Source organism: Variovorax guangxiensis, assembly GCF_003952165.1.
Classification (GTDB): Bacteria; Pseudomonadota; Gammaproteobacteria; order Burkholderiales; family Burkholderiaceae_C; genus Variovorax; species Variovorax guangxiensis.
Genome location: NZ_RXFT01000025.1, coordinates 1 through 54783, shown reverse-complemented (window position 1 = coordinate 54783; position 54783 = coordinate 1). Strand labels below are relative to the sequence as shown.

The 54783-nt window shown below is 67.2% G+C and carries 59 protein-coding genes (1 of these 59 only partly in view); 33 read left to right on the top strand and 26 right to left on the bottom strand.

Annotated features, from left to right (window positions below; translation table 11 throughout):
• The 6 genes from EJP67_RS32810 to bfr all read right to left on the bottom strand — a co-directional run.
• A protein-coding gene (locus tag EJP67_RS32810) for a sulfite reductase subunit alpha (RefSeq protein ID WP_126025892.1) crosses the window boundary here: on the bottom strand, window positions 1–826 show its 5' portion. Its footprint begins 539 nt before the window's first position; 826 of the gene's 1365 nt are visible here — the first part of the coding sequence; the start codon lies at window positions 824–826; its stop codon lies beyond the left edge, outside the window.
• The gene (locus EJP67_RS32805) at window positions 823–1827 is read right to left on the bottom strand and encodes an FAD:protein FMN transferase (RefSeq protein ID WP_126025891.1); all 1005 of its coding nucleotides are present in this window, start codon (window positions 1825–1827) and stop codon (window positions 823–825) included. Before EJP67_RS32805 ends, EJP67_RS32810 begins: the two co-directional genes overlap by 4 nt.
• Before the next feature lie 29 nt (window positions 1828–1856).
• Entirely contained in the window at window positions 1857–2666 is an 810-nt protein-coding gene (locus EJP67_RS32800) for a DUF4198 domain-containing protein (protein WP_126025890.1), read from the bottom strand.
• 46 nt (window positions 2667–2712) lie between these two features.
• The gene (locus tag EJP67_RS32795; RefSeq protein ID WP_301508341.1) at window positions 2713–3213 is read right to left on the bottom strand and encodes a DUF2271 domain-containing protein; all 501 of its coding nucleotides are present in this window, start codon (window positions 3211–3213) and stop codon (window positions 2713–2715) included.
• Between the two features lie 75 nt (window positions 3214–3288).
• On the bottom strand, window positions 3289–3933 hold the full coding sequence (locus EJP67_RS32790) for a PepSY-associated TM helix domain-containing protein (RefSeq protein ID WP_126025888.1): 645 nt from the start codon (window positions 3931–3933) through the stop codon (window positions 3289–3291).
• Window positions 3934–4053: 120 nt separating this feature from the next.
• A complete protein-coding gene (gene bfr / locus EJP67_RS32785; RefSeq protein ID WP_126025887.1) occupies window positions 4054–4530 on the bottom strand; it encodes a bacterioferritin in 477 nt (158 codons plus the stop codon).
• A 261-nt stretch (window positions 4531–4791) separates the two neighbouring features.
• Between bfr and ahpC the strand changes: the two genes are divergently transcribed.
• A complete protein-coding gene (gene ahpC / locus EJP67_RS32780; RefSeq protein WP_126025886.1) occupies window positions 4792–5355 on the top strand; it encodes an alkyl hydroperoxide reductase subunit C in 564 nt (187 codons plus the stop codon).
• Window positions 5356–5446: 91 nt separating this feature from the next.
• Complete coding sequence (ahpF, locus tag EJP67_RS32775; RefSeq protein WP_126025885.1) at window positions 5447–7003, top strand: alkyl hydroperoxide reductase subunit F; 1557 nt, start codon at window positions 5447–5449, stop codon at window positions 7001–7003.
• Window positions 7004–7076: 73 nt separating this feature from the next.
• Here the strand turns inward: ahpF and ppsR are convergent, their stop codons facing one another.
• A complete protein-coding gene (gene ppsR, locus EJP67_RS32770; protein ID WP_126025902.1) occupies window positions 7077–7898 on the bottom strand; it encodes a posphoenolpyruvate synthetase regulatory kinase/phosphorylase PpsR in 822 nt (273 codons plus the stop codon).
• 183 nt (window positions 7899–8081) lie between these two features.
• Here ppsR and ppsA point away from each other — a divergent pair, with 183 nt between their 5' ends.
• The 7 genes from ppsA to dnaB all read left to right on the top strand — a co-directional run bounded on the left by ppsA (window position 8082) and on the right by dnaB (window position 14233).
• On the top strand, window positions 8082–10475 hold the full coding sequence (ppsA, locus tag EJP67_RS32765) for a phosphoenolpyruvate synthase (RefSeq protein WP_126025884.1): 2394 nt from the start codon (window positions 8082–8084) through the stop codon (window positions 10473–10475).
• Window positions 10476–10613: 138 nt separating this feature from the next.
• A complete protein-coding gene (locus EJP67_RS32760) occupies window positions 10614–11075 on the top strand; it encodes a hypothetical protein (protein WP_126025883.1) in 462 nt (153 codons plus the stop codon).
• Window positions 11076–11190: 115 nt separating this feature from the next.
• A complete protein-coding gene (gene rpsF / locus EJP67_RS32755; RefSeq protein WP_019655917.1) occupies window positions 11191–11565 on the top strand; it encodes a 30S ribosomal protein S6 in 375 nt (124 codons plus the stop codon).
• A gap of 4 nt (window positions 11566–11569) precedes the next feature.
• Entirely contained in the window at window positions 11570–11884 is a 315-nt protein-coding gene (gene priB / locus EJP67_RS32750; protein WP_126025882.1) for a primosomal replication protein N, read from the top strand.
• Window positions 11885–11905: 21 nt separating this feature from the next.
• Window positions 11906–12187, top strand: a complete 282-nt coding sequence (gene rpsR / locus EJP67_RS32745) for a 30S ribosomal protein S18 (RefSeq protein WP_007830781.1) — start codon at window positions 11906–11908, stop codon at window positions 12185–12187.
• Window positions 12188–12199: 12 nt separating this feature from the next.
• Window positions 12200–12652 carry a 50S ribosomal protein L9 gene (gene rplI, locus EJP67_RS32740; protein ID WP_126025881.1) on the top strand — a complete coding sequence of 151 codons (453 nt, stop codon included), beginning with the start codon at window positions 12200–12202 and terminating at the stop codon, window positions 12650–12652.
• 174 nt (window positions 12653–12826) lie between these two features.
• Entirely contained in the window at window positions 12827–14233 is a 1407-nt protein-coding gene (gene dnaB / locus EJP67_RS32735; protein ID WP_093203332.1) for a replicative DNA helicase, read from the top strand.
• A gap of 16 nt (window positions 14234–14249) precedes the next feature.
• On the opposite strand, the gene EJP67_RS32730 is transcribed toward dnaB, so the two are convergent.
• The 7 genes from EJP67_RS32730 to EJP67_RS32700 form a co-directional block, all read right to left on the bottom strand.
• Window positions 14250–15017: a helix-turn-helix transcriptional regulator gene (locus tag EJP67_RS32730; RefSeq protein ID WP_126025880.1), complete on the bottom strand. Its 768-nt coding sequence runs from the start codon at window positions 15015–15017 to the stop codon at window positions 14250–14252.
• 67 nt (window positions 15018–15084) lie between these two features.
• A complete protein-coding gene (locus EJP67_RS32725) occupies window positions 15085–15534 on the bottom strand; it encodes a GyrI-like domain-containing protein (protein WP_126025879.1) in 450 nt (149 codons plus the stop codon).
• A gap of 13 nt (window positions 15535–15547) precedes the next feature.
• A complete protein-coding gene (locus tag EJP67_RS32720) occupies window positions 15548–15997 on the bottom strand; it encodes an EVE domain-containing protein (protein WP_126025878.1) in 450 nt (149 codons plus the stop codon).
• Window positions 15998–16003: 6 nt separating this feature from the next.
• Window positions 16004–16375, bottom strand: coding sequence for a VOC family protein (locus tag EJP67_RS32715; protein WP_126025877.1), 372 nt, complete (start codon window positions 16373–16375; stop codon window positions 16004–16006).
• 155 nt (window positions 16376–16530) lie between these two features.
• The gene (locus EJP67_RS32710; RefSeq protein WP_126025876.1) at window positions 16531–18312 is read right to left on the bottom strand and encodes a PhoH family protein; all 1782 of its coding nucleotides are present in this window, start codon (window positions 18310–18312) and stop codon (window positions 16531–16533) included.
• A gap of 211 nt (window positions 18313–18523) precedes the next feature.
• Window positions 18524–19000 (bottom strand): peroxiredoxin, encoded by a 477-nt coding sequence (locus EJP67_RS32705; protein WP_019655927.1) that lies wholly within the window; start codon window positions 18998–19000, stop codon window positions 18524–18526.
• A 147-nt stretch (window positions 19001–19147) separates the two neighbouring features.
• Window positions 19148–19531 carry an Mth938-like domain-containing protein gene (locus EJP67_RS32700; RefSeq protein ID WP_126025875.1) on the bottom strand — a complete coding sequence of 128 codons (384 nt, stop codon included), beginning with the start codon at window positions 19529–19531 and terminating at the stop codon, window positions 19148–19150.
• A gap of 110 nt (window positions 19532–19641) precedes the next feature.
• On the opposite strand from EJP67_RS32700, the gene EJP67_RS32695 reads away from it, so the two are divergent.
• From EJP67_RS32695 to moaD, 7 genes are read left to right on the top strand one after another with little or no spacing between them, the layout of a single operon-like run.
• The gene (locus EJP67_RS32695) at window positions 19642–20874 is read left to right on the top strand and encodes a pyridoxal phosphate-dependent aminotransferase (protein WP_126025874.1); all 1233 of its coding nucleotides are present in this window, start codon (window positions 19642–19644) and stop codon (window positions 20872–20874) included.
• Entirely contained in the window at window positions 20871–21920 is a 1050-nt protein-coding gene (locus tag EJP67_RS32690) for a DUF1176 domain-containing protein (protein ID WP_126025873.1), read from the top strand. The genes EJP67_RS32695 and EJP67_RS32690 overlap by 4 nt, the downstream gene beginning before the upstream one ends.
• Before the next feature lie 23 nt (window positions 21921–21943).
• Complete coding sequence (locus EJP67_RS32685; RefSeq protein WP_126025872.1) at window positions 21944–23266, top strand: homoserine dehydrogenase; 1323 nt, start codon at window positions 21944–21946, stop codon at window positions 23264–23266.
• Complete coding sequence (thrC, locus tag EJP67_RS32680; RefSeq protein WP_126025871.1) at window positions 23263–24678, top strand: threonine synthase; 1416 nt, start codon at window positions 23263–23265, stop codon at window positions 24676–24678. Before EJP67_RS32685 ends, thrC begins: the two co-directional genes overlap by 4 nt.
• Window positions 24679–24696: 18 nt before the next feature.
• Window positions 24697–25242, top strand: a complete 546-nt coding sequence (gene mobB, locus EJP67_RS32675) for a molybdopterin-guanine dinucleotide biosynthesis protein B (RefSeq protein ID WP_126025870.1) — start codon at window positions 24697–24699, stop codon at window positions 25240–25242.
• Window positions 25235–26521, top strand: a complete 1287-nt coding sequence (locus EJP67_RS32670; protein ID WP_126025869.1) for a molybdopterin molybdotransferase MoeA — start codon at window positions 25235–25237, stop codon at window positions 26519–26521. Before mobB ends, EJP67_RS32670 begins: the two co-directional genes overlap by 8 nt.
• Before the next feature lie 5 nt (window positions 26522–26526).
• Window positions 26527–26778 carry a molybdopterin converting factor subunit 1 gene (gene moaD / locus EJP67_RS32665; RefSeq protein WP_126025868.1) on the top strand — a complete coding sequence of 84 codons (252 nt, stop codon included), beginning with the start codon at window positions 26527–26529 and terminating at the stop codon, window positions 26776–26778.
• Here the strand turns inward: moaD and dapA are convergent.
• A complete protein-coding gene (gene dapA, locus EJP67_RS32660; RefSeq protein ID WP_126025867.1) occupies window positions 26765–27661 on the bottom strand; it encodes a 4-hydroxy-tetrahydrodipicolinate synthase in 897 nt (298 codons plus the stop codon). The two genes, moaD and dapA, sit on opposite strands and share 14 nt — an antisense overlap.
• A 269-nt stretch (window positions 27662–27930) precedes the next feature.
• Here dapA and EJP67_RS32655 point away from each other — a divergent pair, with 269 nt between their 5' ends.
• On the top strand, window positions 27931–28407 hold the full coding sequence (locus EJP67_RS32655; protein WP_126025866.1) for a molybdenum cofactor biosynthesis protein MoaE: 477 nt from the start codon (window positions 27931–27933) through the stop codon (window positions 28405–28407).
• A gap of 43 nt (window positions 28408–28450) precedes the next feature.
• On the opposite strand, the gene EJP67_RS32650 is transcribed toward EJP67_RS32655, so the two are convergent.
• On the bottom strand, window positions 28451–29443 hold the full coding sequence (locus EJP67_RS32650; protein WP_126025865.1) for a Bug family tripartite tricarboxylate transporter substrate binding protein: 993 nt from the start codon (window positions 29441–29443) through the stop codon (window positions 28451–28453).
• A 151-nt stretch (window positions 29444–29594) separates the two neighbouring features.
• Here EJP67_RS32650 and clpB point away from each other — a divergent pair, with 151 nt between their 5' ends.
• The 4 genes from clpB (at window position 29595) to arfB (ending at window position 34279) form a co-directional block, all read left to right on the top strand.
• On the top strand, window positions 29595–32216 hold the full coding sequence (clpB, locus tag EJP67_RS32645; protein WP_126025864.1) for an ATP-dependent chaperone ClpB: 2622 nt from the start codon (window positions 29595–29597) through the stop codon (window positions 32214–32216).
• 9 nt (window positions 32217–32225) lie between these two features.
• Window positions 32226–32558 carry a hypothetical protein gene (locus EJP67_RS32640; RefSeq protein ID WP_240650854.1) on the top strand — a complete coding sequence of 111 codons (333 nt, stop codon included), beginning with the start codon at window positions 32226–32228 and terminating at the stop codon, window positions 32556–32558.
• A 124-nt stretch (window positions 32559–32682) separates the two neighbouring features.
• Window positions 32683–33867 carry an acetyl-CoA C-acyltransferase family protein gene (locus EJP67_RS32635; RefSeq protein ID WP_126025862.1) on the top strand — a complete coding sequence of 395 codons (1185 nt, stop codon included), beginning with the start codon at window positions 32683–32685 and terminating at the stop codon, window positions 33865–33867.
• Between the two features lie 4 nt (window positions 33868–33871).
• Complete coding sequence (gene arfB / locus EJP67_RS32630) at window positions 33872–34279, top strand: alternative ribosome rescue aminoacyl-tRNA hydrolase ArfB (protein WP_126025861.1); 408 nt, start codon at window positions 33872–33874, stop codon at window positions 34277–34279.
• Here arfB and EJP67_RS32625 read toward each other — a convergent pair.
• Entirely contained in the window at window positions 34248–34781 is a 534-nt protein-coding gene (locus EJP67_RS32625; protein WP_126025860.1) for a DUF2306 domain-containing protein, read from the bottom strand. The genes arfB and EJP67_RS32625 overlap by 32 nt on opposite strands.
• A gap of 127 nt (window positions 34782–34908) precedes the next feature.
• Between EJP67_RS32625 and EJP67_RS32620 the strand changes: the two genes are divergently transcribed.
• Complete coding sequence (locus tag EJP67_RS32620; RefSeq protein ID WP_206169592.1) at window positions 34909–35490, top strand: DUF3299 domain-containing protein; 582 nt, start codon at window positions 34909–34911, stop codon at window positions 35488–35490.
• Between the two features lie 10 nt (window positions 35491–35500).
• Here EJP67_RS32620 and EJP67_RS32615 read toward each other — a convergent pair whose 3' ends face one another.
• The 4 genes from EJP67_RS32615 to EJP67_RS32600 all read right to left on the bottom strand — a co-directional run bounded on the left by EJP67_RS32615 (window position 35501) and on the right by EJP67_RS32600 (window position 40113).
• Window positions 35501–36388, bottom strand: coding sequence for a LysR substrate-binding domain-containing protein (locus EJP67_RS32615; protein ID WP_126025858.1), 888 nt, complete (start codon window positions 36386–36388; stop codon window positions 35501–35503).
• Between the two features lie 31 nt (window positions 36389–36419).
• A complete protein-coding gene (locus EJP67_RS32610; RefSeq protein WP_126025857.1) occupies window positions 36420–38120 on the bottom strand; it encodes a SulP family inorganic anion transporter in 1701 nt (566 codons plus the stop codon).
• Window positions 38121–38202: 82 nt separating this feature from the next.
• A complete protein-coding gene (locus EJP67_RS32605; RefSeq protein WP_126025856.1) occupies window positions 38203–38664 on the bottom strand; it encodes a DUF2501 domain-containing protein in 462 nt (153 codons plus the stop codon).
• 87 nt (window positions 38665–38751) lie between these two features.
• A complete protein-coding gene (locus EJP67_RS32600) occupies window positions 38752–40113 on the bottom strand; it encodes a M20/M25/M40 family metallo-hydrolase (protein ID WP_126025855.1) in 1362 nt (453 codons plus the stop codon).
• A gap of 141 nt (window positions 40114–40254) precedes the next feature.
• On the opposite strand from EJP67_RS32600, the gene EJP67_RS32595 reads away from it, so the two are divergent.
• On the top strand, window positions 40255–41172 hold the full coding sequence (locus tag EJP67_RS32595; RefSeq protein WP_126025854.1) for a LysR substrate-binding domain-containing protein: 918 nt from the start codon (window positions 40255–40257) through the stop codon (window positions 41170–41172).
• On the opposite strand, the gene EJP67_RS32590 is transcribed toward EJP67_RS32595, so the two are convergent.
• From EJP67_RS32590 to EJP67_RS32575, 4 genes are all read right to left on the bottom strand, one after another.
• Complete coding sequence (locus EJP67_RS32590; RefSeq protein ID WP_126025853.1) at window positions 41169–42377, bottom strand: beta-ketoacyl-[acyl-carrier-protein] synthase family protein; 1209 nt, start codon at window positions 42375–42377, stop codon at window positions 41169–41171. The genes EJP67_RS32595 and EJP67_RS32590 overlap by 4 nt on opposite strands.
• Window positions 42374–42625 (bottom strand): acyl carrier protein, encoded by a 252-nt coding sequence (locus tag EJP67_RS32585; RefSeq protein ID WP_126025852.1) that lies wholly within the window; start codon window positions 42623–42625, stop codon window positions 42374–42376. The genes EJP67_RS32590 and EJP67_RS32585 overlap by 4 nt, the downstream gene beginning before the upstream one ends.
• A gap of 95 nt (window positions 42626–42720) precedes the next feature.
• Entirely contained in the window at window positions 42721–43455 is a 735-nt protein-coding gene (locus EJP67_RS32580; protein WP_126025851.1) for a phosphatase PAP2 family protein, read from the bottom strand.
• Between the two features lie 83 nt (window positions 43456–43538).
• Window positions 43539–44417 (bottom strand): AraC family transcriptional regulator, encoded by an 879-nt coding sequence (locus EJP67_RS32575; protein ID WP_184641316.1) that lies wholly within the window; start codon window positions 44415–44417, stop codon window positions 43539–43541.
• 89 nt (window positions 44418–44506) lie between these two features.
• On the opposite strand from EJP67_RS32575, the gene EJP67_RS32570 reads away from it, so the two are divergent.
• Window positions 44507–45775 carry an MFS transporter gene (locus EJP67_RS32570; protein ID WP_126025850.1) on the top strand — a complete coding sequence of 423 codons (1269 nt, stop codon included), beginning with the start codon at window positions 44507–44509 and terminating at the stop codon, window positions 45773–45775.
• Between the two features lie 33 nt (window positions 45776–45808).
• Window positions 45809–46561 (top strand): sulfite exporter TauE/SafE family protein, encoded by a 753-nt coding sequence (locus tag EJP67_RS32565; protein ID WP_126025849.1) that lies wholly within the window; start codon window positions 45809–45811, stop codon window positions 46559–46561.
• A 56-nt stretch (window positions 46562–46617) separates the two neighbouring features.
• Here the strand turns inward: EJP67_RS32565 and EJP67_RS32560 are convergent, their stop codons facing one another.
• Window positions 46618–47535, bottom strand: coding sequence for an AEC family transporter (locus tag EJP67_RS32560; protein ID WP_165909770.1), 918 nt, complete (start codon window positions 47533–47535; stop codon window positions 46618–46620).
• A 103-nt stretch (window positions 47536–47638) separates the two neighbouring features.
• Between EJP67_RS32560 and EJP67_RS32555 the strand changes: the two genes are divergently transcribed.
• From EJP67_RS32555 to EJP67_RS32520, 8 genes are all read left to right on the top strand, one after another.
• Window positions 47639–48613, top strand: coding sequence for a tripartite tricarboxylate transporter substrate binding protein BugE (locus EJP67_RS32555; RefSeq protein WP_126025847.1), 975 nt, complete (start codon window positions 47639–47641; stop codon window positions 48611–48613).
• A 70-nt stretch (window positions 48614–48683) separates the two neighbouring features.
• The gene (gene xerD / locus EJP67_RS32550) at window positions 48684–49598 is read left to right on the top strand and encodes a site-specific tyrosine recombinase XerD (protein ID WP_126025846.1); all 915 of its coding nucleotides are present in this window, start codon (window positions 48684–48686) and stop codon (window positions 49596–49598) included.
• Entirely contained in the window at window positions 49573–50358 is a 786-nt protein-coding gene (locus EJP67_RS32545) for a DUF72 domain-containing protein (RefSeq protein ID WP_126025845.1), read from the top strand. The genes xerD and EJP67_RS32545 overlap by 26 nt, the downstream gene beginning before the upstream one ends.
• Window positions 50355–51335: a Bug family tripartite tricarboxylate transporter substrate binding protein gene (locus tag EJP67_RS32540; RefSeq protein WP_240650853.1), complete on the top strand. Its 981-nt coding sequence runs from the start codon at window positions 50355–50357 to the stop codon at window positions 51333–51335. Before EJP67_RS32545 ends, EJP67_RS32540 begins: the two co-directional genes overlap by 4 nt.
• A gap of 52 nt (window positions 51336–51387) precedes the next feature.
• Window positions 51388–52380, top strand: coding sequence for a Bug family tripartite tricarboxylate transporter substrate binding protein (locus tag EJP67_RS32535; RefSeq protein WP_126025844.1), 993 nt, complete (start codon window positions 51388–51390; stop codon window positions 52378–52380).
• Between the two features lie 76 nt (window positions 52381–52456).
• Window positions 52457–53032, top strand: a complete 576-nt coding sequence (locus tag EJP67_RS32530; protein ID WP_126025843.1) for a TetR/AcrR family transcriptional regulator — start codon at window positions 52457–52459, stop codon at window positions 53030–53032.
• A 93-nt stretch (window positions 53033–53125) separates the two neighbouring features.
• Window positions 53126–54259 (top strand): thiolase family protein, encoded by a 1134-nt coding sequence (locus EJP67_RS32525; protein ID WP_126025842.1) that lies wholly within the window; start codon window positions 53126–53128, stop codon window positions 54257–54259.
• Window positions 54260–54312: 53 nt separating this feature from the next.
• The gene (locus EJP67_RS32520; RefSeq protein WP_126025841.1) at window positions 54313–54759 is read left to right on the top strand and encodes a MaoC family dehydratase; all 447 of its coding nucleotides are present in this window, start codon (window positions 54313–54315) and stop codon (window positions 54757–54759) included.
• The last annotated feature ends 24 nt before the right edge of the window (window positions 54760–54783 follow it).

Here is a 54783-nt window from a genome sequence, read left to right as displayed (position 1 = left end):
GCCGCACGAGCAACTGCAATTCGCCATCGGCATGCACCGAGGCGATGGAGTAGTCGCGCGGGCGTTTCGGATCGCCCGCGACGACCACCTGCGCAAGATCGCCCGAGGCCCAGTACGGCAGCGGTCCGCCGGCCTGAGGCACCAGCCCGAGATGGAAGACCGGCCAGCCCGCGCTGCCCGGGTTGAGATGCTCGCGCGAGACGAGCCGCCATGGAGCGAAACCCGCGCCTTCGGCATCGCCTGCGGATGCGGGCGGGTCTCCCCAATGCGCATGCCATGCGGCCAGCGCGGCCGGGTCGCTGTTGTCGACCTCGATGCGATCGAATTCGCGCCTGGCGCCCGCGGCCTGCAGCCACTCGTCGAGCGCACGACCGAAGCCGCAGAAGTTGGCGTACTGGCGGTCGCCGAGCGCCAGCACGGCGTAGCTCAGCGAAGACAGTGCCGGCGATGAATTCATCACCCGTTCGACGAACACGCTGGCGCCGTCCGGCGAATCGCCTTCGCCATAGGTGCTCGCGATGAAGAGCGCGCGGGGGGCAGCTGCCAGCGTCGATGCATCGAGCGCGTTCAGCTCCATCGCGCGCGCCGGCGTATTCGCCGCACTCAGCTGCCGAGCGGTCTGCCACGCGATGGCTTCGGCCTGGCCGGTCTGGCTGGCGAACAGCACGAGAACAGGAGCTTCGCCGCTGCCTGCCGATAACGCCGCCGAGTCGCGCGCAGCTTCGGCCTTGCGGCTGCGCTCGCGCAGGTAGATCGACGCACAGAGCGCTGCATACGCCGCGACGGTGGAAACCGCGGCCAGTGCGCGCCAGGCGAAGTCGTTCATGCAGCGGCCGCTGCGGGCCAGGCGCGCGTGGTCTTCGCCTCTGGCGCCGGATCGCCGTGGCTCACGAACAGCGCGGCGATCTCGTGCCGCTGCGCGAAGTCGAATCCTTCTTCCGGCCCGAGCACCGTCAGCACGGTGGCGAGCGCATCGGCCTGCATGCACTCCGCGTGAAGCACGGTGACGCTGGCCAGCGGGTGCGCGGCCGGCTCTCCGGTTCGCGGATCGATGGTGTGCGACCAGTGGCGCCCCTCGTGCGAGCGCCGGTGCCATCGGTCGCCCGAGGTGGCGATGGCTGTGTCCGCGAGCGCCACGCGGCGCGCGCCGGAAGGATCGCCGTCGACGAGCACTTGCCAGGGCTGCCCTCCAGGGCGTTTCCCGATGCCCCGCAGTTCTCCGCCGACCTCGAGAAGCGCGTCGGCGATATCCAGTGTGCCCAGGGCTTCGATGCCGTGGTCCACCGCGAACCCTTTCGCGATGCCCGAGAGATCGAGCGTTGCGCCCCCGGGCTGCAGGAGCGAGCCTTCCCCCTCGTCGAACGCCAGCCGGGACCAGCCGACGCGCCCGCGCGCTTCGGCCAGCGCGGCCTCGCCGGGCAGACCCGCCTGTTCCGCTTCCGGCCCGAAGCCCCAGCACGCGACCAGCGGACCCACGCTCGGGTCGATCGCGCCGCCGCTTGCCGCTGCCCACCGGAAGGCACATCGCATGACCGCGGCGAACTCCGGCGGCAGCACATGGCGCGACCCGGCCTGCGCGCGGTTGAACCGGCTGATGTCCGAGTCCGGCTCCCAGTGGCTCATCTGCGCGATCACGCGGCCGAGCGCTGATTCCACGGCCTCCCTTACCCGCGCCAGCGGCAGCATTCGCGGATTGTCGAAGCGCAGCGACCAGGTGGTGCCCATGGTCTCGCCGCCCAGTTGCTGGAGCGTCGCGGGATCGGCGGGGCGTGGAACGGCCGCGTTGGCGTAGCCGCCAGCGCGCCAGGTGCTGAACGAAAGGCCCAAGGGAGAAGGTCCGCTTCGTTGTTGCGGCCTCAGGGCATCACTTCGAGGGTGGCCGCGTAGCTCAGGCGGCGCTCCCTGGCCTGCGGCACCGTGGTCTTGTTGTCCTTGGTGCTGGCGTCGAGCCAGTACATGCCGGCGGTCGGCCAGGTCACGCTGAACTGGCCCTTGTCGTCGGTCTTGAGCTTGATTTCCTCGAGCTTGTCGCGGTACTGCGTGTTGCCCGCGGTCACCGTCACCTCAAGCCCCTTGGCGGGCTGCCCATCGAGGTTCAGCGTGAAGGTGGCTTTCTCGCCCTTGACCAGATCGGTCGGACTGCCGGCGGCGATCAGCTCCAGGCCCTGGCCGACCGGCTTGAGCGCGGAAGGCTTGCCGACGGTCACGAAGGTCTCGATGCGGCCCGACGACTGGGTGACGCTCACGTCCTGCGCATCGGCCGGAATTTCCTTGCCGATGGTCTCGGCCGTGCCGCGCGCTCGCTTGGTCTGGCCCGTGGCCTTGTCCTTCCAGCTCGCGAAAGCTCCGGCGTTGATCACGGCGATGCGGTAGGTGCCAGCCTGCGCGACGCTCACGTCGAACACGTTGCGCAACTTGAGCTTGGCTTCGGTCTCCGGCTTGACGGTGCTGCCGTCGGGCGCTGTGATCTGCAGACCGTCGAGGCGCAGCGGCGCGTGGTTGGCGACGAACAGGTCGTTGGACACGGCGGCGTCGACCGTCACGGTATCGGCCTTGGAGAACACCGTGGACGAGGGCAGCAGCCAGGCGTTGTGCGCCTGGGCGAGCGATGCGGCGGCCGACAGGGCGATGGCGACGGAAGCGAAGCGCAGATTGAAGCGGGTCATGGCGGTTCCTTTGTGATGTGGCGGGCTGGTCGTTGAAGGAAGGAGATCAGGGCTTGAGTTCGAGCCTGATCTCGCCGAGTTCTTCCTTGCCCGTGGCGGTCGGCTGTGCCGCTGCCGTCGGGGGCCACTGGAAGGGGATGCTCACGACCTCGCGGCCACCGACTTCGCGCGCGGCCTCCACCACGAGCTTGTATGCGCCAGGAGCGAGCTTGGGCATGGGAGCCGTGCCTTCGGTGAAGCTCAGCTGGTGCTTGCCGGCGGGCTTGGTCGCGCCCGTCACGCCGTCGACCGGCACGGAGAGCTCGCGGCCGCCGCGGCGCCACCACTGGCGCATGTCCTTCAGCCACTTGGTGCCTTCGCCCTCCGGGTTGTTGGTTTTGGTGCGCACGTCGTACCACACGGCCAGCGTGCCGGCCACGGTGTTGTCGGCGCGCTCGATCCAGGTTGCCACGTAGGGACGGTGGTACTCGGAGACGTTCAGCCGTGGGATCTCGATGTTGACGGCCAGCCCCGACGCGAAGGCCGGAGCCGCGAACAGCGCCGACATGGCCAGCGGCGCGAGTGAGTAGCGAACGTGCACGGGAAACCTCTTTCCTGGATCTGGATGAATTGATGAACGAAATCAGTGAATGAACAGCAGCGCAAGCAGCACGGGCACCACCAGCCCCATGCCGACCATCGGCCAGGTGAACGGCCGGTTGCCCGCATGCATCTTGAGAATGAAGAGGCCGGTGATCGAGAACACCAGGGCCGCGCCCGCGAAGATGTCGATGAACCAGCTCCAGGCGGCGCCAGTGTTGCGGCCCTTGTGGAGATCGTTGAAGTAGGAGAGCCAGCCGCGATCGGTGCGCTCGTACTCGATCTCGCCGTCGGACAGGCTCAGGCGCAGCCATGCGTCGCCGCCGGGGCGGGGCAGCGACAGGTAGATTTCGTCGTCGGACCACTCTGCCTCGCGGCTGGCGGTGGAGATGTCCCAGTGCTTCTGCACCCAGGCCTGGAGTTCAGGGGGCAGGGGAGCCTTGCCCTTGAGGGCCTTGGCGGCGGGCAGCTGCTTTTCGAGCTGGGCGCGCAGCGCCTCGTCGATCGAGCCGTTCAGCCGGGTGACGACCGGCTTGGCCTCGATCTGGCTGGCGTGGTTGAGGGTGAATCCCGTCACGCTGAACAGGATCATGCCGATGAGGCAGATGGCCGAGCTCACCCAATGCCATTCGTGCAGGGTCTTGAGCCAATAGGCACGGCGGCGGTTGTCGGGGCGGATCGCAGTCATCGAAGGCGCGGATTCTATCCGTGCGAATGAGAATGACTGTTATTCGTGGCGGGTTAAGTTACGTAAAGCAATAAAAAACGGGACCGAAGTCCCGTTTTGCTGGCGGCAGCGAAGCCGGCCTTATTCGAGCTCGCCCATCTGCGACTGCAGGTAGTTCTGCAGGCCGACCTTGTCGATCAGGTCGATCTGGGTTTCGAGAAAGTCGATGTGCTCCTCGGTGTCGTCCAGAATCTCCTGGAGCAGGTCTCGCGAGACATAGTCGCGCACCGATTCGCAATGCGCGATGCCGTCCTTGATGGTGGCCTGCGCGCCGGTCTCGGCACCGAGGTCGCAGCGCAGCAGTTCGGGCACGTCTTCGCCGATGTTCAGCTTGCCCAGGTCCTGCAGGTTCGGCAGGCCGTCGAGCATGAAGATGCGGTCCATGAGCTTGTCGGCGTGCTTCATCTCGCCGATAGATTCCTCGTATTCCTTCTTCGCGAGCTTGTCCAGGCCCCAGTGCTTGAGCATGCGGTAGTGCAGGAAGTACTGGTTGATCGCGGTCAGCTCGTTCTTGAGCTGAGCCTGCAGGTGTTCGATGACTTTTGCGTCGCCCTTCATGGCTTTTTCCTTGTTCTGAAAGCGGTGATTGTCAGAGGCGGAAAGGAGCGCTTGCAAGCAATCCCATGCTGCGCCGGTCTGCATGCGTGTGATGGTGATACACGTTCGTATTGATGGTGTGTCAGGCGTATTTCGCAGTCATCGAAAACATAGCGAGTCCCAATACTTTTAATAGGTGATAACTATGAATATTGGAGGATTGGTAGTTATACTCATGGCTCGCCCTTATCTTTGTTCATCCGCAGCATCCAAGGAATCAACATGTCCCTGATCAATACCCAAGTTCAGCCCTTCAAGACCCAGGCCTACCTCAATGGCAAATTCATCGAAGTTTCCGACGAGTCGCTCAAGGGCAAGTGGTCCGTGCTGATCTTCATGCCGGCGGCTTTCACCTTCAACTGCCCGACCGAAGTCGAGGACGCGGCCGACAACTACGCCGAGTTCCAGAAACTGGGCGCCGAGGTCTATATCGTGACCACCGACACGCACTTCTCGCACAAGGTCTGGCACGACACCTCGCCGGCCGTCGGCAAGGCCAAGTTCCCGCTGGTCGGCGACCCGACCCATGTGCTGACCAACGCCTTCGGCGTGCACATCCCCGAAGAAGGCCTGGCGCTGCGCGGCACCTTCGTGATCAACCCCGAAGGCATCATCAAGACCGCCGAAGTGCACTCCAACGAAATCGCCCGCGACGTGAAGGAAACGCTGCGCAAGCTGAAGGCAGCGGTCTACACCGCCGCCCATCCGAACGAAGTCTGCCCGGCCAAGTGGAATGAAGGCGACAAGACGATCGCCCCGTCGCTGGACCTCGTCGGCAAGATCTGAGCGTCACCCGCGCGAAAGCCCGGGCGCTCATAGGCCCCCGGGCTTTTTCAGCCCCATTTGATAGTTTTACGTTATCGAAAGAGAGTCCCTCATGCTCGACGCAAACACCAAAGCCCAATTGAAGAGTTACCTCGAGCGCGCCACGCAGCCGATCGAGATCGTCGCCTCGCTCGACGACAGCAAGGCCTCGGGCGAGATGCTGTCGCTGCTGAAGGACGTTGCCGAATCATCCCCGCTGGTCAGGCTGACCGAAAGCCGCGACGACAACCACCGCAAGCCCTCGTTCTCGGTCAACCGCCCGAGCGAAAACCACGGCCCGCGCTTTGCCGGCCTGCCGATGGGCCATGAATTCACCTCGCTGATCCTCGCCCTGCTGCAGATCGGCGGCTACCCCCCGAAGGTCGAGCAGGCCGTGCTCGACCAGATCAAGGCGCTCGACGGCGACTTCGAGTTCGAGATCTACGTCTCGCTCACCTGCCACAACTGCCCCGACGTGGTCCAGGCCCTGAACCTCATGGCCGTGCAGAACCCGCGCATCCGCACCACGATGATCGAAGGCGGCACCTTCCAGGACGAAGTCAAGGAACGCCAGATCATGGCCGTGCCGACCGTATTCCTCAACGGCACCGAGTTCGGCCAGGGCCGCATGAGCCTGGAGGAAATCCTCGCCAAGATCGACAACAGCGGCGTCGAACGCGAAGCGAAGAAGATCGCCGGCAAAGACCCGTTCGACGTGTTGATCGTCGGCGGTGGCCCCGCCGGCGCGGCAGCGGCCGTGTACGCGGCGCGCAAGGGCATCCGCACCGGCGTGGCATCCGAGCGCTTCGGCGGCCAGGTGCTCGACACCATGGGCATCGAGAACTTCATCTCGATCAAGGAAACCGAGGGACCGAAGTTCGCTCACGCGCTCGAGGAGCATGTGCGCGACTATGACGTCGACATCATGAACCTGCAGCGCGCCAAGGCGCTCGTGCCGGGCGACGGCCTGATCGAAGTGCAGCTCGAGAGCGGCGCCTCGCTCAAGAGCAAGTCGGTCATCATTTCGACCGGCGCGCGCTGGCGCAACATCAACGTGCCCGGCGAGCACGAGTTCAAGAACAAGGGCGTGGCCTACTGCCCGCACTGCGACGGTCCTCTCTTCAAGGGCAAGCGCGTGGCGGTGATCGGCGGCGGCAACTCGGGTGTCGAGGCAGCCATCGACCTCGCCGGCATCGTCGGCCACGTCACGCTGATCGAGTTCGACACGCAGCTGCGCGCCGACGCCGTGCTGCAGCGCAAGCTCAAGAGCCTGAAGAACGTCGACGTGTTCACCAACGCGCAGACCACCGAGATCACCGGCGACCAGAAGGTCAACGGCCTGATCTACAAGGACCGTGCGACGGGCGAGTCGAAGAAGGTCGAGCTCGAAGGCGTGTTCATCCAGATTGGCCTCGTGCCCAACACCGACTGGCTCAAGGGCACGGTCGAGCTGTCGAAGCACGGCGAGATCATCGTCGACGCGCGCGGCCAGACCTCTGTGCCGGGCGTGTTCGCGGCGGGCGACGCGACCACGGTGCCGTTCAAGCAGATCATCATCGCGGCCGGCGATGGCGCGAAGGCTGCGCTGGGTGCGTTCGACCACCTGATCCGCACCTCGGCCCCTGCTTAAGCCGCCATTCCGGCGATGCAAAGCGCAAAAAGCGCCCCGGCGGGCGCTTTTTGCTATCTAAAAGATAGCGATATCAGTAGACGAGCCGCTCCGGCCGCAGCTCCTGCAGGATCGTGGTGGCGATTTCCTCGATCGACTTGGTGGTGGTCGAGAGCCAGCGGATGCCCGCGCGCCGCATCATCGCCTCGGCCTCGGCGACCTCGTGGCGGCAGTTCTCGATGCTGGCGTAGCGCGAATTCGGGCGGCGCTCGTTGCGGATCTCGCTGAGCCGCTCGGGCTGGATGGTCAGGCCGAAGATCTTCTTGCGATGCGGAATCAGGGCCGGCGGGAGCTGGCGGCGGTCGAAATCCTCCGGAATCAGCGGGTAGTTGGCCGCCTTCAGGCCGTGCTGCATCGCCAGGTAGAGCGAGGTCGGCGTCTTGCCGCTGCGGCTCACGCCCACCAGGATCACGTCGGCGCCTTCCAGGTCGCGGTTGCTCTGGCCGTCGTCGTGCTGCAGGCTGAAGTCGATGGCGGCGATGCGGTCGTTGTATTCCTTGCTCTTGCTGACGTCGCTGAAGCGGCCGATGCGGTGGTTCGACTTCACGGCCAGCTCGATTTCTAGAGGACGCACGAAGGTGCCGAACATGTCCAGCAGCATGCCCTTGCAGCCGGTTTCGATCACTTCCAGCACATCCATGTTGGCCAGCGTGGTGAAAACGATGGGCCTTACGCCTTCTATTTCTGCGGTGTGGTTTATCTGCCGCACCGCCTGGTGGGCCTTGTCGACCGTGTCGGTGAAAGGCAGCCGCACGTGGCGCGGCTTCATCTCGAACTGGGCCAGAACGGCGTTGCCGAAGGTCTCGGCGGTGATGCCGGTGCCGTCGGAAATGAAGAAAACGGTGCGTGAAGGAATAGTCATGCGGCCTTGTCCTGCGGCGCGGACCACCTTGCCCCGCCTACAATGAGGGCCATTATCGGGAATCCGCCTTCCCAGCCCAATTCTCTCCATGCACACCGCGCCCGCACCCAAAGCAACGAGAACGATCGTGCCGCGCCGTCTGCATGCGGCACAGGTTTCAACTTCTGGAGCTTTCCCATGTCTGCACTTTTCGACGCGACCGCCCTGGTCGTACCGTTTGAAAACCTGAGAATGACCGACGTCGAGGCGGTTGGCGGCAAGAACGCCAGCCTCGGCGAAATGATCTCGCAGTTGCCCCAGGGCGTGCGGGTGCCCACCGGTTTCGCGACCACGGCGCACGCTTTCCGCCAGTTCCTGGCCCATGACGGCCTGGCCGACAAGATCAGCAAGCGCCTGGCCGCCCTGAACGTCGACGACGTGCGCGCGCTGGCCGCCGCCGGCGCCGAGATCCGCGGCATGGTCGAGGCCCAGCCGTTCCCGGCCGACCTGCAGAAGGCCATCACCGAAGCCTTCGCCACGCTGAGCGCGGGCAACCCGGCCGCCTCGTTCGCCGTGCGCTCGTCCGCCACCGCCGAAGACCTGCCCGACGCCTCCTTCGCGGGCCAGCAGGAAACCTTCCTGAACGTGGTCGGCATCGACGACGTGCTGCACAAGATGAAGGAGGTGTTCGCCTCCCTCTACAACGACCGCGCCATCAGCTACCGCGTGCACAAGGGCTTCGAGCACGACGTGGTCGCGCTGTCGGCCGGCGTGCAGCGCATGGTGCGCTCCGACCTCGGCGCCGCCGGCGTGATGTTCACCATCGATACCGAATCGGGCTTCGAGGACGTGGCCTTCATCACCTCCAGCTACGGCCTGGGCGAGACGGTGGTGCAGGGCGCCGTGAATCCCGACGAGTTCTACGTGCACAAGCCGACCCTGAAGGCCGGCAAGAAGGCCGTGATCCGCCGCAACCTCGGCTCCAAGCTGATCCAGATGGAGTTCGCCACGCCCGAGGAGAAGAAGGCCACCGGCAAGCTGGTCAAGACTACCGACGTGAAGGCCGAGCAGCGCAACCGCTACTCGCTGACCGACACCGAGGTCGAGCAGCTCGCCAAGTACGCGCTGGTGATCGAGGAACACTACGGCCGGCCGATGGACATCGAGTGGGGCAAGGACGGCACCGACGGCCAGCTCTACATCCTGCAGGCGCGTCCCGAGACGGTGAAGAGCCAGCAGCAGGGCAAGGCCGAGCAGCGCTACAAGCTGCTGGGCAAGGGCGCGGTGCTGGCCGAAGGCCGTGCCATCGGCCAGAAGATCGGTACCGGCCCGGTTCGGCTGGTGCACAGCATCAGCGAGATGGACCAGGTCCAGGCTGGCGACGTGCTCGTCACCGACATGACCGACCCCAACTGGGAACCGGTGATGAAGCGCGCTTCGGCCATCGTCACCAACCGCGGCGGGCGCACCTGCCACGCGGCCATCATCGCGCGCGAGCTGGGTATTCCGGCCGTCGTCGGCTGCGGCGACGCCACCGACCTGCTGAAGGACGGCACGCTGGTCACGGTGAGCTGCGCCGAGGGCGACACCGGCTTCATCTACGACGGCCTGCTCGAAACCGAGGTGACCGAGGTGCAGCGCGGCGTGATGCCCGAGATCGACATCCAGCTCATGATGAACGTGGGCAACCCCCAGCTCGCCTTCGACTTCGCGCAGCTGCCGAACCACGGCGTGGGCCTCGCGCGCCTGGAGTTCATCATCAACAACAACATCGGCGTGCACCCGAAGGCGATCCTCGACTACCCGAACGTCGACAACGACCTGAAGAAGGCTGTCGAGTCGGTGGCCCGTGGCCACGCCTCGCCGCGCGCCTTCTACGTCGACAAGGTTGCAGAGGGCATCGCGACCATCGCCGCGGCCTTCTGGCCGAAGAAGGTGATCGTGCGCCTGTCGGACTTCAAGTCGAACGAGTACCGCAAGCTGATCGGCGGCAGCCGCTACGAGCCCGAGGAAGAGAACCCGATGCTGGGCTTCCGCGGCGCCGCGCGCTACCTGAGCGCCGACTTCGGCGAGGCCTTCGCCATGGAATGCGAGGCGCTCAAGCGCGTGCGCAACGACATGGGCCTGACCAACGTGCAGATCATGGTGCCCTTCGTGCGCACCCTTGGCCAGGCCGAGCGCGTGACCGGCCTGCTGGCCGAGCATGGCTTGAAGCGCGGCGACAACGAGCTCAAGCTGATCATGATGTGCGAGGTGCCGAGCAACGCCGTGCTGGCCGACGAGTTCCTGGCGTACTTCGACGGCTTCTCGATCGGCTCGAACGACCTGACCCAACTCACCCTGGGCCTGGACCGCGACTCGGGCCTGGAACTACTGGCCGCCGACTTCGACGAGCGCGACCCGGCCGTCAAGGCCATGCTGAGCCGCGCCATCAAGGCCTGCAAGTCGCAGGGCAAGTACGTCGGCATCTGCGGCCAGGGCCCCAGCGACCACCCCGACTTCGCGTTGTGGCTGGCGGAGCAGGGCATCGAATCGATCTCGCTGAATCCCGACAGCGTGATCGACACCTGGCAGCAGCTCGCCAAGCGCTGAGCCGGCGAAGCCGGAGCTCTGGATTGCGGAAATCCCCATGGGGGGATTCCCGCGACCCGGGCCGGTGATTGAAACAAATTGCGTATTTGATGCCAGACTGGCGGGACTCACGGGCGTATCCCGGAAGGGAAGAACACCATGATCCTCGTCAAGACAGAAGCAGGCCACCAGGCCCTGAAAGACCGCTCCATCCCGCTGTCGCCACGGCAGCGCTCGGCGTTCATCCTGTTCGACGGCAAAAGATCGGTCGATGACGTGCTGGCCGCGGGCATGGGCATCGTGCGCGAAGACATCGACCAGATGGTCGGCCTGGGCGTGCTGGAGCCTGTGGCGGGCAGCGCGACGGCTCCCGCAGAGGCGGCGGCCGCTGCAGCGGCGCCCGCCCAGGGCTCCTCCGGGCGCAGCAGGCAGCAGCGCTACAAGGACGCCTACCCGATCGCGACCCAGCTGACCGGCAGCCTCGGCCTGAAGGGCTTCCGGCTCAACCTGCAGGTCGAGGGCACGACCAGCTACGAAGACCTGCTGGCGCTGGCCCCGAAGATCCGCGCCGCCGTCGGGCCCGAGAAGGCCGCGGCGCTCGACAAGGCGCTCAACGACTGAGAGTCTTGCCGGATCGCTTCCGACAGGGCTATAATCGCCGGCTTTGCCTTGCCACACTGCGCCCGACGCTGCAGGTGGCTTTTCCTCTTCCTCGGAAGAATCCACAAGGAGTGCCATGCGTCACTACGAAATCATTTTGCTGATCCACCCGGATCAGAGCGAACAAGTTCCGGCCATGCTGGAGCGCTACAAGGGTCTGATCACGGCCGGCGGCGGCAAGGTCCACCGCGTCGAAGACTGGGGCCGCCGTCAGCTGGCCTACCAGATCAACAAGCTCAACAAGGCCCACTACCTGTGCGTCAACATCGAAGCTGAGCAGACCGTGATGGGCGAACTCGAACACGCGTTCAAGTTCAACGACGCCGTGCTGCGTCACCTGACCGTCCAGAAGAAGAAGGCCGAAACCGGTCCTTCGTCGATGATGAAGACGGTCGAGCGCGAAGAGGCCCGCAAGGCCCAGCAGGCCGAGTACGCCGCCAACAACAACTGATGGCGTGACTGCCGCCGCTGCGGCAACCGGGGTCAACCAGCTGCTGCTGACCGCCTCCGTTGCCGAACTCGGAAACCTGCGATTCACGCCAGCCGGCTTGCCCGCCCTAGACCTGAAGCTCGAGCACGAGTCGACGCTCCAGGAGGCAGGAAAGCCCAGGCAGGTGAAGACGGCCCTCAAGGCCGTTGCCTTCGGCGCCATCGCCGAACGGCTCGCAAGACAGTCGATGGGAAGTCTCTGGCGTTTTCAGGGCTTCCTCGCGACACCGGGCAACGGCAAGCATCCGGTCCTGCACATCCAGGATTTTCAGCAAGATTAATTTTCGACAAGAGGTCCCGAAATGGCCACGTTCAAGAAATTCAACAAAGACAAGCGCCCGAAGCGCAACACCCAGTCGCTGCTGTTCAAGCGCAAGCGCTTCTGCCGCTTCACCGTCGCTGGCGTCGAGGAAATCGACTACAAGGACATCGACACGCTGCGTGACTTCATCAGCGAAAACGGCAAGATCATCCCCGCGCGCCTGACCGGCACGCGCGCGATCTACCAGCGCCAGCTGAATACCGCCATCAAGCGCGCACGCTTCCTGGCCATGGTGCCGTACAGCGACCAGCACCGCGTCTAAGGAGTCGACACCATGCAAATCATTCTTCTGGACAAGGTTGTCAACGTCGGTGCCCTGGGCGACATCGTCAAGGTCAAGGACGGCTACGCACGCAACTTCCTGATTCCGTCGGGCCGCGCCCGCCGCGCCACCGCTGCCAACAAGGCCGAATTCGAAGCCAAGCGCGCCGAACTCGAAAAGGCTGCGGCCGCCAAGCTGGCCGAATCGCAAGCTCAAGGCGAAAAGCTCGGTGGCACGACCATCAAGCTGACGCAAAAGGCTGGCGTGGACGGCCGTCTGTTCGGCTCGGTCACCAACGGCGACATCGCCGAAGAGCTGGGCAAGCAGGGCTACAAGGTTGCAAAGTCGCAAGTGCGCCTGCCCAACGGTCCGATCAAGATCGTCGGCGACAGCACCGTGAGCGTGGCTCTGCACACCGACGTGGTGGTCGACATCACCGTGACGGTCTACGGCGAAACCGCCTGATCGTCCACAGCGCCTCGTGCGCTGCGCAAAAGCCGCCTTCGGGCGGCTTTTGTTTTTGTTCTTCAAGGCTTGTTCAGTGACTGTCCACAGGGTTTTGCACAGCACGTACACAGCGTTATGCATGGCGTCGCGGCCGCAGCGCGCGTAGCATGCTTTGTTAACTTTCAAGGCCCCATGTCCGCCGTTTTCTCCTATGCCGACAATGATCCGTCGGCCGACCGCCAAGTCGCCCAACTGCGCATTCCGCCTCACTCCATCGAGGCCGAATCGAGCGTGCTCGGCGGCCTGCTGCTCGACAACGGCGCCTGGGACCGCATGGGCGACCTGCTGGTCGACGGCGACTTCTACCGCCACGAACACAAGCTGATCTACGCGGCCATCGGCGGGCTGATCAACGCCAGCAAGCCGGCGGACGTGATCACGGTCTACGAGCAGTTGCAGAACCTCGGCAAGGCCGACGAGATCGGCGGGCTGGTGTACCTGAACTCGCTCGCGCAGTACGTGCCCAGCGCGAGCAACATCCGCCGCTACGCCGAGATCGTTCGCGAGCGCTCCATCCTGCGCAAGCTGGTTTCCGCCAGCGACGAGATCGCGACCAACGCCTTCAATCCGCAGGGCAAGGCGGTCGACAAGATCCTCGACGAGGCCGAACAGAAGATCTTCAACATCGGCGAAGAAGGCACGCGGATGAAGCAGGGCTTCCAGAGCATGGATGCCCTGGTGGTCGACCTGCTCGACCGCGTGACCGAGATGGCCGAGAACCCGAACGACATCACGGGCGTTCGCACCGGCTTCAACGACTTCGACAAGATGACTTCCGGCCTGCAGCCGGGCGACATGATCGTGCTGGCCGCGCGTCCCTCGATGGGCAAGACCTCGCTCGCGATCAACATCGCCGAGCACGTGGCGCTCGACGAAGGCCTGCCGGTGGCCGTGTTCTCCATGGAAATGGGCGCCGCCCAGCTGGCGGTGCGTATCGTGGGCTCCATCGGCCGCATCGACCAGGGCCACCTTCGCACCGGCAAGCTCACCGACGAGGAGTGGCCGCGTCTGACCGAGGCCATCGAGAAGCTGCGCACCGTGTCGCTGCACATCGACGAGACCCCGGGCCTTTCCACAAGTGAGCTGCGGGCCAATGCGCGCCGCCTTGCGCGCCAGTACGGGCGGCTCGGCCTGATCGTGGTCGACTACCTGCAGCTGATGTCCACCAGCAGTTCAGGCGACGAGAACCGGGCCACGGCCGTGGGCGAAATCTCGCGCGGCCTGAAGATGCTCGCCAAGGAGCTGAAGTGCCCGGTGATCGCACTGTCGCAGCTCAGCCGCGGCGTGGAAAGCCGTACCGACAAGCGTCCCATGATGAGCGACCTGCGCGAATCCGGCGCCATCGAGCAGGACGCGGACATCATCATGTTCATCTACCGCGACGACTACTACAACAAGGAGTCGAAGGAGCCGGGCGTTGCCGAGGTGATCATCAGCAAGCACCGTAACGGCCCCACCGGCACCGTCAAGCTGGCCTTCCTGAAGCCGCTGACCAAGTTCGAGAACCTGGTCGGCTACAGCAACAACGACGAGTACTGACCCGGCGGCGCCGAAGTCAGCTGGTCGCGCTACCGCTGCCGCTTTTGCTGCTGGACCACGACGGCTGGCCGTCCGGCTTCTGCGGCACCACCTTGCCATGCGCCGTCTCGGCATTGACTTGCCGCAGAAGGTCGGCCAGCGTCTTGCCCGGCTCGTCTCGAAAGCGGTCGGGCAGCACGTCGATCGCGTCCATGCGATCCAGCCGGAAGCCCCGGAAATCGTCGCGCAGCTCGCACCAGGTCGACAGCGTCCAGACCTTGCCCCAATAGAAGCAGCCCAGCGGACGCACCGTGCGCTCGCTGGCGTCGCCCGAGACGTCGCGGTAGTGCAGCCGCAGCTTGTTGTGCGACTGGGTCGCCTCGCGCAGCGTCTGCAGCCGCGCGCGGAGGGTGTCGTCCAGGCCCAGTCCGGGCGCGTAGAGCGCCAGCGCCTCGGCCGAGACGCGCGCCGCGGGCGGCAGCACCGACAGGATCTTGCCCAGTCCGGTCTCGATGTCGCGCGCCAGCGCCGGATCGACCCAGCTCTGCGCGAGCCGCGCCGCGGCCACCAGCGCCGCGGCCTCGTCCTGCGTGAACATCAGCGGCGGCAACTCGAAGCCCGCGCCCAGCCGGTAGCCCACGCCAGCCTCGCCCTCGATGGGCACACCCTGGTGCTGCAAGTCTGCGATGTCGCGGTACACCGTGCGCTCCGACACCTCGAGGCGCTGCGCCAGGAACGCGGCCGTGGTCAGCCGGCGCCCGCGGATGAGCTGCACGAGCTGGAAGAGGCGGTCGGCGCGGCGCATCAGCAGGCCCTGGCGAGCGGGCGAGGGTGGCGTGCGGGCGGGTCGCGCCGGCTCTTGGGGGTGATGCTCATGAAACTCCGATGTGGATCGCCACCTTGTCCGGCCCTTCGTAGGCCTCGAAGTCGCTGCGATAGCGGCGTGCGATTTCCGGGTGCGCCTCGAAATACTGCCAGATGCGCTCCCACGTGGCGATCACCATCTGCGGCATCTGCCCTTCGCCGTTGAAGACCAGGTAGTCACCGGCTTCCACGGCGAGGCTGTTCTCGCCGCCCGAGACCGCGACGCCCGCCGTGACGTCGAACGCGCCATCCTTGTCCGATTCGTAGGCCGAATAGAGGCTGAAGATGCGCATGTCGGCGGTGCGCTGTGGCGTCGATGCATAGGTTTCCTCGCCGAAGAATCGGCCCCACAACTGGCCGAGGCGGGCGGTTGCAGGGTCGCGTTCCTCGCGGTTGGTGGTGCGGATGGTGAGGCCCGAGACGCGGAATGCATCCTGGCGTTGGCGGACTGGTTCCATGTGCTTTCTCTCCTCAAAGCGATAGTGTTTTCAGGTCGGCCTTCATGGCCTGTGCGATCAGCTTCATGTCGGCGTCGCTGATGTCGAACATGCCGAAGCGGAACTTGTAGCCCCACTGCCTGGGGTTCTCGATGAAGGCCAGCCGTTCGATCAGCGGGGCGATCGGCGCCTCGTGCCCGGCGGCGTAGACCACGTCGCGCCGCCAAGGCACGAAGCCGTTGCCCATGTCGAATTCGTAGGGTTCGCCCGGCTGCACGATGCCGATCGACACGAAGCTCTGCAGCCTGTCCGTGCCGCCGAACATGGTGGCCGGCGAATAGTAGGCGACGCGGTCGCCCGCCGAAAGCCGCTTGAGCGGCGCGTGCTTGCCGTGGCCGACCTGCATGAAGCCCAGCGGCCGGTGGTCGCGCCCGCGCCGCGCATGCTCGGCGCTGGCCACTGCGATCCAGTTGCGCTGCGTCATGGCGAATCACTCCAGCGAGTGCAGGCCGACTTCGTTGCCTTCGGTGTCGCGCAGGTGGGCGATGAAGCCAAGGCCGGGCGGCAGCGCCGCTTTGGGCGACACGATCTGCCCACCGGCGGCTTCGATCCGCGCCAGCGCGGCATCGATGCTTGGATTGCAGTCGAGGTAGATGCGGATGCCCGTGCCGGCGCGTGCGCTGGCATTGGCGCCTGCCTGCAGGGCGCCTCCGGTGGCGGGCTTGTCGTGCGGGAAGATGGCCAGCGTCTCGCCGCCGAAGTCTTCGCGGCGCAGCTTGCGGGCGAGCACGGTTTCGTAGAAGGCCTGTGCGCGATTGATGTCGGCGACAGGGATTTCGAACCAGGTGATGGCGTTCTGCATTCGGGACTCTCTTTCTTTCGTTGCGTTGGAAGGAGCCCGGATGGTGCTGGCGCCCTACTGACAGCGTCTTGTCAGTAGCCTGTCACCACGGATGAAAAAAGCCCGCGCTGCTCGGGGAGCATGCACGGGCTTGTCCGGGGCGCTGCCCCGGAGGGTCAGAGCACGTCGCTGGCGAAATCGGCCAGGCGCGAGCGTTCGCCGCGCGCCAGTGTGATGTGCCCGCCGTGCGGCCAGCCCTTGAACTTGTCGACCGCGAAGGTCAGGCCCGAGGAGCCTTCAGTGAGGTACGGCGTGTCGATCTGCGCCAGGTTGCCCATGCAGATGATCTTCGTGCCGGGGCCGGCGCGGGTGATCAGCGTCTTCATCTGCTTGGGCGTGAGGTTCTGTGCCTCGTCGATGATCACGTACTTGTTGAGGAAGGTGCGCCCGCGCATGAAGTTCATGCTCTTGACCTTGATGCGGCTGCGGATCAGCTCGTTGGTGGCCGCGCGGCCCCACTCGCCGGCGCCGCCGCCGTCACCCTTGGCCAGGAACTCGAGGTTGTCGTCGAGCGCGCCCATCCAGGGCCCCATCTTCTCCTCTTCGGTGCCGGGCAGGAAGCCGATGTCCTCGCCCACGCTCACGGTGGCGCGGGTCATGATGATCTCGGTGTAGCGGCGGTCGTCCAGCACCTGCGTGAGGCCGGAGGCCAGCGCCATCAGGGTCTTGCCGGTGCCGGCGGTGCCGGTCAGCGTGACGAAGTCGATCTCCGGGTCCATCAGCAGGTTCATCGCGAAGTTCTGCTCGCGGTTGCGCGTGTTCACGCCCCACACGGCGTTCTTGCCGGAGCTGTAGTCCTTCAGCGTCTTGAGCACCGCGGTCTTGTCGCGGATCTCGGTGACGCGGGCGTACATGCTCGGTTCGCCCGGAGCCTCGAAGTACACGAACTGGTTGATGTACAGGTTGGGCACCAGCGGGCCGCTGATCCGGTAGAAGGTGCTGCTGCCGCTTTGCCAGCTCTCGACGGTCTTGCTCTGGCGAGTCCAGAAGTCGGCAGGCAGGGCGAGCGAGCCGGCGTAGAGCAGGTCGCCGTCTTCCAGCGTCTTGTCGTTCTGGTAATCGTCGGCGGCCAGGCCCAGCGCGCGCGCCTTGACGCGCATGTTGATGTCCTTCGACACCAGCACGACTTCCCGCTTGGGCTGGCCCGGACGGTCCTTGGCGTACTCGTCGCGCAGCGCGTGCACCACGCCGAGGATCTGGTTGTCGGCCTTGCCCTGGGGCAGGCTCATCGGCAGCGAATAGTCGAGCGGGGCGGTCTGGAAGAACAGGCGGCCGCCGGCTTCGCGGTGGCCGGTGGTGTCGAGCTTCAGGCCCTTGTCGATGTCGGCGTCCTGGGCGGCGGCCAGGGCGTCGAGCGTGCGGCTGGTCTGGCGGCCGTTGCGGGCGACTTCGGTCGTGCCCTTCTTGTGGCCGTCGAGTTCCTCCAGCACGATCATCGGCAGGAAGATGTCGTGCTCTTCGAAGCGGAAGAGGCACATCGGATCGTGCAGCAGCACGTTGGTGTCGAGCACGAACAGCTTGGCCGGGCCGGTGGATTTGCTGCGCTTGGCGCGCGCAGGGGCCTGCGGCGCCGCTGCCACTGCAGGAGCCGCAGCAGGTTCGGCGGCCGGGGCCTTGGTCTCGACCTGGATGAGTGCCTGGGGCGCCGGCGCGCTCACGGGGGCGGGCGTTGCTTTCGACCTGGTCCGGCGGGCAGGGCGCACGGCGGTGGCACCGCCGGCGCTCTCGGCGCCGACGCTGTCGAACAGTTCCAGCGGCTGCGGGCTGCGCGCCGCGGCTTCGTCGGCACGCGAATCACCGGAACGGCGCGAGCCCCGGTGCGAGGACCGGGCGGGCGCATCGAGTGCGTCCGGGGAGAGCAATGCAGCGCGTTTCGTGGGGGCGGGGGGCAGTGGCATGTGTCAGATCGCTCGCAGGAAGTGGGAACCAGAAAACGAAAAAGCCGCCTGAAGACCAAGGCGGCTTTGTTCGGAGGATGCGGTCGTGGAGCTCAACGGCATGAGGCCATTATGCACACCGCGGATGACGCGCCGGGAGCTCTTTACGCACCGCGTGGGGCATTTCCCACGCCAGAGCGGAAAAGCGCGCCGCCGGCTCGCCGGAAGGCTCTCAGGCAGCCTTCTTGAGGGCCTTGACGGCCTTGAGCACGTCGTCGACATGGCCGGGGACCTTGAGCCCGCGCCATTCGGCCTTCAGGATGCCGTCGGCGCCGATCAGGAAGGTGCTGCGCTCGATGCCCTTGACCTTCTTGCCGTACATGATCTTGTTCTTGACCACGCCGAACATGTGGCACATCTTTTCCTCGGTGTCGGCGATGAGCTCGAAGGGCAGCTCGAGCTTGGCCTTGAATTCGTCGTGCGACTTCATGTTGTCGCGGGACACGCCGAAGACCGTGGCGCCGGCTTTCTCGAAATCCTTGTAACGGTCGCGGAACTGCATCGCTTCGGTGGTGCAGCCCGGAGTGTTATCTTTCGGGTAAAAATACATGACCAGCACGTGGCCGAGATGCGAGGTATTCGAGACCTTGATGCCGCCCGTGGCGTTGGCGTCGAATTCAGGAATGGGTTTGTTGACAACGATCGCCATGAAACTTGTTTTCTCCGTTAGATTCCGCTCCTGAGCCCTCTCGCCCCGTTTCGCACCGGGCTTGCTCAAAGAGTGGAGGATTGGTCGTTGCTAACTTTGGGGTAGCCGGCCTGTTCGCAACCCGGTATTTTACCCCGAAAACACCCATCAGCCACCCACGGGGCTCTCCACGAGGAGGGCGGCGATCACGTGCCGGCCTTCGCCGGCCAGGATGTTGTAGGTCCGGCAGGCTGCCGCGGTGTCCATGGTCTCCACGCCGGTGCGCTGGGCCATCAGCGGCTTGAGCCAGACTGGCTGGGGGAAGCGGATCCGGTTTCCGCTGCCGAAGATGATCAATTCGGCGCCCAGCGATGCCAATTGCGCGAAATGTTCGGGGCCGATCTGGTCGAAGCTCGAACAATTCCATTCGAAGCGCTCGCCGCGCGAGCCGACCACCACGCTGCCCTCGACCTTTTCGTTGTTGATCGCCACCCAGCCGGGACCGTGTGCGGTGAGAGACTGAGCGTCGGATTTGTCGGGCTGTAGCTTCATCTGGGCACTGGGAACTGTGGTCAAATTATAGGTTTTCCCTAGTGCCACGGGGCTCGCAAGGGCCTTTGATTCCGCGTAAGCAAACTCTAACCCGCGCCCGGGAGGGCCCTTTGAAGCAGCTCAAGAAATCGGCCAAGCTGGCCAACGTCCTCTACGACATCCGCGGCCCGATCATGGACGCCGCCAAGCAGATGGAAGAAGACGGCCAGAAGATCATCAAGCTCAACATCGGCAACCTGGCCGTGTTTGGTTTCGATGCTCCCGAGGAAATCCAGCAGGACATGATCCGCAACCTGCCCACCTCGGCGGGCTATTCGGACAGCAAGGGCGTCTTCGCGGCACGCAAGGCGGTGATGCACGAGACGCAGAAGCAGGGCGTTGCCGGCGTCACCCTCGACGACATCTACCTCGGCAACGGCGCCAGCGAGCTGATCGCCATGTCCACCAACGCGCTGCTCAACGACGGCGACGAGCTGCTGCTTCCGGCCCCCGACTACCCGCTGTGGACCGCCTCCACCAGCCTCTCCGGCGGCACCCCGGTGCATTACCTGTGCGACGAGGCCAACGGCTGGATGCCGAATCTCGACGACATCCGCGCCAAGATCACGCCGCGCACCAAGGGCATCGTGGTCATCAACCCGAACAACCCGACCGGCGCGCTGTACTCCGACGACCTGCTCAGGAGCATCGTGGCCATCGCGCGCGAGCACGGCCTCGTGATCTTCGCCGACGAGGTCTACGACAAGGTGCTGTACGACGGCGTGAAGCACACCGCCATCGCCAGCCTGTCGACCGACGTGCTCACGCTCACCTTCAATTCGCTGTCCAAGAGCTACCGATCGTGCGGCTACCGTGCCGGCTGGCTGGTGGTGTCGGGCGACAAGCGCAGCGCGCAGGACTACATAGAGGGCCTGAACATGCTCTCGAACATGCGCCTGTGCGCCAACGTGCCGGGCCAGTGGGCCATCCAGACGGCGCTCGGCGGCTACCAGAGCATCAACGACCTCGTGTGCGAGGGCGGCCGCCTGCGCCGCCAGCGCGACCTGGCCTACGAGCTGATCACCGCCATTCCGGGGGTGAGCTGTGTCAAGCCAAGCGCTGCGCTCTACATGTTCCCCAAGCTCGATCCGGAGGTCTATCCCATCGAGGACGACCGCCAGTTCTTCCTCGAGCTGCTGAAGGAAACCCGCGTGATGCTGGTGCAGGGCACCGGCTTCAACTGGGCGACGCCCGACCACTTCCGCATCGTGTTCCTGCCCCATGAGGACGACCTGCGCGAGGCCATCAACCGCATCGCGAAGTTCCTGGAGCAGTACCGTTTGCGCCGCAAGTCGCGCCAATGAACCTCGTCCGCATCGCTGCCGCCGCGGCCCTGTCGTTCGCCGCGCTTTCCGCTGGAGCCGCTGGTGCGGCCGGCAAGGAGGGCGTCTCGTTCTCGCACAACGACTGGGAACTGGCCTGCGACAACACGCGCACCTGCCGTGCCGCCGGCTACCAGGCTGAAAGCGCGGACATCACGGAGCCGGTGTCGATGCTCATCACGCGCAAGGCGGGCCCGGACACATCCGTCGAGATCGAACTGCAGACCGGCGGCGAGAAGCCTGCCAAGGGTCCGGTGCGCTTCAAGGTCGGCAAGGCCACCTTGTCCGGTCTCAAGGACAGCGCCGCCAGCCTCGACCAGGACCAGGTCCGCGCTGTGCTCCCCGAACTGCTCAGGAACGACGACGCCACGCTCACGGACCGCGGCGGGCAGAAGTGGGTTCTTTCACTCTCCGGCCTCAATGCCGTGCTGCTGAAGATGGACGAGGTCCAGGGCCGCATCGGCACTCCGGGCGCGTTGGTGCGCCGCGGGAGCAAGCCCGAATCCTCGGTGCTGCCGCCCGTGCCGGCGCCGGTCGTGAAGGCTGTCGTGCCGCCGAAGGCCCGGCCCGGCGACGACGCGCTGGCCGCGCGCATCTTCCCCTCGCTGAAGCAGTCCGACGCCAAGGACGATTGCAACAATCACGAAGACTTCAACGCCAAGTCGCTGAACGTCACGCGCCTGACCGATCGCAAGGTGCTGCTGTCCTTCGGCTGCGGCATGGGCGCCTACAACTACTCCAGCCTGCTCTGGATCGCCAACGACAAGCCGCCCTATGCGCCTGTCGCCATCGAAGCCAACGGCGATTTCGACGAGAAGGACGGCAGCGTCACTTCCTCCATGAAGGGCCGCGGCATCGGCGACTGCTGGTCCAGCGAGACCTGGAGCTTCGACGGCAAGGGCTTCGTGCGCACCGCAGCCGCGGGCGACGGCATGTGCCGCGGCTTCGCGGGCGGTGCCTGGAGCCTGCCGCGCTACGTCACCCGCGTGGAACTCTCCGAGCCGTCCGCCACCCCATCCAAACCCTGAACGCCATGAGTGCGACTCTCCCAATGAAACCCATCCAAGTAGGCCTGCTCGGCGCAGGCACGGTCGGCAGCGGCACCTTCAAGGTGCTCAAGCGCAACCAGGAAGAAATCAAGCGCCGCGCCGGCCGCGGCATCGAGATCTCCATGGTGGCCGACCTCGACACCGCCCGTGCCCGCGAAGTGGCAGGCGAGGGCGTGAAGGTGGTGAGCGATGCGCGCGAAGTCATCGCCAACCCCGAGATCGACATCGTCATCGAGCTCATCGGCGGCTACGGCATCGCGAAGCAGCTCGTGCTGGAGGCCATCGCGGCCGGCAAGCACGTGGTCACGGCCAACAAGGCGCTGCTGGCCGTACACGGCACCGAGATCTTCGCGGCCGCGCACGCCAAGGGCGTGATGGTGGCCTTCGAAGCTGCGGTGGCCGGGGGCATCCCGATCATCAAGGCGTTGCGCGAAGGCCTCACGGCCAACAGCATCCAGTGGCTGGCCGGCATCATCAACGGCACCACCAACTTCATCCTCTCGGAGATGCGCGACAAGGGCCTGGACTTCGCGACCGTGCTCAAGGAAGCGCAGCGCCTGGGCTACGCCGAAGCCGACCCGACCTTCGACATCGAAGGCGTGGACGCAGGCCACAAGGTCACGCTGATGAGCGCGCTGGCCTTCGGCATCCCGGTGCAGTTCGACAAGGCCCACATCGAGGGCATCACCAAGCTGGCCGCGCAGGACATCAAGTACGCCGAGCAGCTCGGCTACCGCATCAAGCTCTTGGGCGTCACCAAGCGCACCGCCAAGGGCATCGAGCTGCGCGTGCATCCCTCGCTCGTCCCGTCGAAGCGTCTGCTGGCGAATGTCGAAGGCGCGATGAACGCGGTGGTGGTGCATGGCGACGCAGTGGGCACCACGCTCTACTACGGCAAGGGCGCCGGCAGCGAGCCGACCGCCAGCGCGGTGATCGCCGACCTGGTCGACATCACCCGCCTGCACACGGCCGATGCCGCGCACCGCGTGCCGCACCTGGCCTTCCACCCCGATGCGCTGAGCGACCTGCAGGTGCTGCCGATGTCGGAAGTCGTCACCAGCTACTACCTGCGCCTGCGCGTGGCCGACCAGGCCGGCGTGCTCGCCAAGGTGACGGGCCTGCTTGCCACCGCCGGCATCAGCATCGACGCCGTGCTGCAGCGCGAAGCCGACGAGGTGGGCGGCGAGGGCTCCACGCAGACCGACCTGATCATCCTCACGCACGACGCGCGCGAAGGCACGGTCGACGACGTCCTGGCCGAGCTGCAGGCGCTGCCGACCGTGCTCGAACCCATCGTGCGCATCCGCAAGGAAGAGTTGAAGTGAATTACCTGAGCACCCGCGGCCACCCCGACCGCAAGCGCTTCTGCGAAATCCTGCTCGAAGGCCTCGCGCCCGATGGCGGCCTCTACCTGCCCGAGCAATACCCGCAGGTCGACACCGCCACGCTTGCCAAGTGGCGCAAGCTGTCGTACGCCGAGCTGGCCTTCGAGATCCTCTCGCTGTACATCGACGACATTCCGCCGGCCGACCTGAAGGCGATCTGCGCGAAGACCTACACGGCCGAAGTGTTCGGCACCGACGAGATCGTGCCGCTGCGCGAGCTGGAAGACGGCGTGTACCTCGAGGCCCTGTCCAACGGCCCCACGCTGGCCTTCAAGGACATGGCGATGCAGTTGCTGGGCAACCTGTTCGAGTACGAACTGGCCCGCCGCGGCGCCGAACTCAACATCCTGGGCGCCACCAGCGGCGACACCGGCAGCGCGGCCGAGTACGCCATGCGCGGCAAGAAGGGCGTGCGCGTCTTCATGACCTCGCCCGACGGCCGCATGAGCCCGTTCCAGCAGGCGCAGATGTTCAGCCTGCAGGACGCGAACATCCACAACATCGCCATCACCGGCGTGTTCGACGACTGCCAGGACATCGTCAAGGCAGTGTCGAACGACCTGGCCTTCAAGCGCAAGTACCGCATCGGCACGGTCAATTCGATCAACTGGGCGCGCCTGCTGGCGCAGGTGGTCTATTACTTCGCGGGCTACTTCCAGGCCACATCGGGCAACGACAAGCCGGTGAGCTTCACCGTGCCCTCGGGCAACTTCGGCAACGTCTGCGCGGGCCACGTCGCGCGCATGATGGGCCTGCCGATCCAGACGCTGGTGGTCGCCACCAACGAGAACGACGTGCTCGACGAGTTCTTCCGCACCGGCGTGTACCGCGTGCGCGGCGCGGTCGACACGCACGAGACCTCCAGCCCGTCGATGGACATCAGCAAGGCCAGCAACTTCGAGCGCTTCGTGTTCGACCTGGTCGGACGCGACCCCGCCAGGCTGCGAAAGCTCTTCGTGGACGACCTGGGCCTGAACGGCAGCTTCGACCTGAGCGCCGACCCGGCATTCGCGCAGGCCGCCGCGCGCTTCGGCTTCCGCAGCGGCCGCAGCACGCATGCTGATCGCCTGGCCACCATCCGCGACACAGACAAGCGCTTCGCCACCCTGGTCGATCCGCACACCGCAGACGGCCTCAAGGCCGCGCGCGAGCAGCTCAGCCCCGGCGTGCCGATGGTGGTGCTCGAGACCGCGCTGCCCATCAAGTTCGCGGCCACGCTGGTCGAAGCGCTGGGCGAGGAGCCCGCGCGCCCGAAGAAGTTCGAAGGCATCGAGGCGCTGCCCAAGCGCGTCGTCAAGCTGCCGGCCGACGCGGAAGCGGTCAAGGCCTACATCGCGGAACACTGTGACTGACCACGGCGAGGGCTGCGCATGAAGGTCGTCGGTTTCGCCGGCTACTCCGGCGCGGGCAAGACCACGCTGCTCGAGTGCCTCATTCCCGCGCTGAAGCGGCTGGGCCAGCGAGTGTCGGTGGTCAAGCATGCGCATCACAAGTTCGACATCGACCATCCGGGCAAGGACACCTGGCGCCACCGTGAGGCGGGCGCCTTCGAGGTGGTCGTCGCCTCCGACAAGCGGCTTGCCGTGATGCGCGAATTCGAGGCGCCTGTCGAGCTCAGCGTGCACCAGCTGCTGGCCGAGGTGCTCCCGGTGGCCGACTGGGTGCTGGTCGAGGGATTCCGGCACAGCGACGTGCTCAAGATCGAGATTTGGCGCGAGCCCGAGGCGAGCGAGCCGGCGCGGCCCGTGCTGTACCCCGACGATCCCTTCGTCGTCGCCGTGGCCACCGATGCGCCGGCCAGCCTGCCGCTGCCCACCGGGCGACCGCTCTTCGACCTCAACGACGCCGAGGCCATTGCGAAGTGGTTGATCGACAGCGGTGAGCGCTTCGAATACAACCCCGATCACCATGGCTGATTCCCCCGTTCCCTTCGCCGCTTCTTCCTCGCGCCCGCCGCTGATGCCCCTGGACGAGGCAATCGCGGTGCTGCTTGCGAAGGCGCAGCCGGTGCTGCCCACCGAAAGTGTCGGCACCTTCGACGCCGATGGCCGTGTGCTCGCGCAGGACCTCGTCTCCGGCCTCACGGTGCCGCCGCGCGACAACAGCGCGATGGACGGCTACGCCGTGCGCGTGGCCGACTGCGCCGCGCCCGGCGCCGAGCTGAAGGTGGCGCAGCGCATTCCCGCCGGCACCGTCGGCACGCTGCTCGCGCCCGGCACCGCGGCGCGCATCTTCACCGGCGCGCAGATTCCCGAGGGCGCCGACGCCGTCGTGATGCAGGAAGACACGGCAGCTGTGCCGCAGGAAGGCAGCCTGGGCTCGGTGCGCATCGCCATCGTGCCGGCGGCCGGCCAGTGGATTCGCCGCGCGGGCGAGGACGTGGCCGCCGGCGACGTGGTGCTCCGGAAGGGCGAGCGCCTGACGCCCGCCGCACTGGGCCTTGCCGCCAGCGTCGGCTTCGACCGCCTGCAGGTCGCGCGCAAGCCGCGCGTGGCGATGCTCTCCACCGGCGACGAGCTGGTGATGCCCGGCGAGGTCGCGCCCGATGCGATGAAGCCCGGCGCCATCTACAACTCCAACCGCTTCTTCATGCGGGCCCTGCTGCACCGGCTGGGTTGCGAGGTGAACGACCTGGGCATCGTGCCCGACAACCGCGAAGCCACCGTCGTCGCACTGCGCGACGCGGCCGAGGCGAGCGACCTGATCATCACGACCGGCGGCGTTTCGGTGGGCGAGGAAGACCACATCCGCGCCGCGCTGCAGGCGCTGGGCGAGCTGCAGCTGTGGTCGCTGTCGATGAAGCCCGGCAAGCCCTTCGCCTACGGCTCCATCGCGCGCAGCAGCGGGCAGGGCGCCTGTCACGTGACGGGGCTGCCGGGCAACCCCGTGTCGAGCTTCCTCACCTTCCTGATGCTGGTGCGCCCCTTCCTGCTGACGCTGCAGGGCGCCGCGCGCGTCGCACCAGAGGCGGTGCGGATGCGCGCCGACTTCGACTGGCCCCGCGCCGACAAGCGCCGCGAGTTCCTGCGCGTGCGCCGCAACGCGGCCGGCGGCCTCGACCTGTTCGCCAACCAGAGCTCGGGCGTGCTCACCTCGATGGTCTGGGGCGACGGCGTGGTCGACAACCCTGCGGGCAGGACGATCAAGTCGGGCGAGCTCGTCGAATTCATTCCCTTCGCATCGCTGTTGGGTTGAGCCGCATGAAAGTCCAAGTCCGTTATTTCGCCTCGGTGCGCGAGGCGCTTTCCAGCAGCGGCGAAGCCGTCGAGACACGAGCCGAGACGCTTGCCGCACTGCGCGACGAGCTCATCGCCAGGGGCGGCGCCTACGCCACCGCGCTGGCGCGCGGCAAGGCGGTGCGCATGGCGCTCGACCAGGCCATGAGCGACGAAGCCGCAGCCCTGAGCGAAGGCTGCGAGGTCGCCTTCTTCCCCCCGGTCACGGGCGGCTGAGGCGCGCGTCCAGCGCCACGAGACGCTCGCGCAGGCCGTCGGAGGCCCGGGTCATCGGCGAGCGCAGTTCGTCGGCCATCTCTCCCTTGTGGGCCAGCAGAGCCTTCAGCGGGCCCGGGTTGGGTTCGGCGAAGAGCATCTCCACCAGCGGCTGCAGCGGCTGCCATTCGGCGCGCGCCTCGGCCAGGCGGTTCTCCGCCAGCAGGCGCACCAGGCGCACGAAGCGCGGCGTCTGCACGTTGCCGCTGGCCGCGATGGCGCCCGCGCCGCCTTCGGCCATGGTGCCGAAGATCTGGTGGTCCTCGCCTGTCAGCACCTGCAGCCGGCCGTCGGCGATCACCGCGCGTGTCTTGCCCATGTCACCGCCGCAGTCCTTGATGCCGCGAATGCGGGGGTGCGCGGCCAGCGCCAGCATCGTCTCGCGGGTGATGGTGACGCCGGTACGGTAGGGAATGTCGTAGACCAGCACGGGCACCGAGCTGGCGTCGGCGATGGCGCGGAACCACTCGAGCAGGCCGGCCTGGGAGGGGCGCACGTAGTGCGGCGCGGCCACCAGAAGGCCCGCGATCGGGCGCTCCGAGAGCTTGCGGGCCCAGGCGATGGCCTTGCCCAGGTGGTAGCCCGAAATGCCCATGACGACCGGCAAACCGCCGGCCGCTGCCAGCACGGTGTCGAGCACCGCCAGTTGCTCGGCTTCGTCGAGCGCCGCGGCTTCGCCGGTCGAGCCGCAGGGCACGAAGCCGGTCACGCCTTCGCTGGCGAGGCGGCGGACCAGGGCGGAGAGAGCGGTATGGTCGACCGCGCCGTCGCGGAACGGCGTGACGAGGGCCACCCAGAAGCCGGAGAAATCGGGGGTGGCGGGGTTCTGTTGTTGATGAGGCACGCGGGGCTTCCTTTCAGGAATCGACCGATGGAAAGAACCATCGTCCGATGCGCGCGCAACCCAATGGGGGCCAGAGCCTTTGGCGGGGTTCCGTCGCTCATCCGACGACGGAACCTCGGCTCCGGTCAGACGAGCTTTGGTTTTTTGGCTTTGTCGTTGCTGCTGCCTTGGCCGGCGCGACGGTCTTCAAGGCGCGAAGGCACCGGAAAGAGCGTGGGCGTGGCAAGGCAGGGCATCGGCAGAGTCTATCGCGATGACACAATTCGGACATGAGCCTTGCCCGTGTTTCGATCCAGACGAACGATTTCGACCTCTCGCGGGAAGTCGCCGCGTTGCGTGCCGGCGACAAACGCGTGGGCGCCGTCTGCAGCTTCGTGGGCACCGTGCGAGACCGCAACGACGGCAGCAGCGTCTCGTCGATGGAGCTGGAGCACTACCCCGGCATGACCGAGAAGGCCATCGAGGCCATGATCGACGAGGCGCATCGCCGCTTCGACATCCTGGGCGCGCGCGTGATCCATCGCGTCGGGCTGCTGCAGCCCGAAGACCAGATCATGATGGTGGCGGTGGTCTCGGCCCATCGCGGCCAGAGCTTCGAGGCCTGCGAGTTCCTGATGGACTACCTCAAGACCCAGGCGCCCTTCTGGAAGAAGGAGCAGACGCCCGAAGGCGCCCGCTGGGTCGATGCGCGCGTGGCCGACGACGCGGCGCTGGCGCGCTGGGGCATCAGCGCCCCGAACGCCTAATTCGCCTTTTGTTCCATCTCCCCTTGGGGAGAGGGAGCAGACCTTAAAGGGGCTTGAAGCCGCTGGACTGGATGATCTTTTCCCAGGTCTGCGTGTACGTACGCACGCGGCCGGCGAACTGGCCCTGGGGCTCGTAGCCCACTGTCAGGCCCATCGTCGTGAGCTTCTGCTTCACGTCGGGCATGGCCAGCACCTTCTGCAGCGCATCGCCGTACTTGTCGATGATCGGCTGCGGCGTGCCCACCGGCGCGAAGATGCCGTAGTAGGGCAGGTCTTCCAGGTTCGAGAAGCCCAACTCGGTGAAGGTCGGCACGTTCGGGAGCACGGCCTGGCGCTTGGCGCCGATGGACGCCACGATGCGCAGCTTGCCGGCCTTGTGGTTCTCGATGAAGTCCGGCACCGAGGCGATGCCTGCCGTGATCTGGTTGCCCAGCATGTCGGCCGTCATGGGCGCGCTGCCGCGGTAGGGCGCGGGCTGCACGTCGATCTTGTACTTGTCCGAGATCATCTTGACCAGGAACTCGGGGATCGATGCCGGCGCCGGGATGCCGATGGTCTCCTTGCCGCCCTTCTGGGTGCGGACCCACTTCACGTATTCGTCGATGCTCTTGGCCGGCGTGCCGCCCGAGACGGCCAGCACGTTGGCGAAGGTCGCGAAGCCGGCCACGGGCACGAAGTCGGTGGCGGGGTTGAAGCCCGGGTTCTTCACCACCTGCGGCAGGATCGAGATGGTGTGGTCGTGCGACAGGAACAGCGTGTGGCCGTCGGCCGGGGACGACTTCAGCACCGTCGCTGCGATCTGCCCGCCCGCGCCGGCGCGGTTCTCGACCACCACCGGCACGCCCAGCACGTCCTTGAGCTTTTCGCCCAGCGTGCGGGCGATGGCGTCTGTGCCGGCGCCGGCGGGGAAGCCCACCAGCAGGCGCACGGGCGTACCGCTTTGCGCCTGCGCAAGGCTGCAAAGCCCCGCTGCAGCCATAAAGAGACCCACGCTGATCGCCCGGCGCACCGGTTGAACGCGCATTGAAAAAACCATGATCGACTCCATTCGAGAGAGAGAAATGCCTACGGGCGGGAGAGGCCGGGTCCGGTGCAATACCCGTGCCCGCAGTGCCGGGAAGCGCCGGAAGGACCGGCAACCTTGAATCGTGCCCGAACAGCCCTATTTTGGATGCAGGAATACCACCATGCGACAAGACAAACTCACCACCAAATTTCAGGAAGCGCTGGGCGACGCACAGTCTCTGGCACTGGGCAACGACAACGCCTACATCGAACCGGCCCACCTGCTGGTCGCGATGCTGCGCCAGGACGATGGTCCGCGCGCCCTGCTGGAGCGTGCCGGCGTCAACGTCCCCGGCCTGACGCAGGCCGCCGAGGCCGCCATCAAGAAACTGCCGCAGGTGCAGGGCCACGACATCGTGCAGGTCGGCCCCGAACTCGGCAAGCTGCTGCAGGCCACCGAGAAGGAAGCCATCAAGCGCAATGACCAGTTCATCGCCGGTGAACTCTTCCTGCTGGCGCTGGCCGACAGCAAGGCCGACGTCGGCAAGATCGCGAAGGAAAACGGCCTGAGCCGCAAGTCGCTCGAGGCCGCCATCGACGCCGTGCGCGGCGGGCAGGGCGTGAACAGCGCCGACGCCGAAGGCCAGCGCGAAGCCCTCAAGAAATACACCCTCGACCTCACCGAACGCGCCCGGCTGGGCAAGCTCGACCCGGTCATCGGCCGCGACGAGGAAATCCGCCGCGCCATCCAGGTGCTGCAGCGCCGCACCAAGAACAATCCCGTGCTCATCGGCGAACCCGGCGTGGGCAAGACCGCCATCGTCGAAGGCCTGGCGCAGCGCATCGTCTCCGGCGAAGTGCCCGATTCGCTCAAGGGCAAAAGGGTGTTGTCGCTCGACATGGCCGCGCTTCTCGCCGGTGCCAAGTTCCGTGGCGAGTTCGAGGAGCGGCTGAAGACCGTCCTGAACGAGCTCGCCAAGGACGAGGGCCAGACCATCGTCTTCATCGACGAACTGCACACCATGGTCGGCGCCGGCAAGGCCGAGGGCGCCATGGACGCGGGCAACATGCTCAAGCCGGCGCTCGCGCGCGGCGAGCTGCACTGCGTGGGCGCCACCACGCTCGACGAGTACCGCAAGTACATCGAGAAAGATGCCGCCCTGGAGCGCCGCTTCCAGAAGATCATCGTGGGCGAGCCCAGCGTGGAGGCGACCATCGCCATCCTGCGCGGCCTGCAGGAGAAGTACGAGGTGCACCATGGCGTGCAGATCACCGACCCGGCCATCGTGGCCGCGGCCGAACTGAGCGACCGCTACATCACCGACCGCTTCCTGCCCGACAAGGCCATCGACCTGATCGACGAGGCCGCGGCCAAGATCAAGATCGAGATGGACTCCAAGCCCGAGGTCATGGACCGGCTCGACCGCCGCCTGATCCAGCTGCAGATCGAACGCGAGGCCGTGCGCCGCGAGAAGGACGAGGCTTCGCAGAAGCGCCTGGGCCTGATCGAGGGCGAGATCGAGAAGCTGCAGAAGGAGATCGCCGACTACGACGAGATCTGGCAGGCCGAGAAGGCCCAGGCCCAGGGCAGTGCGCAGGTGCGCGAGGACGTCGACAAGATCAAGTTCCAGATCGAGGAGTGGAAGCGCAAGGGCGACTTCAACAAGGTCGCCGAGCTCCAGTACGGCCAGCTGCCGGCGCTCGAGAAGCGCCTGAAGGAGGCCGAGGCCAGCGAGGCTAGCAAGGGCAAGTCGAGCGCGCCCACGCTGCTGCGCACCCAGGTCGGCTCCGAGGAGATCGCCGAGGTCGTGGCGCGCGCCACCGGCATCCCGGTCGCCAAGCTGATGCAGGGCGAGCGCGACAAGCTGCTCGTGATGGAAGACAAGCTGCACGAGCGGGTGGTCGGCCAGGACGAGGCCATCGGCGCGGTCGCCAACGCGATCCGCCGCTCGCGCTCGGGCCTGTCCGATCCGAACCGCCCGACCGGCTCGTTCCTGTTCCTCGGCCCCACGGGCGTGGGCAAGACCGAGCTGTGCAAGGCGCTCGCGGGCTTCCTGTTCGACAGCGAAGACCACCTGATCCGCATCGACATGAGCGAGTTCATGGAGAAGCACTCGGTCGCCCGCCTGATCGGCGCGCCGCCGGGCTACGTGGGCTACGAGGAGGGTGGCTACCTCACGGAAGCCGTGCGCCGCAAGCCCTACAGCGTGGTGCTGCTCGACGAGGTCGAGAAGGCCCACCCCGACGTGTTCAACGTGCTGCTGCAGGTGCTCGACGATGGACGCCTGACCGATGGCCAGGGCCGCACCGTGGACTTCAAGAACACCGTGATCGTGATGACGAGCAACATCGGCTCGCCCATCATCCAGGCCATGGTGGGCAAGCCCTCGGAAGAGATCAAGGAAGCGGTGTGGGACGAGCTGAAGAACTACTTCCGCCCCGAGTTCCTGAACCGCATCGACGAGACGGTCGTGTTCCACGCGCTCGACGCGAAGAACATCGAGTCGATCGCCGCGATCCAGCTCAAGGTGTTGCAGGCGCGGCTCGCGAAGATGGACCTGGGCCTGGAGGTTTCTCCGGCTGCGCTGGCGGAGATCGCCAAGGTCGGCTTCGACCCGGTGTTCGGCGCGCGGCCGCTCAAGCGCGCGATCCAGCAGCGCATCGAGAACCCGCTGTCGAAGCTGCTGCTGGACGGAAGCTTCGGGCCGAAGGACACGATCGAGGTCACGACCGACCCGATCCAGTCGCCGGGCCAGTTCTCCTTCCGCAAGGCGGGGGAACCAACGGCGGCCGCTTCGGCCTAAAGTCGGATGATGAACTTCGTAATACGCGTCATTCTTCTGCTCCTGGGGCTGGTCTTCGCGGCCAGCCTGGCCGTGGCGGTCATGCTGCTGGCGGCTGTGTGGGGTGTTCGCTACGCCTGGGGGCGTCTCACGGGCAAGCCCGTGACGCCGTGGGTCATGCGTTTCAACCCGCGCTCCGGCTTCGACCGATTTCGCAATGCGGCACAGCCCTCGCAACCGACGGCTGCCGACGTGGCGAACGCCCGTGCCCGCGGCGAGTCGGTGGAGCGTCCCGTGCGCATCCGCGGCAGCGTCAGCGACGTGACCGACGTTTCGCCGAAATCGGTCTCCCCGCGCGGCTGACCGGCGGCCCGCCGGCGCTATTTCGGGCGCGACAGCCGGTCGCACCGTTCGCCGTCAGAATCGTCATCCTGGAGCCGCGGCTCGCCAGCCGCGGCTTTCTGCTTTCATCCAGGAGAGACATTCCATGACTTCGCGCGACATCTTCGTGGTCGGCACCGCCCGCACCGCCATCGGCACCTTCGGCGGCTCGCTGAAGGACGTGCCCAACACCCAGCTTGCCACTACCGCCGTCAAGGCCGCCATCGAGCGCAGCGGCGTCGCGGTTGATGCCATCGGCCACGTCGTCATGGGCAACGTGATTCCCACCGACGTCAAGGACGCCTACCTGAGCCGGGTGGCGGCCATCGACGCGGGCTGCCCCATCGAGACGCCGGCCTTCAACGTGAATCGCCTGTGCGGCTCGGGCCTGCAGGCCATCGTGTCGGCGGCGCAGGCCATCGCACTGGGCGACTGCGACATCGCCATCGGCGGCGGCTCGGAGTCGATGAGCCGGGGCCCATACTTCGACACCGCCGCGCGTTACGGCGCACGCATGGGCGACGCGCAGCTCGTCGACTACATGCTCGGCATCCTCCACGACCCGTGGGAGAAGATCCACATGGGCATCACTGCGGAGAACGTGGCCGCGCGCTACGCCATTACGCGCGAGCAGCAGGACGAGCTGGCGGTGCTGAGCCAGCAGCGCGCGGCGGCCGCCATCGCGGCGGGCCGTTTCAAGGAGCAGATCGTTCCGGTCGAGGTCAAGACGCGCAAGGGCGTGGTGCTCTTCGACACCGATGAGCACGTGCGCGCCGACACCACCGTCGAGACGCTGTCGAAGATGAAGCCCGCGTTCAAGAAGGACGGCCTCGTCACCGCAGGCAATGCCTCGGGCATCAACGACGGCGCGGCCGCCGTGGTGTTGGCCGAAGGCGGCCGTGTGAAGGCGCTGGGGCTCAAGCCCCTGGCGCGGCTGGTGGGCTATGCGCATGCCGGCGTGGAGCCCGCGTACATGGGCATCGGCCCGGTGCCGGCCACGCGCAAGGTGCTGGAGCGCACGGGCCTGAAGGTGGGCGACCTCGACGTCATCGAGTCGAACGAGGCCTTCGCGGCGCAGGCTTGCGCGGTCATCAAAGAGCTCGGTTTCGATCCTGCCAAGGTCAACCCGAATGGCTCGGGCATCTCGCTGGGACATCCGGTGGGTGCGACGGGCGCGATCATCACCACCAAGGCCATCGCCGAGTTGCAGCGGGTGCAGGGGCGCTATGCGCTGGTCACGATGTGCATCGGGGGCGGGCAGGGCATCGCGGCCATCTTCGAGCGGGTCTGATCGCATGCTCCGCCCGTCTGTCCTGATCGATCCCGACGAGGTCGACTTCAGCGCCATCCGGGCGCAGGGCGCGGGCGGACAGAACGTCAACAAGGTCTCGAGCGCGGTGCATCTGCGCTACGACATCCACGCCAGTTCGCTGCCGTCCGATGTGAAAGAAAGGCTGCTCGCGCTGCGCGACAGCCGCATCACCCAGGAAGGCGTGTTCGTGCTCAAGGCACAGCAGCATCGCACCCAGGAGATGAACCGCGCAGACGCGCTCGCTCGGCTGCAGGCGGTGGTCGACAGCGTGGCCGTCGCGCCGCGCGTGCGGCGGGCGACCAGGCCCACCTACGGTTCGAAGCAGCGCCGGCTCGAAGGCAAGAGCCAGCGCTCGCAGATCAAGAGCCTGCGCGGACCGGTGCGGGACTGATCCCTCCGGTGCCGCCGCGCAGCCTGCGGATCTGCAGGCCCACGCCGATCAGGTACAGCACCAGCAGCACGCCGGTGATCGCCTTGAGCTCCGGCGCATCGGCGTTCGGCAGCAGCGGGGCGCCGAGCGGCAGGCGCGTGAGCGTTTCGGTGAAGGCCGGAATCCAGTGGAAGAGAAAGCTCGCAGAGAACGCGATGGCCTCGACGTAGCGCGCCCACTTCCCGAAGAACAAGCCCCGGCCGGCGAGTGCGCCCACCGCCAGCGCAGCCAGCGTGATGATGCCCAGCGCATGCGGCTTGCCGAAGCCGCCGTGCTGGAAGATGCCGAAGCCGGTGAGACAGGTCAGCACGGTGGTCCACACGAAGAGCCGGCCGAGGCCGGTGCGCATGGTGATTTCCTTGCGGCGGAACAGGGCCGCCAGCCCCGCGGCGACGGCGATCAGGCTGATCGCGGTGTGAACGGTGCCCAGGGACGTGAGTCCCAGCCATCCTGTCGGTGCCATGCGGATCTCCTCGTGTCGTGGTGCGGCATTCTGATGGTTCGCAGCGAATTCGCGCAATCTCGGATGAATTGAGTGCAAAAGGCCCTGCTTTACGGTCCTGAAACATCTCCCGAGGACAATCGCACTCATGAGAAGGCTCTTTCCGCGCGCCGTGCTGGCCGCGTTCCTGCTGGCACCGGCCGCGGCGCTCCTGAGCGGATGCGGCCCGGGAGCCGCAGCGCAACCGGAAGCACGCACCGCCGCAGCCCCCGAACTCAAGTGGGAAGAACTGATCCCCAAGAGCTGGGACCCGACCAGGCGCTACCGCAACATCAGCCTCGAAGCCCTGCGCGACAACGACCCCCGCGCGATCCAGATGCTCGACGAGATGCGCGCCGTCTGGGACAACGCTCCGGTCAACGTGGCGCTCGACGGCAAGCCGGGCAAGCTCGCCGGCTTCGTCGTTCCGCTGGACAACACGCAGGAGGGCATCCGCGAGTTCCTGCTGGTGCCGTACTTCGGCGCCTGCATCCACACCCCGCCGCCGCCGGCCAACCAGATCGTGCACGTTGTCGCAGCCTCGGCCGTGAAAGGCCTGCACGCCATGGACACGGTGTACGTCAGCGGCACGCTGAAGGCCGCGCGCTATTCGTCGGCGGACATGGGCGTGAGCGGCTACGAGATCAAGTCGGCCACGGTCGAGCGTTTCGTGCCCAGGCAGCCGCAATGAGCGGCCGTGCTCAGCCGCCCATGCGCTGGGACAGGAAATCCAGGAACGACGTGATGCGCGCCGACAACTGCGTGTTGCGGTAGTACACGGCATTCACCGGCTGGCGCACGTCGGCCGTCTCCTTCGCCAGCACCTGCACCAGCGCGCCGCTGGCGCGGTCGATGCCCGTCATGAAGTCCGACAGGCAGGCGATGCCCACGCCCGCCAGCGCGAGCTGTCGCAGCGTCTCGCCGCTCGATGCCACCAGCGAGGGCGCGATGTTCCACTCGTCGCCATGCACGCCGCGCAGCGGCCAGCGGTTCAGCGACTCGGGCTGCGTGAAGCCCAGCAGCGTGTGCTCGGCAAGGTCGGCCACCTTGCGCGGCTTGCCGTGCGCTTCGAGGTATGCCGGGCTCGCGAGCACGCGCAGCCGGTGCGTACCGAGCGGGCGCGCATGCAGGGTGGAGTCGCGCAGCGGGCCGATGCGGATCGCCACGTCTGTGCGGCGCTCCAGCAGGTCGATGGGCAGGTCGTCGGTGTCCAGCTCGAGGCTGATCTGCGGATAGAGCCGGCGGAACTCCGGCACCAGCGGCACGATGGCGTGCAGCATGAAGGGCGAGGCCGCGTTCACGCGCAGCCGGCCCGCGGGCTGCTCGCGGCGCGCGGCCATGTGCTCTTCGGCGTCGTCGATGGCATCGAGGATGGCGCGCGTGCGCTGCAGGAAGGCCGCGCCTTCCTCGGTGAGCTCGAGCCTGCGCGTGGTGCGGCGAAGCAGGGTGGTGTCGAGCTTCTGCTCGAGCCGGCTCAGGGCGCGGCTGATGCCCGAGACGGTCTGCGAGAGCTGCTCCGACGCGGCAGTGATCGAGCCCGTGTCCACCACCGTGCGGAACGCGACGAGTTCTTCGATGGTGGTCTTCATGGGGGCTGGCGCGTCAGGCGGCGGCTTCCTGCTACGCGGGCACCTCGACGCGCGGCATCAGCGCCGCGAGCGCCTCGCCGTCGGTGCGGTAGCTGAAGAGCATCGGCCCCGGCGCCAGCAGGCCGGCGCTTTCCAGCACCTGCATCGCGGGCAGCTTCATGCCGCTCAGGTGCAGGCGGATGCCCTTGGATTCCATCATCCGGCGGATCGAGCCGAACACCTCGGCGCCGGTGATGTCGATGCGGTTGATCGGCTGCGCGAACAGGCACACGTCGGTGAGGTGGGGCCGCTCGGCCAGCGCCACCGTGAGCGCGCGTTCGAGCGTGGAGGCGGATGCGAAGTCGAGCTCGGCGTCCATGCGCAGCGCATAGAGGTTAGGCGCCAGCGGCGGCAGCTTCCAGAGGTTGCGGTCGCGCAGGCTGCCATCGGGGTGCAGGCCCACCTCGATGATGCGCGGATGCAGATGACGGTACATGTAGTGCGCCAGCGCCGCCAGCAGGCCGCCGAGCACGCCCCAGTAGATGCTGGGCGCGGTCGCGATCGTCAGCACGAAGGTGCCGAAGGCGATGCCCGCCTCGATGCGCGAGATGCGCCACAGCGCAGTGAAGCTCGCTGGCTTCACCAGCCCGAGGATGGCCGTGACCACCACCGCCGCCAGCACCGCCTGCGGCACGTGATAGAGCAGCGGCATCAGCCACAGCAGCGCGCCCGCCACCACGACCACGCTGAAGAGCGTCGCCCAGCCGGTCTGCGCGCCGGCGTACAGCGTGATGGCCGAGCGCGAGAACGACGAACTCGTGGGAAAGGCGCCCGTGAAACCCGAGGCCAGCTTGGCCAGGCCCTGGCCGATCAGGTCCTGGTTTTCGTTCCAGAGCGTGCCGGCGCGCGCGTTGTCGACCTTGGCGCTCGACGCGGTTTCCAGGAAGCTCACCAGCGTGATCATCAGTGCCGGCAGCACCAGCGCGCTGAAGGTGCCGAGCGGCAGCAGGCCCGGCCAGTAGAAAGAAGGCAGGCCCGAAGGCAGCGTGCCCACCACCGCGCCGCCGCGCAGCGCGTAGTCGGCCAGCCAGCTGATGGCCGCCGCGCCGGCCACCAGCGCCATCGTTGTCGGAAAGCGCGGCATCAGGCGCTTGCCCAGCCACAGCACCGCGATGCTGCCCAGCCCGAAGGCGATGGCCACCAGGTCGGGCAATGGCCCGCCCTGCAGCACCTGCGGAATGGTCCGCCCCGTGAATCCCAGCAGTGCAGGCAGCTGCGAGATCGCAATCAGCACTGCCGCGCCCTGCGTGAAGCCGATGAGCACCGGCGAATTCACCAGCCGCAGCAGCCAGCCGAAGCGCCCGGCGCCCAGCACGATCTGGATCGCGCCCGACATCAGCGTGAGCCACACCGCCATCGCCACCCACTCGGCGCTGCCCGCCACCGCCAGCGGCGCGAGCGAGGCACCCACCAGCAGGCTGGTGAGAGCCGTCGGCCCCACCGACAGCCGTTGCGAGGAACTGAACATCACCGCGATCAGCGCCGGGAACAGCGCCGCGTACACGCCTGTGACCAGCGGCATGCCCGCCAGCGCCGCATAGGCCACGCCCTGCGGGATGACCATCAGCGCGACGGTGATGCCGGCCATCGCCTCGTTGCGCAGCAGCGCGGCGGAAGGGCGGGGCCAGGCCAGGCACGGAACCCAGCGGGAGAGGCGCTGGCGCAGGGAGGGAGAGGGGGCAGCCGGGGTCATGGATGTTTGCGGGCGCACTGGAGAGAACTGCAGGCACATGCGCGGTGCGCCGCGCGAAAGCGATGCGGAATGTGGAGCCGGGTCAGATCAACGATGTCGCGTTTTTCAGCACGTAGTCGCAGGCCTTTTCCTTGACCTTCGACGACAGCCCCTTGAAGTTCAGCGACTTGCCGTCGCCGCCTTGCAGCAGGCCCTTGGCGCCGCTGGCGAAGCCGGTCTCCTGCTTCTTCTGGCCGGTGATCCTGGCGAGCAGCTTGTCCTTCACCGAGGCCGCGTCGCCGCCCAGGTAGTTGTTCTTCACGCAGTACTGCAGCACACCGGCCGCGTTGCCCATGGTGCTGGAACCGATGGCGGGCATCTTGAAGCCGAGGCTGCTGCCCAGGTTGCCGAGCGCCGATCCGCCCGTGCTGCCGCCGCTGCCTTGCGAATTGGCGGTGGCGGCTTCGCCGGCCTTTTCCTTGAGCTGGTCGAGCAGGTTGTTGGCCTGCGCCGAGGCGCCCGCGGCGAGCAGCGCCAGGGCGATGAGGGTTGAACGGGCGTGCATGTCGTCCTCCTGTCGGTACGCGTGGTGGAAAGCGGCCATCAGCATAACGGAGACGCCGGGGGCGAAGCCCCGGTTGCACGCGCGCTCTTACTTCGTGCGTGGTGGGCGCTTTTCGAGCAGCGGCGCACTGGTGCCTTGCACGCCAACCAGGCCCAGCACCGTCACCAGCGAGTTCTGCGCACCCTTCCAGCCATCGGTCACGTCGATCCACTCCGACAGCGCGTGGAAGCCGCCGGTCTTGCCGCCGCCGCCGATGATGATGGCCGGGATGCCCAGCGACATCGGCACGTTGGCGTCCGTGCTCGCGCCCGTCAGCAGCGTCTTGTGGCCGAAGGCCGCGTTCGAGCGCGTGGCGGCCTCGACGATCACCGTGTCCGACTGCGTGCGGCCGCCCGGACGGTCGCCGATGAGCTTGGTGCTCACGCTCAGCGTGTTGACGTTCCAGCGCTTGTTTTCCTCGGCCACGGCTTCGTCGATGGAGGCGAGGATCTTCTTCTCGGTCTCGAGCAGCGGCGCCATTTCGTCGGAGCGGATGTCCACCGCCATGCGTGCATCGGGCGCAATGGTGTTGACCGAAGTGCCGCCACCGACCGTGCCGACGGTGAACGTCGTCTTCGGGAAGCTCGGCGTGCGGATGTCGGCGATCTTCGCGATGGCGCGGCCCATGCCGTGGATGGCGCTGGGCACCTGGCCGAAGGCGCCGTAGCTGTGGCCGCCGGGGCCCTTGAAAGTCACTTCGTAGCGATGGCTGCCGGTGCCCAGCATCAGCACCGAGCCATCGGGCGCGGGCTCCAGGCCGACCATGCCGTCGATGTCGAGGTGGTCGCGGAAGATCGCCTTCATGCCGCGCAGGTTGCCGAGCTCTTCCTCGCCCACGTTGCCCACGAAGAGCAGGTCGCCCACGGTCTGAATCTTGTTGTCGTTCAGCACCTTGAGCCACGACAGCAGCACCGCGAGGCCGCGCGTGTCGTCGGAAATGCCGGGCGCGTAGAGCTTGCCGTCGCGCTCCTTCACCTTCACGTCGGTGCCGGCGGGGAACACGGTGTCGAGGTGGGCCGAGATCAGCAGCTTCGGCCCGTTGCCCGTGCCCTTGCGCAGGCCGACCACGTTGCCTTCGGCGTCGATCTTCGCGTCGGCGAGGCCCAGCGCCTTCATGCGTGCGAGAAAAGCCTCGGCGCGCTTCTGTTCCTTGAAGGGCGGCGCTTCGATCTCGGTGAGCATCTTCAGGTCTTCCACCGAGCGGTCGTGGTCGGCCTTGACCGCTTCCAGCAGCTTCTGGATGGCGGGCGACGCCATCAGCTGGGTGTAGGCCTTGTCCACCTCGGGCCGCACCTGCGTGGGCGTGGCTGCGACGCTGCCGCCCTGGGCGTGCGCGAAGCCAGCAGCGGCCGAGGCAAGGGCGAGGACGAGGACGAGGGGTGCGAGGCGTAGCGAGGCGGTGCGGAGCATGGAAGGTGTCCTTTTTTTGAAGCGGGCCAGATCGAGATCGGCGCCGCCGGTGCAACGCCGTCGTCAGCGATTCTTATGGCTGTGTTAGGCGCGTGCTCTGGTTTAATCTGCCGCGTTGTCAGTTTTTCTAACGAAGCCCTCATGCGCCGCCATATTCCGAGCACCCGCGCGCTGCTGATCTTCGACGCGGTGGCCCGCCACCATGGCGTCGGCAAGGCTGCGGAGGAGCTGTGCCTCACGCACAGCGCGGTGAGCCAGCAGCTGCGCCAGCTGGAGACGCAGATCGGCGTGCGGCTGGTACAGCGCACCGCGCGCGGCACCGAGCTCACCGAGGCCGGCCGGCGCTATCACGGCCAGATCTCGGGCGACCTGCTGCGCCTGCAGAACCACACGCTCGAAGCCATGGCGCAGCGCACCGACGGCCTGCGGCTGCTGGTGGGCGCCGTGCCGGTGCTCGCCGAGGGCTGGCTCACGCCGCGCCTGCCGGAGTTCATCGGGCAGAACCCTGGCTGCAGCCTGCATCTGCAGGTGTTTCCCACGCATCTCTACATGGAAGACCAGCCCTTCGACGTGGGCGTGCAGTACGACGATGCGGTATGGCCGGGCGCGAACGCGCTGCCGCTCATGGGCGAATCCTGCGTTGCCGTGTGCTCGCCCAACGCGAAGGGGCGGGCAGCCATGGCGCGCGGCGATTTCCGCGCGGCGCCGCTGCTGCAGCTGCGCACGCGCATGGGGGCCTGGGAAGAGTGGTTCGGCCAGACCCCGCATCTGCGCGCGCCCGAGAACCTGGTGGCGGGGCACCGCTTCGACCTGTTCTCCTCGCTGGTCGCCGCTGTGCGTGCCGACCTGGGCGTGGGGCTGGTGCCTGACTACTTCGTCGAGCGCGAGCTGCGTTCGGGCGAGCTGGTGCTGGCCTGTCCGCACCGTGCGCCCTCGAGCCGGGGCTACAGCGTTTTCGTGGCGCCCAGCCGCACGGACGACGCGCTGGTCGGCGCCTTCGTGGCATGGCTGCGCGCGGCGGCCGCGCAGGCCGCGCCGCGTGAGCTGAAGGCCGCCTAGGCCCGGCGGAAGAGCAGCACCGAGTTCGTGCCGCCGAAGGCGAAGGAATTGCTGATGGCGGCTTCGAGCGCCGGTGCCGCCGTGTCGTCCTGCATGACGAGGTTCATCCGGCATTCCGGATCGATCTCGCGGCAGTTGGCGTTGGGCGGCAGCTGGCGCTGCTGCAGCGCCATCACGGTGATGAGTGCCTCGATGGCGCCGGCCGCGCCCAGCATGTGGCCATGCAGCGCCTTGGTCGAGCTCACGCGCAGACTGTCGAGGTCGTCGCCCCACACATCGGCCAGCGCGTTGCGCTCGACCACGTCGCCAATGCGCGTGGCCGTGCCGTGCGCGTTGCAGTAGCCCACGTCGCGCGGCTGCAGCCCGGCCTGGCGCAGGGCGGCGCGCAGCGCGCGGGCCTGTCCTGGAGCGTCGGGCTTGGTGAGATGGGTGGCGTCGCTGCTGAGGCCCCAGCCGGCCAGCGTGGCGTAGCTGCGGGCGTTGCGTGCGCGAGCGCGCTCGGCGGATTCGAGAACGAGGAAGGCCGCGCCTTCGCCCAGGGCGAAGCCGCTGCGGTCGGTGGCGAAGGGCCGCACCGCGCCAGCCGCTTCGCCGGGCTGGAAGCCGGCCAGCGTCTGCATCGCCTGCCAGGCCACCACCACGCCCGGCACGATCAGCGCCTCGCTGCCGCCGGCGATGGCGATGTCGACCTCGCCGCGCTGCACGGCCTTGGCCGCCTCGGCGATCGCGGCAGAAGAGGAGGCGCAGGCGACCGAGTAGGTGAGCACCGGGCCCTTCACGCCCTGGCGCATCGCCACGTGGGCGGCCGGCGCATTGGGCATGAAGGCGGGGATGGTGAGCGGCGAGACGCGTCCGTTGCCGCGATAGGCCGCTTCGAGCGCTGCGGCGCCGCCCATGCCGCAGCCCGAGAAAACGCCCACCCGCTCGGGGTCGGCATCGGATACCGAGAGGCCCGCGTCGCGCATCGCCATGTCGGCGGCCGCCACGGCCAGCTGGCTCACGCGGTCGACGCCGGCGAGCTGCAGCTTGGTGAACCAGCGGGTCTCGTCGAAGGCCACGGTGGCCGCCGCCGCCGGCTTGGGCAGTTCAGGGAAAACGGGCTGTATGGCCGACCGGCCCTGCAGCAGGGCCTGGAACAGTGCGCCGGGCTCGTCGCCGTGCGGCGCCACGACGCCCAGCCCGGTGACGGCGACTTCGTGGTTCACGACGCCGACGCGGCCTTCTCGGCCCTGACCTTGTCGACCAGCACGGACAGTTCGGCCAGGGTGTCGATGCTCGCGTCCTCGTCGGGCATGACGATGCCGAAGTGGTCTTCGATGGCGAACAGAAATTCGGCCAGCGCCAGCGAATCGAGTCCGCCGGTTTCACGCATCGAGGCGTGGGGATCGAGCTTCGACGGTTCGATGCCGTACTTCTCGTGGATCAGGTCCTGCAATTCCTTCAGCGAACTCATCGTGCAATGCCTGTCGTCGTGTGCCGCCGATCGATCGCCGCCCTGTGCGGTCCTTGAGTCAATCGATCCCTTCCTCGTCGGCCAGTGGTGAGTGGTCAGTGTTTACGGATGATATCCGCTCCCAAGTGAGGGACATCGTCCCGCTGCCGGGCGCCCGGCCTCCAGCGCATCGAGGGCAGGGCGAAAGCCATACCCAGCAGCGCCCCGGCGGCCACGTCCAGCGCCACGTGCTGCTTGACCGCCAGCGTCGAATAGGCGATGGCGGCGAACCAGGCCCAGTTCAGCACCCGCCACCCGGCGGGGGTGCGGGTTTCGCGCAGCACGTCCTCGATGCGGATGGCCGTGAAGATGGCCACCGCCACGTGCATCGAAGGGCAGGCGTTGCCGGCCGCGTCCACGCCCTGCAGCATCGTGAAGCCTGGGTAGCCGGAGGCATCGATGGCCAAAGGGGGTATCTGGGTCGGCCAGAAGTAGAAGATGCCCAGGCCGGTGATGCACAGCCCGCCGATCCACAGCCCGTAGACCACCAGCTCGCGGAAGGTCAGTTGCAGCCCCGGCGCGATGCCCACGTACACCCATAGCGAAAGGTACGGCCCCAGCAGGTAGGGCTGGAAGGGCAGCAGGCGGTCCAGCGGCGTCAGCGGCATCACCTCGACCGGAAAGGACGGATTGCGCAGCAGGTGGAAGTAGCCGATGAAGAAGAGCCAGGTGAAGACCGTGGTGCCGACCGCCTTCAGCAGGAAATGCCGGCGCACGCGCAGCCAGATGTCGGCGGTCCAGGTGGAAGCTTGGGCGCCGGGCGCCAGATGCAGGGGGATCGGTGAGTGCATGGTGTTGCTTGTCGGGCGCCGATCTTGCCAGAGCGACGTGAAGCATCCATCCCTCGATACCCCGGTTGCCCGGGGCGCGCCGCTCAGGCGGGCGCGGGCCGCTTGCGGTGCTGGAACGAGGTGGGCGAGCGGCCGGTGGCGGCCTTGAACATCGCGCAGAAGGCGCTGTCGGTGGCGTAGCCGCTGGCGGCAGCCACCTGGCTCACCGCCATGCCGCGCGCCAGCAGCGGCAGCGCGTGCGCCATCACGGCCTGCTGGCGCCATTGCTGCCAGCTCATGCCGAGCTGGTCGCGGAACAGGCGCGCCACCGTGCGCTCGCTGGCGCCGATGGCGGCGGCGCGCTCGGCCAGCGTGGCGCGGTCGGCCGGGTTGCGCAGCAGCGTCTCGCAGAGCTGGCGCAGGCGCTTGTCGGTGGGCAGCGGCACGTCGATGCGGATCTGCGTGGCACGCTCCAGCTCGTCGACCAGGAGCGGCGCGATCATCCGCTCGCGCTGCGGCGCGTGCACGTCTGCCGGCGGCAGGCCGTCGGGCGTGGTGTCGAGCGCCAGCATCAATGCGCGCAACAGCGGGCTGATCTCGAGCACCTCGCATTTCTCCCAGGAGGGCGCGATCCAGGCGTGCAGGTAGACGGTGCGCAGTTCGGCATCTTCGATCAGCGTGATGCTGTGCGGCATGTTGGCGGGCACCCAGAGCGCGCGAGAGGGCGGGACGATGTAGCTGCCGTCCTGGGTGCTCAGGCGGATCACGCCGCGGGTGGAAAAGGTGAGCTGTGGCCACGGGTGCTCGTGCAGCTCGACCAGCGTGTCGGCGCTCAGGAAGTGCTCCTTGGCGCGCAACGGCCGCACCGCGTCGGGCGCGTACAGGTGCGGCGTGAGGGAGGCCACGCTGTTGATCGGGGTGGGCCCGCGCAGCCTGGCGGCGGTCGCGGCGCTCCTGGAGGGGGGTGAGGCGGCGCTTGGCATGGTTTCGACAAATGTTGTCGCTGTATCGCCATTCTGCCGCTTCCCCGGCGCATAGCATCGGTGCCTGCCCCGTTTTTTTGTAGCAATCCATGTCTTCCAACTCGCCCGCGAGCGCCGCTTCTGCCCCCGCTTCCCCGCCTTCTTCCAATACCTTGGGCACCGACGCCAAGCTGATCGGGCTGGTCGGCCTGGCCCACGCGGTCAGCCACTTCAGCCAGCTCATCCTGGCGCCGCTGTTCCCGTGGCTGAAGGACGCGTTCAACGTGAGTTATGTCGAGCTGGGCGCGGTGCTCACGGTGTTCTTCGTGGTCTCGTGCATCGTGCAGGCGGCTTCGGGCTTCATCGTCGACAAGCTGGGTCCGCGGCCGGTGCTCTTCGTGGGGCTCGGGGCGCTGGGGCTGGCGGCTTTCGGCTATGCCCTGGCGCAGAGCTACTGGATGCTGCTGGTGTGCGCGGTGGTCGGCGGCATCGGCAACGGCGTGTTCCACCCGGTGGACTACACGCTGTTCAACCGCAAGGTCGCGCCCACGCGCCTAGGCCATGCCTACAGCGTGCACGGCATCACCGGCAGCCTGGGTTGGGCGCTGGCGCCGGCCTTCGTGGTGCCTATCGCCATTGCCTTCTCGTGGCGCGTGGCGCTGGCTTCGGCGGGCGCGGTTGCCCTGGTGGTGCTGCTGGTGCTGTGGATCTACCGCAGCGTGCTGTCGCTCGACGCCGCGGCCGTGCACAAGGCCACTGGACAGGGCGAGTCCTCGCCCGCCGGTGGCGAGTTCGACTTCCTGCGCATCCCGGCCGTGTGGATGTGCTTCGGTTTCTTCTTCTTCTATGCCGTGGTCATCAGCGTGGTGCAGACCTTCGCGCCCGTGGCCGCGGGGCACCTTCACGCGGTGCCCGTGGCGCTGGTGGCCGTGTGCCTCACTGTCTACATGGTGGCGAGCGCGGTGGGCATGGTGGCTGGCGGTTTCCTGGCATCCGATCCGTCGCGCTGCGAGCGCATCGTGGGCGTGGGCTTCGGCCTGGCCGCCGCGCTGGCGCTGCTGCTGGCCTTTGCCGACTTCCCGCCGGTCATCGTGCCGGCGCTCTTCGGGGCGATGGGTTTCGTCTCGGGCGTCGCCGGGCCTTCGCGCGACCTGCTGGTGAAGAAGTCGACGCCGCCCAATGCCACCGGCCGTGTCTACGGCGTGGTCTACGCCGGCCTCGACATCGGGCAGGCCGTGGCGCCGCTGGTGTTCGGCCGGCTGATGGACCACGGCCAGTACACGAGCGTGATCGTGGGGCTGGCGCTGGTGCAGGGCGTGCTCATCGCCAGCGCGTTCAACGTGCGCCGAGTGCGGCGCACGGCGCTCGTGCCGGCCTGAAGCTGAAGAACCCCGGCCGATATCATCGGCCGCATGCAAGCCCTGTATGTCTATGTGATCGTCGGCGCCGTGCTGGCGGGTTTCGTGCAGGGCCTCTCCGGCTTTGCGTTCGGCATGGTGGCGATGTCCGTCTGGGCCTGGACGCTGGAGCCCCAGCTCGCGGCCTTGCTCGCGCTCTTCGGCGCGATGACGGGGCAGGTGATCGCCGCGGTCACCGTGCGGCGGTCCTTCGACAAGAGCGTTCTCTGGCCTTTCCTGCTTGGCGGACTGGTGGGCGTGCCCTTCGGCGTCTGGCTGCTGCCGCATCTGGATCTCGTCGTCTTCAAGCTGTGCCTCGGGCTACTGTTGGTGCTGTGGTGCCCGGCGATGCTGATGTCGCAGCATCTGCCGAAGCTTTCGTTCGGCGGGCGCGTCGCCGATGGGGTTGCAGGGGCCATCGGCGGTGCGATGGCCGGGATCGGCGGGTTCTCGGGGACCATTCCCACGCTGTGGTGCACGTTGCGCGGGTTTCAGCGGGATACGCAGCGGGCGGTGATCCAGAACTTCAATCTGTCGATGTTGCTGGTGGCGTTCGGCATCCACCTGTTCAGCGGGAATATCGGGCGTTCTCTCTTGCCTTTGCTGGGGGTGGTGGCGGTGGCGGTGGCTGTGCCTGTGTTATTGGGGGCGCGGCTTTATATCGGGATCAGTGAGATTGTGTTCCGGAAGATTGTTTTGGGGTTGTTGACTGCTTCCGGGGTTGCGCTGTTGGCTTCTGCTGTTCCGGCTTTGCTTTCTCGTAGCTGAGCGATTCCTTCCCCGGGGCCGAGACCCGGCCGCGGGAAGCAAACACCCAACAGCCCTCACCGAGGCAAAGCCAAAGCAAACGGCAAGCTGACAACCCCCAGCAAGGTAGACAAAGTCACCAACCCAGCCACATAAGGCCCGTTGTACCCCATGCGAGCAGCCAGCACATAAGCGCTGGAAGCAGTAGGCACAGCAGAGAAAGCCATCAACACAGCACCCTGCGCAGCATCGAGCCGAAGCGCCCGAGCCAGCCCCCAGGCCACCAACGGCAGCAACAGATGCCGGATGGCCAGCACAGACACGGCCAGCACCTTCCCCGCTCCCAAGGTAGAAAACTTCATCCCTGCCCCCGCAGCCAGCAGGCCGAGCGCCAGCGAAGCAGCCCCGATCCGTGTCAACGTAGGCGTGGCCCAAGTGGGCACGGTAAGCCCCAGCACATTGGCCAGCAACCCCGCCACGGTCGCAACGATCAGCGGATTGCGCACCAGCTGCCGCACGAACCCGGTCTGCGCATGCCGCGTCATCGGCCACACGGCCGCGATGTTGAAGATCGGCACGCACACGCCGATCAGCACCGCGATCAGCAGCAGCCCCTCGGAGCCTCCGAGCCGTTCCGCCAGCGCCAGGCAGATGAACGAGTTGAAGCGAAAGGCAATCTGCGCGCTCGCCGCGTGGTCGCGCCGGTCGATGTGCGTGCGCAGGCCCGGAACGAAGGGCAGGGCATAGGCCAGCACGATGCCGCACACGCCCACGCCGACACCTGCGGTGAGCAGGCTCGATGTCGCCCCGAAGTCGAGCGGGCTGCGCACGATCGAGTGGAACAGCAGCACAGGAAATAGAAAGTAGTAAACGAGACTCTCGACCTGGTCCCACACGCGGCGGTCGAGGGCGGTGTAGCGGCAAAGGAGCCAGCCGATGGCGATGAGGGAGAAGTCGGGGAAGAGCAGCTGCGCGTAGTTCACCGCTTCGAGGATAAACCTCCCTGACCATGGGTAATCCAGAGCACGGATACGGCCCCCGAGCCGCTAGCATCCGGGCTTCGTTTTTTCGACATACAGCCAGAACAAGGAGTTTTTGATGCAACGTCGTCAATGGAGCGCGATGGTGGGAGCCGCGGCACTGCTTGCAGTCGCGGGTCAGAGCTTTGCGCAGGGTTATCCCAACAAGCCCGTCGAACTGAGCGTGCCGTTCGCACCGGGCGGCACGACGGACATCGTGGCGCGCGTGATTTCCGATCCGCTGGGCAAGGTGCTGGGCCAGCCGGTGGTGGTGATCAACCGCGCCGGCGGCGGCGGCATCGTGGGTGCGGCCGAGACCGCCCGTGCCACGCCCGACGGCTACAAGCTCGGCATCGCCACGGTGTCGAGCACGGCGGCCAACCCGGCCATCAACCCGAAGACGCCGTACGACCCGATCAACGATTTCACGCCGATCATCAACATCGCGGCCACGCCGAACATCATCGCGGTCAACCCGAGCTTCCCGGCCAAGAACTACGCCGAGTTCGTGGCCGAGCTGAAGAAGAACCCCGGCAAGTACTCGTACGCCTCGTCGGGCACGGGTGGCATCGGCCACCTGCTGATGGAGCTCTACAAGAGTCTGACCAACACCTTCGTCACGCACATCCCGTACCGCGGCGCGGGCCCGGCGCTGAACGACGTGGTGGCCGGCCAGGTGCCGATCATGTTCGACAACATCCCCTCGGCCATGCCCTTCATCCAGAGCGGCCGGCTGATCCCGATCGTGGTGTCGGCGCCGCAGCGCCTGGCTGCACTGCCCAACGTGCCGACCTTCAAGGAAGTGGGCCTAGAGCCGGTGAACCGCATGGCCTACTACGGCATCCTCGGTCCGAAGGGCCTGCCCAAGGAAGTGGTCGACAAGATCAGCGCGGGCGTGAAGAAGGCCGTGGAAGAACCGGCGGTGCGCAAGCGCATCGAGGACACGGGCTCGCTGATCGTGGCGAACACGCCCGACCAGTTCGCAGCGCAGATCAAGGCCGAATACGACGTGTACAAGCAGGTCGTGAAGAAGCAGAACCTGAAGCTCGACTGAGGATCGCTCCTCGCACCAGGGAAGCCGCCCGCATGCCGGGCGGCTTTTTCTTTTTGTTATCTTGCAAGGCATGAGCACAGAGGCAGCCACGCAGACCACACCCGGGATCGACGACTTCATCGACGCACTGTGGCTGGAGGATGGACTCTCGAAAAACACGCTGGCCGCCTATCGCCGCGACCTGACGCTGTTCGCGCAGTGGCTCGGCGCGCAGCGCAGCGGCACCGCGCTCGACACCGCGAAGGAGACCGACCTGCAGGCCTACATGGGCGCGCGCCTGTCGACCAAGGGCAAGGCCACGTCGGCGAACCGCCGGCTCACAGTGTTCAAGCGCTACTACCGCTGGGCGCTGCGCGAGCGGCGCATCGCGGCCGATCCGAGCATCCGGCTCATGCCGGCGCGGCAGATGCCGAGGGCCGTCAAGACGCTTTCCGAAAAGCAGGTCGACGACCTGCTGGGCGCGCCCGACGTCGATTCGCCGCTGGGCCTGCGCGACCGCGCGATGCTGGAGCTGATGTACGCCAGCGGCCTGCGCGTGAGCGAGCTGGTGGCACTCAAGGCCACCGACATGAGCCTCAACGACGGCGTCCTGCGCGTGCTCGGCAAGGGCAGCAAGGAGCGGCTGGTGCCCTTCGGCGCCGAGGCGAGGCGCTGGATCGAGCGCTACCTGGAGGATTCGCGCCCCGCCATCCTCGACGGCCAGCAGACGCCCGACCTGTTCGTCACGGCGCGCGGCTCAGGCATGACGCGCGTGATGTTCTGGATCATCGTGAAGAAGCACGCGACCGCGGCGGGCATCCATGTGCCGCTGTCGCCGCACACGCTGCGCCACGCCTTCGCCACGCACCTGCTGAACCACGGCGTCGACCTGCGCGCGGTGCAACTGCTGCTGGGGCACGCCGACATCTCGACGACGACCATCTACACGCACGTGGCGCGCGAGCGCCTGAAGCAGCTGCATGCGCAGCACCATCCGCGCGGCTGAGCCTTCGCAGGACTGGCGCATCGGCTGCGCCGGATGGAGCCTGCCGCGCGCGCTGTGGCCGGTGTTTCCGGCCGAAGGCTCGCACCTGGAACGCTATGCGCAGCGCTTCGACGCGGTCGAGATCGACTCCTCGTTCTACCGGCCGCACCGGCGCGAGACCTACGAGCGCTGGGCCGCGAGCACGCCCGAAGGGTTTCGCTTCGCGGTCAAGCTGCCCAAGACGGTGACACACGAACACCGGCTGGTCGGTGCGATGCCGGCTTTCGAGGCGTTTGCCGCGCAGGTCGAGGGCCTCGGCAGCAAGCTGGGTGCGCTGGTCGTGCAGTTGCCGCCCAGCCTGGCGTTCGATGCTGCAGCGGTGCGCGGCTTCTTCACCGCGCTGCGGCACAGGCACCGGGGCGCGGTGGTGCTGGAGCCGCGCCATCGCAGCTGGTTCACGTCGCAGGCCGACGGGCTCCTGTCGGATTTCGAAGTGGCTCGCGTGCTCGCGGACCCGGTGCTGTTCGACGAAGCCGCGGCCCCCGGCGGCTGGTCGGGCCTTGTCTATCTGCGCCTGCACGGTTCGCCGCGGCGCTACTGGTCCGCCTACGACGAGGAACTGCTCGCGCGCCTCGCCCGGCGGCTGCAGCGCGCGAAAGAGGAGGGTGCGCAGTGCTGGTGCGTGTTCGACAACACGGCCGGCGGCGAGGCCACGGGCAACGCGCTGACGCTGCGGCGGCTGCTGGAAAATCAATCATCGACAAGAGGAGACGGAACGTGAAATTCAACAGACTCTGCGCCGGCCTTGGGCTCGGCTTTGCAATGGCCGCAGCCGCCGGCCTCGCCGCCGCCCAGGCCTTTCCGGGCGCCAAGCCCATCCGCCTGATCGTCGGCTATCCGCCCGGCGGTGGCATCGACTTCGCGGCGCGCACGGTGCAGGTGCCGCTGCAGGAGGCGCTCAAGCAACAGCTCGTGGTCGACTACAAGCCCGGCGCGAGCGGCATGATCGCGGCCACCGAGCTCACGCGCCAGCCCGCCGACGGCTACACGCTGCTGCTGGCCAACACGGGGCCCTTCGCCATCGCGCCGTACCTGCAGAGCAAGCCGCCCTACGACCCGATCAGGCAGTTCACCTACATCGGCCAGATCAGCCAGGGCAGCTACATCGCGGTGACGCGGCCCGACCATCCGGCGAAGAACCTCAAGGAGTTCGTCGCCTGGGCCAAGGGCCAGCCGGGCAAGGTCAACTTCGCCTCGGGCGGCAACGGCACCTCCACGCACCTCAACGGCGAGCTCATGAACCAGGTGACCGGCCTCGACATGACGCACGTGCCGTACAAGGGCAGCGCCCCCGCGGTGCAGGACCTGATCGGCGGGCAGACGCAGATCCTCATCGACGCGGGCAGCGTGCTGCTGCCGCAGGTGAAGGGTGGCAAGCTCAAGGCGCTGGCGGTGACCGGCCCGGCGCGCGACCCGCAGCTGCCCGATGTGCCGACGGTGAAGGAACTGGGGCTGGCGGGCATGGAGTCGGTCGGCTTCCAGGGGCTCGTGGGGCCGGCCAACATGCCGAAGGAAGTCGTCGACCGGCTCTCCGGCGAGCTGGCCAGGGCGCTGGCGCAGCCCGAGATCAAGGCCAAGTTCGCGACGGCGGGGGCCGAGGTGCATTCGCTCGGGCCGGCCGAGTTCGCGGCTTTCGTGAAGGCGGACAATGAGAAGTGGTCCAGGCTGATCAAGGAGCGCAAGCTGCAACTGGACTGACGCCATCCATCACGCAAGCAGGCAGACGACACGGGCTGCCACACACGACACCATGAATTTCCTCGCTTCCCCGAAGCCCTCGCGCCGCACGGCGACCCGACTCCTCGCCGCCGCCGCGCTGTGCGCCGCATCCGGCGCCTTCGCGCAAACCGTCCCCAAGACCGTGCGCCTCATCGTCGCCTATCCGGCGGGCGGCGTCAGCGACGTGGTCGCGCGTGCGCTGGGCGACCGGCTCGCGGCGCAGATAGGCGTCACGGTGATCGTCGACAACCGCGCGGGCGCGAGCGGGGCCATCGGCATGGACGCCGTCGCCAAGGCCGCGCCCGACGGTGCGACGCTGGGCTTCTCGGCCATCAGCCCGCTCGTGCTGAGCCCGCACCTGGGCAAGCTGCCCTTCGACGCGCTGAAGGACGTGGCGCCTGTGGCCAGCGTGATGTATTCGCCGGTGCTGCTGATCGCCACGCCGGCGAGCAAGGCGAAGGACTTCCGCGCTCTCATCGACGATGCCAAGGCGCATCCGGGCGCGGTGCGCTGGGCTACCTCGGGGCCGGCCTCGCTGGGCCACATCGTGCTGGAGCAGCTGCGCGCTGCGGCCGGCGTCGACATCACCCACGTGCCCTACAAGGGCGGCGGCCAGCAGCTCAACGACGCGATCGGCGGGCAGTTCGAGATTCTTTCGACCAACGCGAGCCCGACGCTCTCCTCGCACATCCAGTCGGGCAAGCTGCGCCCGCTGGCGGTGGGTGCCCCAGCCCGGCTCGACAGCCTCCCGCAGGTGCCCACGCTGGGTGAGCTGGGCTACAAGGCGGCGAACATCAATTCGCTGTTCGGCGTGTTCGCGCCGGCGGGCACGCCGCCGGCGCTGGTCGCGAAGTACAACGCCGAGATCAACAAGGCGCTGGCCACCCCCGAGCTGCGCGCCAAGCTCACGGCCACCGACAACGTGCCGACCGGCGGCACCCCGGCCGCGTTCGCGAAGGAAATCGCCAGCGAGTTCGAGAGCAACGGGCGCATCGTCAAGGCGGCGGGCATCAAGGCCGATTGAAAAGCCGCAAAGGCGCGCTGACGCCTGGATGACACTCCGGCTTGTGGCTTGGCCTTGCCTACCTTATAGTAGGTAGATGACCAACGCCACAGCACTCGCCGCCGGCAGCACCCGCGAGCAGATCCTCGCGGTGGCGCGCGGCTTCATCGAAACCCGTTCCTACCTGGGCTTCAGCTTCCAGGACGTGGCCGACGCGGTCGGCGTGCGCAAGGCCAGCCTGTACCACCACTTCCCGACCAAGGAGGCGCTGGGCGTCGCGGTGATCCGCGGGGCCACGCAGGGCTTCAAGGACTGGGACGCCGCCCGGGCGCGCGAGCCGAAGGACGCGCTCGAATCGTATTTCCGCATGTACCGCAACACGCTCAGGGCCGGCTCGGGCATGTGTCCCGCGGGGGCGGTGGCTCCCGGCTGGGGCGTCATCAACGACGAGCTTCGCCTTGCCGTGCAGGAGCTGCGCAACACGCAGGTGACGTGGCTCACCGGCGTGCTGGGCGCGCTGATGACGGAGCGCAAGACCGGCGCCTCGGTGGCTTCGCTGGCTGCCTACGTTTTTTCCGTTTGCCAGGGCGCGCTGCTGTCGGCGCGCATGACGGGCCGCGTCGAGGATTTCGACGACGCCATCGCCCAACTGAGGAGTTCATTGCCGGCCTGAGCGCCGGTCTTGTGCGGGCACGCTGCGGCGTGCCTATTTTTCGACCTTGAAGCCTACCGATTGGAAGGTAGTCAACACTGCTGGAGAGCATCCATGAAAGCCGTCATTTCCGCCTACGCCCGTTCCCCGTTCCACTTCGCGAAGAAAGGCGCGCTCGCCGAGGTGCGCCCCGACACGCTGGCCGCCGGCGTGGTGCGCGGCCTGCTGCAGCGCACCGACCTCGACCCCGCGCTGCTCGAAGACGTCATCCTCGGTTGCGCCTACCCCGAGGCCTCGCAGGGCAACAACCTCGCGCGCATCGTCGGGTTGCTGGCCGGCCTTCCGCACGAGGTGGGCGGCATGACGGTCAACCGCTTCTGCGGCTCGTCGATGCAGGCCGTGCACATCGCCGCCGCGCAGATCGAGGCGGGCATGGGCGATGCGTTCCTGTGCGTGGGCGTGGAGTCGATGACGATGGTGCCGCAGGGCGGCTTCAACTTCTCGCCGAGCCCGGAGCTCAAGGAGAACACCGACGCCTATATCTCGATGGGCGAGACCGCCGAGAACGTCGCGCAGCGCTGGAACGTGAGCCGCGCCGACCAAGAGGCCTTCGCGGTGGAGTCGCACCGCAAGGCGGCCGAGGCGCGCGCGCAGGGGCGGCTCGCGGGCGAGATCGTGCCGGTGCGCCTGGCTTCGGGCGATGTGGTCGATGCCGATGGCTGCATCCGCCCGACCACTTCCGCCGAGGCACTGGCGAATCTCAAGCCCGCGTTCCGTCCTGACGGCGTGGTGACGGCAGGCACCTCTTCTCCGCTGACCGACGGCGCGGCGGCAGTGCTCGTCACCAGCGACGAATTCGCGGCGAAGCACGGCCTGAAGGCGCTGGCGCGCATCCGCTCGTTCGCCACCGTGGGCGTGGACCCGGCGATCATGGGCATCGGCCCGATCCCGGCCACGCGCAAGGCGCTGGCGCGCGCGGGCCTGAGCGCGGCCGACCTCGACGTGATCGAGATCAACGAAGCCTTCTCCTCGCAGGCGCTGGCCTGCATCCGCGACCTCGGGCTCGATCCGGCGAAGATCAACCTCGATGGCGGCGGCCTTTCCATCGGCCATCCGCTGGGCGCGACCGGTGCGCGCATCACCGGCAAGGCGGCGTCGCTGTTGGCACGCGAGAACGGCCGCTATGCGCTGGCGACGCAGTGCATCGGCGGAGGGCAGGGCATCGCGACGATCCTCGAGCGCGTCTGAAGGCCGCGCCGCCCGCGAGAATGACGATCGCCACCCACGACAAAGGAGACCCCATGGCCAAGCTGTATCTCGAAGACCTGAAGGTCGGCGACCGTTTCAAGAGCGCGGAGCACGCGCTCGACGCGGCGCAGATCAAGGCCTTCGCGCAGCAATTCGATCCGCAGCCCTTTCATACCGACGAAGAGGCTGCCAAGAGCACATTCTTCGGCGGCCTCGCGGCGAGCGGGTGGCACACGGCCGCGCTCACGATGAAGCTGCTGGTCGAAAGCGGCCTTCCGCTGGCCGACGGAATCATCGGTTCGGGCGGCGAACTGCAGTGGCCCAAGCCGACGCGGCCCGGCGACGTGCTGCATGTGGAGGGCGAGGTCGTCGACATCGTGCCCTCGCGCTCCAAACCCGGCCGCGCGATGGTGGCGATGCGTTGCCAGACGCTCAACCAGCATGGCGACGTACTCCAGCATTTCATGCCGAAGCTGGTGGTGCAGGCGCGTCCGGCCTGAGCCGAAGAGGAAAGAAGAGCGGCG

Bases quoted from the DNA above. Each gene is read 5' to 3' on its own strand.
- EJP67_RS32800 (WP_126025890.1), bottom strand. From the start codon at position 2,666: ATGACCCGCTTCAATCTGCGCTTCGCTTCCGTCGCCATCGCCCTGTCG.
- EJP67_RS32795 (WP_301508341.1), bottom strand. From the start codon at position 3,213: ATGTCGGCGCTGTTCGCGGCTCCGGCCTTCGCGTCGGGGCTGGCCGTC.
- EJP67_RS32790 (WP_126025888.1), bottom strand. From the start codon at position 3,933: ATGACTGCGATCCGCCCCGACAACCGCCGCCGTGCCTATTGGCTCAAG.
- bfr (WP_126025887.1), bottom strand. From the start codon at position 4,530: ATGAAGGGCGACGCAAAAGTCATCGAACACCTGCAGGCTCAGCTCAAG.
- ahpC (WP_126025886.1), top strand. From the start codon at position 4,792: ATGTCCCTGATCAATACCCAAGTTCAGCCCTTCAAGACCCAGGCCTAC.
- ahpF (WP_126025885.1), top strand. From the start codon at position 5,447: ATGCTCGACGCAAACACCAAAGCCCAATTGAAGAGTTACCTCGAGCGC.
- ppsA (WP_126025884.1), top strand. From the start codon at position 8,082: ATGTCTGCACTTTTCGACGCGACCGCCCTGGTCGTACCGTTTGAAAAC.
- EJP67_RS32760 (WP_126025883.1), top strand. From the start codon at position 10,614: ATGATCCTCGTCAAGACAGAAGCAGGCCACCAGGCCCTGAAAGACCGC.
- rpsF (WP_019655917.1), top strand. From the start codon at position 11,191: ATGCGTCACTACGAAATCATTTTGCTGATCCACCCGGATCAGAGCGAA.
- rpsR (WP_007830781.1), top strand. From the start codon at position 11,906: ATGGCCACGTTCAAGAAATTCAACAAAGACAAGCGCCCGAAGCGCAAC.
- rplI (WP_126025881.1), top strand. From the start codon at position 12,200: ATGCAAATCATTCTTCTGGACAAGGTTGTCAACGTCGGTGCCCTGGGC.
- dnaB (WP_093203332.1), top strand. From the start codon at position 12,827: ATGTCCGCCGTTTTCTCCTATGCCGACAATGATCCGTCGGCCGACCGC.
- EJP67_RS32730 (WP_126025880.1), bottom strand. From the start codon at position 15,017: ATGCGCCGCGCCGACCGCCTCTTCCAGCTCGTGCAGCTCATCCGCGGG.
- EJP67_RS32725 (WP_126025879.1), bottom strand. From the start codon at position 15,534: ATGGAACCAGTCCGCCAACGCCAGGATGCATTCCGCGTCTCGGGCCTC.
- EJP67_RS32720 (WP_126025878.1), bottom strand. From the start codon at position 15,997: ATGACGCAGCGCAACTGGATCGCAGTGGCCAGCGCCGAGCATGCGCGG.
- EJP67_RS32715 (WP_126025877.1), bottom strand. From the start codon at position 16,375: ATGCAGAACGCCATCACCTGGTTCGAAATCCCTGTCGCCGACATCAAT.
- EJP67_RS32710 (WP_126025876.1), bottom strand. From the start codon at position 18,312: ATGCCACTGCCCCCCGCCCCCACGAAACGCGCTGCATTGCTCTCCCCG.
- EJP67_RS32705 (WP_019655927.1), bottom strand. From the start codon at position 19,000: ATGGCGATCGTTGTCAACAAACCCATTCCTGAATTCGACGCCAACGCC.
- EJP67_RS32700 (WP_126025875.1), bottom strand. From the start codon at position 19,531: ATGAAGCTACAGCCCGACAAATCCGACGCTCAGTCTCTCACCGCACAC.
- EJP67_RS32690 (WP_126025873.1), top strand. From the start codon at position 20,871: ATGAACCTCGTCCGCATCGCTGCCGCCGCGGCCCTGTCGTTCGCCGCG.
- EJP67_RS32685 (WP_126025872.1), top strand. From the start codon at position 21,944: ATGAAACCCATCCAAGTAGGCCTGCTCGGCGCAGGCACGGTCGGCAGC.
- mobB (WP_126025870.1), top strand. From the start codon at position 24,697: ATGAAGGTCGTCGGTTTCGCCGGCTACTCCGGCGCGGGCAAGACCACG.
- EJP67_RS32670 (WP_126025869.1), top strand. From the start codon at position 25,235: ATGGCTGATTCCCCCGTTCCCTTCGCCGCTTCTTCCTCGCGCCCGCCG.
- moaD (WP_126025868.1), top strand. From the start codon at position 26,527: ATGAAAGTCCAAGTCCGTTATTTCGCCTCGGTGCGCGAGGCGCTTTCC.
- EJP67_RS32655 (WP_126025866.1), top strand. From the start codon at position 27,931: ATGAGCCTTGCCCGTGTTTCGATCCAGACGAACGATTTCGACCTCTCG.
- EJP67_RS32650 (WP_126025865.1), bottom strand. From the start codon at position 29,443: ATGGTTTTTTCAATGCGCGTTCAACCGGTGCGCCGGGCGATCAGCGTG.
- clpB (WP_126025864.1), top strand. From the start codon at position 29,595: ATGCGACAAGACAAACTCACCACCAAATTTCAGGAAGCGCTGGGCGAC.
- EJP67_RS32640 (WP_240650854.1), top strand. From the start codon at position 32,226: ATGAACTTCGTAATACGCGTCATTCTTCTGCTCCTGGGGCTGGTCTTC.
- EJP67_RS32635 (WP_126025862.1), top strand. From the start codon at position 32,683: ATGACTTCGCGCGACATCTTCGTGGTCGGCACCGCCCGCACCGCCATC.
- arfB (WP_126025861.1), top strand. From the start codon at position 33,872: ATGCTCCGCCCGTCTGTCCTGATCGATCCCGACGAGGTCGACTTCAGC.
- EJP67_RS32625 (WP_126025860.1), bottom strand. From the start codon at position 34,781: ATGGCACCGACAGGATGGCTGGGACTCACGTCCCTGGGCACCGTTCAC.
- EJP67_RS32620 (WP_206169592.1), top strand. From the start codon at position 34,909: ATGAGAAGGCTCTTTCCGCGCGCCGTGCTGGCCGCGTTCCTGCTGGCA.
- EJP67_RS32615 (WP_126025858.1), bottom strand. From the start codon at position 36,388: ATGAAGACCACCATCGAAGAACTCGTCGCGTTCCGCACGGTGGTGGAC.
- EJP67_RS32610 (WP_126025857.1), bottom strand. From the start codon at position 38,120: ATGACCCCGGCTGCCCCCTCTCCCTCCCTGCGCCAGCGCCTCTCCCGC.
- EJP67_RS32605 (WP_126025856.1), bottom strand. From the start codon at position 38,664: ATGCACGCCCGTTCAACCCTCATCGCCCTGGCGCTGCTCGCCGCGGGC.
- EJP67_RS32600 (WP_126025855.1), bottom strand. From the start codon at position 40,113: ATGCTCCGCACCGCCTCGCTACGCCTCGCACCCCTCGTCCTCGTCCTC.
- EJP67_RS32595 (WP_126025854.1), top strand. From the start codon at position 40,255: ATGCGCCGCCATATTCCGAGCACCCGCGCGCTGCTGATCTTCGACGCG.
- EJP67_RS32585 (WP_126025852.1), bottom strand. From the start codon at position 42,625: ATGAGTTCGCTGAAGGAATTGCAGGACCTGATCCACGAGAAGTACGGC.
- EJP67_RS32580 (WP_126025851.1), bottom strand. From the start codon at position 43,455: ATGCACTCACCGATCCCCCTGCATCTGGCGCCCGGCGCCCAAGCTTCC.
- EJP67_RS32575 (WP_184641316.1), bottom strand. From the start codon at position 44,417: ATGCCAAGCGCCGCCTCACCCCCCTCCAGGAGCGCCGCGACCGCCGCC.
- EJP67_RS32570 (WP_126025850.1), top strand. From the start codon at position 44,507: ATGTCTTCCAACTCGCCCGCGAGCGCCGCTTCTGCCCCCGCTTCCCCG.
- EJP67_RS32565 (WP_126025849.1), top strand. From the start codon at position 45,809: ATGCAAGCCCTGTATGTCTATGTGATCGTCGGCGCCGTGCTGGCGGGT.
- EJP67_RS32555 (WP_126025847.1), top strand. From the start codon at position 47,639: ATGCAACGTCGTCAATGGAGCGCGATGGTGGGAGCCGCGGCACTGCTT.
- xerD (WP_126025846.1), top strand. From the start codon at position 48,684: ATGAGCACAGAGGCAGCCACGCAGACCACACCCGGGATCGACGACTTC.
- EJP67_RS32545 (WP_126025845.1), top strand. From the start codon at position 49,573: ATGCGCAGCACCATCCGCGCGGCTGAGCCTTCGCAGGACTGGCGCATC.
- EJP67_RS32535 (WP_126025844.1), top strand. From the start codon at position 51,388: ATGAATTTCCTCGCTTCCCCGAAGCCCTCGCGCCGCACGGCGACCCGA.
- EJP67_RS32530 (WP_126025843.1), top strand. From the start codon at position 52,457: ATGACCAACGCCACAGCACTCGCCGCCGGCAGCACCCGCGAGCAGATC.
- EJP67_RS32525 (WP_126025842.1), top strand. From the start codon at position 53,126: ATGAAAGCCGTCATTTCCGCCTACGCCCGTTCCCCGTTCCACTTCGCG.
- EJP67_RS32520 (WP_126025841.1), top strand. From the start codon at position 54,313: ATGGCCAAGCTGTATCTCGAAGACCTGAAGGTCGGCGACCGTTTCAAG.